The organism is Pseudomonas sp. LPH60 (assembly GCF_030718165.1).
GTDB classification, from domain to species: domain Bacteria; phylum Pseudomonadota; class Gammaproteobacteria; order Pseudomonadales; family Pseudomonadaceae; genus Aquipseudomonas; species Aquipseudomonas danubii.
On the sequence record NZ_JAVAJH010000012.1, the window covers coordinates 1 to 57,671 of the forward strand.

The window sequence follows — 57,671 nt, forward strand, 5'->3', positions numbered from 1 at the left end:
CTTCAAAAGTGAGCCGCTGTAAGAGCGGAACCAATATCCGCCGCACCCGCAGCAACGGATATGCCCACCAACAAGACCGCACCCTCAGGTTCCACGACCACTACGCGCCCGAGCGGGATCAAGCTCCCTAGCCACGTCAAGCCACCCAGCAGCAATGCATGATCACCCGCCTATGTGCCCCAACGCACAGACACCCTCCCCCACTCCCGCCACCGTCAAGGTTGCAGCTTTTTGCCTGAAACGTTCGTCGCGACGGTGCATCGATTTGACCGCACGCCCCGCTCCCGGCCCTCCCTCGCACCCCGTGCCGAGGGACGGCTCTGTTATGCCAAGGAAAACATGGACAGTCATTGGACCCACACATTCCTGAGGTTCTGCCGTCTGCCCGCCGCCAGATACGGCCAATGGAAGGCCTCGCGCAACAGCGTCGAATACGAAGCGCCGCTGCGCTCGGAATTGTTCAGCAGTGAACAGATGGCCAGCCACGGCACCCTGCTGGCGCACCAGCACCGCCTGAGCCACAGCCGCAACCCCGACTGGCTGCTGGCACGCCTGTCGGACAACGCCAGCGCCCTGGCCAGTTGCTGCAAAAGCCTGACCGCCGCCACCGGCAGCTCGCCCCGGGCCACCCCCGCCGCCGAATGGCTGCTGGACAACTACTACCTGCTGGAAGAACAGATCCGCATCACCCGCACTCACCTGCCCCGGGGCTACAGCCGGCAATTGCCGCGCCTGGCCAACGGCCAGTCGGCGGGTCTGCCACGGGTCTACGACATCGCCCTGGAAACCATTTCCCACGGCGACGGCCGGGTCGACAGCGAAAGCCTGGGGCGTTTCGTCGACAGCTACCAAAGCGTCACCCCGCTCAAGCTCGGCGAGCTGTGGGCGATTCCGATCATGCTGCGCCTGGCCTTGATCGAGAACCTGCGGCGCGTGGCCTTCCGAGTCATGGCCAACTGGAGCGAGCGCAATCTGGCCAACGACTGGGCCGACCGCCTGATGGAAACCGCCGAGCAGGACGCCAAGAGCGTGGTGCTGGCGGTGGCCGACATGGCGCGCTCGGCACCGCCCATGAGTGCCGCCTTCGTCGCCGAACTGGCGCGGCGCCTGCAGGGCCAGAACGCCGCCCTGGTGCTGCCCCTGGCCTGGATCGAGCAACTGCTGGGGGAAACCGGGCTGAACATCGAGCGCCTGGTACAGCTCGACGCCCAACAGCAAGCCGCCGATCAGGTGTCCATCAGCAACAGTATTTCCAGCCTGCGCCTGCTCTCGGCCAGCAACTGGCGCGAGTTCGTCGAGCTGATGAGCCGGGTCGAACAGGTGCTTCAGGACGACCCGGCCCAGGTCTACCGGCGCATGGATTTCGCCACCCGCGACCATTACCGGCATGTGCTCGAACGCCTGGCCCGCCACTGCCCCCTGAGTGAAGAACAGGTGGCCCGCCAGTGCATCGAACTGGCCCGGGCCCACTACTGCGCCGAGGCCCCGGAAGCCGTGGCCGGCCATGTCGGGCATTACCTGATCGGCGCCGGACGCCGCACCCTGGAACAACAGATCGGCGCCCGAGTCCCCCTGGCCGAACGCGGCCGGCGCCTGCTGACCCAGGCGCCCCTGGGCTTTTTCCTGGGGCCGGTGATGCTGCTCTCGGCGCTGTTCGCCTGGCCGTTTCTCGATGCCCTGTATCAGGAAGCCAGCCCCGGCCATTACTGGCTGGCACTGTGGGCGGTGCCGGCGTTGCTGCTGGCCAGCCGCCTGGCCATTGGCCTGATCAACGGCCTGGTGACCCTGACCGTGGCCCCGGGCATTCTGCCGCGCCTGGACTACAGCGAAGGCATTGCGCCCCGGGCCCGGACCCTGGTGGCGGTACCCTGCCTGTTCGGCAACGCGGCGGATGTCGAAGAGCTGGTGGAAGGCCTGGAAGTGCGCTTTCTGGCCAACCGCGATGCCCAGCTGTACTTCGCCCTGCTCAGCGACTTTCTCGACGCCCCCAGCGAAACCCAGGACGGCGACACCGCCCTGCTGGCGCTGGCCCGACAAGGCATTGAGGCGCTGAACCTGAAGTACCCCGAAGAGGCGGTGGATCGCTTCTACCTGCTGCACCGGCCACGGCTGTGGAACGCCGCCGAACATTGCTGGATGGGCCACGAGCGCAAGCGCGGCAAGCTCGAAGACCTCAACGCCCTGCTGCGCGGCCGGGGCCAGGAACGCTTCTCGCTGATCGTCGGCGATATCCAGGCCCTGCCCGAGATCACCTATGTCATCACCCTGGACAGCGACACCCAACTGCCCCGGGACGTGGCCCAGCAATGCGTGGGTGCCATGGACCACCCGCTGAACCGCCCACAGACCGACCCGCTCAGCGGGCGCATCGTCAGCGGCTACGGGATTCTCCAGCCGCGGGTCGGCATCAGCTTGTCGAGCACCGCGCGCAGCGCCTATTCCCGGCTGTTCGCCAGCGATGCCGGGATCGATCCCTATACCCGCGCGGTGTCGGACGTCTATCAGGACCTGTTCCAGGAAGGCTCCTTCGTCGGCAAGGGCATCTATGCCCTGGACACCTTCGAGCAGACCCTGGGCGGGCGCTTTGCCGACAACCGGATTCTCAGCCACGACCTGATCGAGGGCTGCTACGCCCGCTCCGGGCTGCTCAGTGATGTGCAGCTGTTCGAGGAATACCCGGCGCGCTACAGCGCCGACGTCAAGCGCCGCCAGCGCTGGATTCGCGGCGACTGGCAACTGCTGCCCTGGCTCCTGCCCTGGTCGCCCAAGGCCGCCGGCGGCCTGGAAAGCAATCGCCTGAGCCCGCTGGCACGCTGGAAAATCCTCGACAACCTGCGCCGCAGCCTCGAACCCCTGGCCTTGCTGAGCATGCTGCTGTGGGGCTGGCTGGGCTCCACCCAGCCCCTGGCCTGGACCCTGGCGGTGCTGATTGTGCTGCTGGTGCTGCCCCTGTCCGCCGCCTTGCGCGAGCTGGTGCACAACACCCCGGAAGTACCGTTGCTGCAACAACTGACCGCTGCCCTGGGCAGCGCCGGCCAGCACCTGTCCCGGGCCCTGCTGCCCCTGGCCTGGCTGCCCTATGAGGTCGCCTACAGCCTGGACGCCATGGCCCGCGCGTTGTGGCGCATGGGCATCAGCAAAGCTCATCGCCTGCAGTGGCAACCGTCCCGGGAAGCCGAGCGCGGCCCGGATGACAACCTGCTGCAGCTGTACCGGCGGATGTGGATCGGCCCGTTGCTGGCCCTGCTGCTGACAGGGCTGCTGTGGCCGCGGCCGCAACTGCTGATGGCCGCGCCCTTGCTCCTGGCCTGGCTGGCCGGCCCGGCCCTGGCCTGGTGGCTCAGCCGCCCGGCAAGCCAGGTGGCGTTCGAGCCTTCCAGCGGCCAACGGCGTTTCCTGCAGAGCCTGGCCCGCCGCACCTGGGGCTTTTTCGACCAGTACGTCGGCCCCGATGACAACTGGCTGGCTCCGGACAATCTGCAGGAACAGCCCCAGCAGCGCATCGCCCATCGCACCTCGCCGACCAACCTCGGGCTGGCCCTGCTGGCCCATCTGGCGGCCCACGACTTCGGCTACCTGAGCAGCCGCCGACTGATGCAACGCCTGGAGCAGATGCTGGCCAGCATGGGCCGGCTGGAACGCTATCGCGGGCACTTCTACAACTGGTACGACACCCAGAGCCTGCAACCCTTGCCGCCGCGCTATGTGTCCACCGTGGACAGCGGCAACCTGGTAGGCATGCTGCTGACCCTGCGCCCCGGCCTGCAGGCCCTGGTGGATAGCCCTCCGGCGCTGCTGCAGATCGCCAACGGCCTGCTGGACAGCCTCGATGTGTTCCAGGACGCCCTCACGGCGGCCGGCCAGGACACCGCCCCAGTGCTGCGCTGGCGCCTGGAAACCCGCGCCGTGCATGAGCACCTGAGCCTGCATGCCGATGTGGCTCCGGATGCCTTGCTGGGGCTGCTGCAACGGATTGCCGACAGCGTCGAGCAGGCGCAGGCCGGCACAACGGACGATGTGGACTTCTGGCGCCAGGCACTGGCCGCGCAATGCCGTGACCTGCATGACGAACTGCAATGGCGCTGCCTGCCGCCCATGGCCGATGGCCGCCGCTTCGGCACCCTGAGCTGGCGCCAGCTGGCCCAACTGGACGCCGGGTATTGGTTGCCGATGCACCATGAGCGGATCGCCGCCGTGCAGGAGCTGGCCCTGGAGCGCATCAGTTGCCTCAGTCGATTGCTGGAAGCGGTAGCCAGCATGGCGCAGATGGACTTCGGCTTTCTCTACGACACCCGTCGCCACTTGCTGGTGATCGGCTACAACGCCGATGAACACCGCCTAGATGCCGGTTACTACGACCTCTTGGCCTCGGAAGTGCGCCTGACCCACTTTGTCGCCATCGCCCAGGGACAGTTGCCCCAGGAAAGCTGGTTCGCCCTGGGCCGCCTGCTCACCAGCAGCGCCGGCACCCCGGTGCTGCTGTCCTGGACCGGTTCGATGTTCGAATACCTGATGCCGATGCTGGTGATGCCCAGCTACCAGGGCACCCTGCTGGACCAGACCTGCCGCGCCGCGGTGGCCCTGCAGATCGAGCACGGCCAGCAACTGGGCCTGCCCTGGGGCGTGTCCGAGTCGGGCTACAACACCCTCGACAGTCAGTTCAACTACCAGTACCGGGCGTTCGGCGTGCCGGGCCTGGGGCTCAAGCGTGGCCTCGGCGCGGAACGGGTGGTGGCGCCCTACGCCAGTGTCCTGGCGCTGATGGTGGCGCCCCAGGCCGCCTGCCAGAACCTGCAGCGCCTGGCACAGCTGGGGCTGGGTGGACGCTTCGGCCTCTATGAAGCCGTGGACTACACCGAGTCGCGCCTGCCCCGGGGCCAGGACCATGCCGTGGTGCAGTCGTTCATGGCTCACCACCAGGGCATGAGCCTGCTGGCCCTGGCCTGGTTGCTGCTGGATCAACCCATGCAACGGCGCTTCGAATCCGATCCGCAGTTCCAGGCCATCGCCCTGCTGCTGCAGGAACGGGTGCCGAAAACCGCCGCCCAGTACCTGCACGCCGCCGGTGCTCCGGAAGCCGACGAAGCGGCCCGGGCCCATGAAAACAAACTGCGGGTATTCGCCGACCCGGACCGCAAGCGCCCGGCCGTGCAACTGCTGTCCAACGGTCACTACCACCTGATGCTCAGCAGTGCCGGTGGTGGCTACAGCCGCTGCAACGAACTGGCGGTGACCCGCTGGCACGAAGACCCGACCCGCGATCACTGGGGGCAGTTCTGCTACCTGCGGGACGTGGCCAGCAGCGACTTCTGGTCCGCGGCCTACCAGCCAACCCGCCGCCGCCCAGAGCATTTCGAGGCGATCTTCACCGATGCCCGGGCCGAATTCCGGGTACGTGAACGGGACTTCGACAGCCACCTGGAAATCGTCGTGTCCCCCGAGGACCCCATCGAACTGCGCCGCCTGCACCTGTGCAACCGGGCCCGGGGGCGCCGCAGCATCGAGCTCACCAGCTACGCCGAGGTGGTCCTGGCCCCGGCCCAGAGCGATGCGGCCCACCCGGCCTTCAGCAACCTGTTCATCGAAACCGAACTGCTGCCCAGCCTGCAGGCCATCGTCTGCAGCCGCCGGCCACGGGCCCAGGAGCAGCCAGTGCCGTGGCTGTGCCACCTGCTGGCGGCCCACGGCGTGGACATCGACGCCATCTCCTATGAAACCGATCGCGCACGCTTTATCGGCCGCGGCCGGGATCTGGCCTCGCCCCTGGCCCTGGACCCGCAGGTCGAACGACTCTCGGGCAGCGCCGGACCGGTGCTCGACCCGATCGTGGCGATCCGCTGCCGGATCACCCTCGACCCCGGCCAGAGCGCCACCATCGACCTGGTGACCGGGGTCGCCGAGAGCCGCGAACACTGCCTGCAACTGATCCACAAATACCGTGACCGGCACCTGGCGGACCGGGTCTTCGACCTGGCCTGGACCCACAGCCAGGTGCTATTGCGCCAGCTCAACGCCTCACTGGCCGAAGCCCGGCTGTTCCAACAGATGGCCGCCTCGCTGCTCTATGCCAACGCCAGCCTGCGGGCCGACAGCAGCCTGCTGCTGGCCAACCGCCGCAGCCAGTCCGGGCTCTGGGGCCAGGGCATTTCCGGGGACCTGCCGATCGTCCTTTTGCAAGTGGGCGATCTGGCCAACATCACCCTGGTGCAGCAACTGATCAAGGCCCACGCCTATTGGCGGCAGAAAGGCCTGGCGGTGGACCTGGTGATCTGGAATGAGGATCAGGTCGGCTACCGCCAGCAGCTCCAGGACCTGATCATGGGCCTGGTGACCTCCGGCAGCGAAGCCAGCCTGATCGACCGTCCCGGGGGCATCTTCGTGCGTCCGGCCCAGCAATTGTCGGGCGAAGACCGGGTGCTGATGCTGGCGGTGGCGCGCCTGGTGATCAGCGACAGCCGCGGCAGCCTCGCCGAGCAGGTCCACCGGCGCCGCGCCGATCCGTCGCTGCCGCGCCTGGAAGCGCCCCTGGTGCGCCTGCCACAAACGGCCAGCAGTGCCCCGCCAGCCCCGCTGCCGGAACTGATCCTGGAAACGCCCTACGGCGGCTTCAGCAGCGACGGCCGCGAATACCTGATCACCCTCAACCCCGGGCAACCGACCCCGGCGCCCTGGGCCAATGTGCTCGCCAACCCGCTGTTCGGCACGGTGATCTCGGAAAGCGGCGGCGCCTACAGCTGGCGCGAAAACGCCCACGAGTACCGCCTCAGCCCCTGGCACGACGACCCGGTCAGCGACCCCAGCGGCGAAGCCCTGTACCTGCGTGACGAAGACAGCGGCCAGGTCTGGTCGCCCACTCCCCAGCCCTGCCCCGGCAACGGCAGCTATCGCACCCGCCATGGCTTCGGCTACAGCGTGTTCGAACATGAGGAGAACGGCATCCACAGCGAGCTGACGATCTATGTGGCGCTGCAGGCGCCGATCAAGTTCTCGCGGTTGAAGATCCGCAACCGCAGCGGCCGGCCACGGCGCCTCACAGTGACCTGCTACGTGGAATGGGTGCTGGGGGAATTGCGCGGTCGCTCGGCCATGCATGTGGTCACTGAAAGCGATCCGGTCAGTGGCGCGCTGTTCGCCCGCAACCCCTACAACATGGAGTTTTCCGGGCATGTGGCGTTTCTCGACACCGACTCGGCGGTGCGCAGTTTCACCGGCGACCGCAGCGAGTTCATTGGCCGCAACGGCAGCCTCGCGGCGCCGGCCGCATTGACTCGGGGGCGCCTGTCCGGACGTTCCGGCGCCGGTTTCGATCCGTGCGCGGCGATGCAGGTGGCGCTGGAGCTGGCGGACGGCCAGAGCCAGGAAGTACTGTTCCGCCTGGGGGCCGAGGTGGATGCCAAGGCCGCAACCCGACGGGTCCTGCAATACCGCGGCACGCAGATGGCGCAGAGCGAACTGGCCGCCGTGCACCAGCACTGGCAGCACAGCCTGGGCACACTGCAGGTGCATACCCCGGACCCGGCCATCGATGTCATGGCCAACGGCTGGCTGATGTACCAGACCATCGCCTGCCGCTTCTGGGCGCGTAGCGGTTTCTACCAGTCCGGTGGCGCCATCGGTTTTCGCGACCAGTTGCAGGACAGCATGGCCATGATCCACGCCGAGCCGACCCTGGCCCGCGAGCACCTGCTGCTCTGCGCCGCCCACCAGTACCCCGAGGGCGACGTCCAGCACTGGTGGCACCCACCACAGAATCGCGGGGTGCGCACCGGCTGTTCCGATGACTTCCTCTGGCTGCCCCTGGCCACCAGCCGCTATGTGCAGATCACCGGCGACCGCAGTGTGCTGGAGGTTGAAGTGGGTTACCTGGAAGGTCGCCAGCTCAATCCCGGGGAAGAGTCCTACTACGACCTGCCCCAGGCCAGCGGACTGCGGGAAAGCCTCTACCGCCACTGCCAACGGGCCATCGAGCACGGCAGCCGGCGCGGCGTCCACGGCTTGCCGCTGATGGGCACCGGGGACTGGAATGACGGCATGAACCGGGTCGGCGAGCGGGGCCTGGGGGAAAGCGTGTGGCTGGGGTTCTTCAGCCACGAGGTGCTGCAGCGGTTCGCCGTCACCGCCCAACAGCACGACGATCCGGCCTTCGCCCGGGCCTGTCGCGAGCAGGCCCTGGCCTTGCGCACGGCCCTCGACAGCCAGGCCTGGGACGGGCAGTGGTATCGCCGGGCCTGGTTCGACGACGGCCAGATCCTGGGCTCCGCCGACAACCAGGAATGCCGCATCGACTCCATCGCCCAGAGCTGGTCGGTGCTCTCCGCTGCCGCCAGTGACGTCCGCCAGCATCAGGCCATGGAGTCCCTGGACCGGCATCTGGTGCGCCGCGACAGCGGCGTGGTGCTGCTGCTGGACCCGCCGTTCGCCCACAGCCCCCTGGACCCGGGCTACATCAAGGGCTATGTGCCCGGGGTGAGGGAGAACGGCGGCCAGTACACCCACGCGGCGATCTGGGCCAGCATGGCCTTCGCCCGTCTGGGGGACAGCGCCCGGGCCTGGGAGCTGCTGCACATGATCAACCCGGTGAGCCGACGCAGCGCCGAGCAGGTGGCCACCTACCGAGTCGAACCCTATGTGATGGCCGCCGACGTCTATGGCGTGGCGCCCCACACCGGACGCGGCGGCTGGAGCTGGTACACCGGCTCGGCGGGCTGGATGTACCGGCTGATCGTCGAGTCGTTGCTGGGGCTGCGCCGCGAAGGCGAGCAGCTGTACATCGAACCGGTGATCCCGGCCCACTGGCCGGGCTACAGCCTGGACTACCGGTTTGGCGCGACGGTCTACCACATCGAGGTGCAGCAGACTCCAGGCGCCAGCCTCAGCCTGAGCCTGGACGGACGCCCCCTGCCGGAGCTGGCCATCCCGCTGCTGGACGACGGCATCACACGCCGGGTGTTACTCACCTGGCCCGTCAGTGTCCCACCGCCGCAGACCGGGCATTCCCCGACAGCGGCCATCACCGAGTCGGCGCCATGACAGACACCGGGCAACGCCCTGGACTACCCTGAGTGAGCGCTGACGCCTTGCCATCCGGTGGTTCTGAGATGTTCGACAACCTTGGGCTCGGGCCCAATCACTTGCTCAACGCACTGCCGGCCCAGGTGCAAGAGCGCCTGCTGCCCCACCTCAAGCCGGTGCCCCTGGCCCTGGGCCAGGTGCTCTACGAGTCCGGGGATATCCCGCGCCACGTGTATTTCCCCACCGACGCGGTGGTGTCGCTGCTGTACCTGATGGAGAACGGCGCCTCGGCGGAAATCGCCGTGGTGGGCAACGAAGGACTGGTGGGCGTGTCCCTGGTCATGGGCGGCGAGAGCACCACCAGCCGGGCCATCGTGCAAAGCGCCGGGCATGCCTTGCGCCTGCCCGGGCAGCGCCTCAAGGACGAGTTCAACCGCCACGGCGAGATGCTCCTGCTGATGCTGCGCTACACCCAGTCGCTGATCACCCAGATGGCCCAGACTGCGGTGTGCAACCGCCACCACTCCATCGACCAGCAACTGTGCCGCTGGCTGCTGCTGTCCCTGGACCGCCTGCCGGGCAACCAGTTGGTGATGACCCAGGAGTTGATCGCCAACATGCTCGGGGTGCGCCGTGAAGGGGTCACCGAGGCCGCCGGCAAACTGCAGCGCCAGGGCATCATCGAGTACAGCCGGGGACGCATCAACGTCCTCGACCGGCCACGCCTGGAACAGCACAGCTGCGAGTGCTACGCGGTGGTGCGCAAGGAGACCGCGCGGCTGCTGCCGTACTTGCCGGGCAGCCAGGGCGACGAGCCGGGCTGAGGCTCGCCGCTGGCAGGGTCAGAGCAGGGGTTTCAGTTCGGGCTCAACGCCTTCACCGCCAGGATGCTGCCCGGCATCGAGTACAGGGCACGCTCGGTGGTGCTGCCGATCAGCCGGCCAAAACCGGTGCGGTGCACGGTGCCCATGACCACCACGTCCACCAGGTACTCGTCGACGAACTGGGCGATGCCCGGCACCGGCGGCCCCATGATGAAATGGCGAAACTCCTGGGGCACGTTGTATTGATCGCCCAGGCGTTCGAACTCCTTGTGCAGGGAGTCGCGCAACTCGTCCAGGCAGTTGACGCTCCAGGCGGTGGACGCCACCGGCGCGACGCCATCAAGCATCGGCATCAGGTCGTAGGCATACAGCAGGTGCAGTTGCGCATCGCATTGCAGGGCCAGGGCGTTGGCGGTCTGGATGATCAGGCCGTTGAGGCCGCTGATCTGGGTGTCGGACTGGGCCGGGTCGACGGCGGCGACGATGCGCCGGGGCAGTTTGTGCGGGGCGTCGTTGACCAGGTGCACCGGCACCGGGGCTTCACGCAGCAGGTGGCAGTCCAGGGGGGTGACGAAAACGCGCTTGAGGGCCGATTCCAGGGTCACGTCCTTGATCAGCAGATCGGGCTGGAACTCGTTGATGTAGTCCAGCATGTCCTTGAGCACCTGGGTGCTCCAGATCACCTGGGTGGTGACTTCCACCCCCTGCTCGCGCATCCACTCGGCTTCCACCTGCAGCCAGCGCTCATGGCGTTGCAGGTAGGCCTGGCGTTCACTTTCTTCCAGGTGCTCTTCCCACAGGTAGGTGCGCGCCGGTGGTTCGACGAACACCAGGGCATGCAAGGCTGCTCCGCTGGCCTTGGCCAGGGCGGCAGCGCGGCGCGCCGCGGGAGACTGATGCTGTTGGGGATCGGCAATCAGCAACAGACGCTGGTACTGGCTCATGGTTGACCTCCTTGGACGTTGATGGGCCTGAGTGTCGAGGCAGACGACCCCGGGCGCCTTGATATGCATCAAGGCCACCCGGTGCTCGGATCATGGCGTCACGGCAATCTTCATCACCCCGTCGCGCTGGCTGGCGAACAGCTCGTAGGCGGCTTCGATGTCATCGAGCTTGAAGCGGTGGGTAACCAGGGGCTTGAGGTCCACCTGGCCACTGGCGACCACCTCCATCAAGCGGCGCATGCGCTCCTTGCCGCCGGGGCACAGGGTGCTGAGGATGCTCAGGTCGCCGAGACCGGCGGCGTAGGCATCCAGCGGGATGCGCAGGTCGGAGGAATAGACCCCCAGGCTCGACAGCTTGCCGCCCGGGCGCAGCACCCGCAGCGCCGATTCGAAAGTGCCCTGGGTGCCCAGGGCCTCGATCGACACATCGACCCCGCGGCCGTCGGTCAGCTCCATGATCTGCTTGACCACGTCGCCCTGCTTGAAGTCCACCACATGGGTCGCCCCCAACCCGCGCGCCACGCTCATGCGCGCGGCCACGGTGTCGACGCCGATGATGGTGGTGGCGCCCTTGAGCCGGGCCCCGGCCACCGCGCACAGGCCGATGGGCCCCAGGGCGAACACCGCCACGCTGTCGCCGATGTTCACCTCGGCGCGCTCGGCGCCGGAGAAGCCGGTGGACATGATGTCCGGGCACATCAGTACTTCTTCGTCACTCAGACCGTCGGGAATCGGGCACAGGTTGGCCAGGGCGTCCGGCACCCGCACGTACTCGGCCTGACAGCCGTCGATGGTATTGCCGAACTTCCAGCCGCCCGTAGCGCGAAAGCCATGGCGGGTGTCAGGCCCATCCTGGGAGCCGCAACCACAGAGGCAGGCGTAGCTCTGGCCGCTGGGAGTGATGGCCCCGGCGATCACCCGCTGGCCCTCATGAAAACCGCGGACCTGGGAGCCCAGGCGCTCGATCACGCCCACCGGTTCGTGGCCGATGGTCAAGCCCTTGGCCACCGGGTATTCGCCGCGCAGGATGTGCACGTCGGTGCCGCAGATCGTGGTGGTGGTGATGCGCACCAGGGCGTCCAGCGGACCGATTTCGGGGATGTCCTTGTCTTCCAGGACGATGCGGTTCTTTTCGACGAATACCGCGGCTTTCATCTTGGCCATGTTGCCGATCTCCATTTCCGGGAAGGGGCTGCGCCGTTGCACAGATCTGCCTACAGGCTGCGCGGATGCACCGGGCAACGGCTTGATCATGGTCAAACAATGGACCCTTCAGGGACGGTGCGGCGACCGCGTGTCGCAAACCCGGCTTTCATGTGCGGCGGCGCGCACCCAGGCACAGCAACAAGGCCGCCGCGCCGCACAGGCAAAGGCTCGGGCCCAGGGCCTGCCCCCAACCCACCAGCAGCAGGCCGGCGCCGATCAGCAGGTAATAGAACAAGCCGAACCAGGCCCCGGCGCTGCCCAGCCGGTCGCTGTAGGCCGCCAGGGCCGAGCCGAGAATGTTCGGAATCGCCAGGCCAAAGCCCAGTACCACCCCGAGCATCGGCAGCACCAGCCACAGGCTGTGCTGCAAGGCCAGGACCCCGCCGCCCCCGGCCAACACCGCCAGGGCTGCCAGCATCAGTAGCCGCTCGCTGTGCCAGCCCCGGCCCAACAGCCGGCGGTTGAGCCAGGCACCCAGGCCGGAGCCCAGGGCCAGCAACGCGCCGCTGTAACCGAACCATTGCGCGCCCTGCCCCAGGCTACGGAACACAAAGGGCCCGAGGCTGTAATAGCTGAGCAAGGCCAGGTTGAACACCGCCACCAGCAGCGCCGAGCGCCAGATCGCGGGGTCCCGCAGCATCTGCCACAAGGTGCCGCCCAGGGGCGCCAGGGGCTGCGCAGGCGGACGGGTTTCCGGCAAGGCCCGGGCGCACCAGCCGAACAACGCCAGGGCCAGCACCAGCAACCCCGTCAGTGCGCCCTGATAGCCAAAAGCACGGCTCAGGGCCGCTCCCGCGAACAGGCCGATAGCGGGACTGGCCGCCAGCACCATGCCCATCAGTGAGAACACCCGGATCAGTTCGCGGCCCTGGAACAGGTCCCGCAGCAGGGTCTGGGTCACCACCGAACCGGCAGCCACGCCCAGGGCCGCCAGACCCTGGCACAGCAACAGCTGGGCAAAGCTGCGGGCCTGCAACTCCAGGGCCAGCGCCAGGGCATACAGCGCCAGCCCGCCAAGCAAGGCCGGGCGCCGCCCCCAGCGATCGCTCAGGCGTCCCCAGAGCACCACCCCCGGCGCGAACCCCAGGATAAACACCGACAGGCTCTGGGCCGCCTGCTGCGCCGGGACACCAAAGGCCCGACCGATATCGGTCAGGGCCGGGCTAAAGAGGGTCTGGGCGATCTGCGGGAACATCAGCAGGGCCATGGCCAGGGGCAACAGGGAACGGGGATTCATCAGGTGGATGCTCGGCAAAAAAAACATGCCGGCGATTCTAGGCAGGCGCGGCTGGCGTATTATCGCAACCCGGCCAATAAACAGCGGAAATCGGACAAAGATGGCATGGCTCGATCCCCAGGCACGCTTCGACCCGGACCCCTTCAGCGCACCGGTGATCGGCGTTGCCGCCACCCTCGGCGATCATGACTCCGGCCTGCACCGGCACCGTCGCGGGCAACTGCTGTACACCCGCCAGGGCTGCACCCGGATCACCCTCGCCGACCGCCTGTGCCTGCTGCCGCCCTCGCGGGCGGCCTGGATTCCCGGTGGGGTGCAGCACCGGGCGCAGATGCAACAGAGCGTGGATTACCGCTCGCTGTATTTCAGTGTCGAACTCAGTCCGCGCCTGCCGGCGGACGTGGCGGTGATCGATGTCAGTCCCCTGCTGCGCGCCGTGCTGGAGCCCATGGCCCTGGCGGCGTTCGATTGCGACTGGAGCCAGGGCCGCTACCCGCACCTGCTGGGCCTGTGCCTGGAGGAAATCGGCGCTGCGCTGCACCAGCCGCTGTCCTTGCCGCTGCCCTGGGACAAGCGCCTGCAGCCGCTGCTGGAAGACTTGCAGCGCCTGCCACCGGAGCTAAAGGTGCTGGCCACCCGGGTCGGTGCCAGCAGCCGCACCATCGGCCGCATCTTTCAGCGCGAGACCGGCCTGGGTTACCAGCAATGGCGCCAGCAATGGCGGCTGATGCGCGCCATCGAGTTGCTGGCCACCGGCCGTAGCATCGGCTACACGGCCTTCGAACTGGGCTTTGCCAGTGACAGCATCTTTATCGCCTTCTTCAAGGCCATGACCGGCACCACGCCCCGGGCCTACTTCAAATGAGGAACCGCAACGGGGCACCTCAGGTGCGGCTGCGCAACCACTGCAGAAAGCCCTTCTTGGCCACAGGCTTGGGTGGCGACTGGGCCAGGCTCTGGGCAATGTGCTGGCGGAAGTCCAGCAGCGTCTTCATGGCGTCGCCGATGTCGTGACGGGCATCCAGGCAGGGTTTGAGGAACTCGTTGTCGATGCGGTACAGGCTGCAGAAGGTCTTGGCCGAAAACTCCGCGAGCGTCGCCTGCTCAGCCACCACGCCCGCCTCGCCGATCACTTCACCCGGGCCCATGCGCCCGGCTTCGAAGGGCTTGCCGTCACGCTGCATGGTCACCGACACCACGCCGGACTCGATGATGAACAGGTGATCGCTGACCGCCCCCGCCGGCAGGATGGTTTCGCCGGCACGGAAGGTCTGCAACTGCATGTTCTGGCTGAAGGTGTCCTTCTCTTCCTGGCGCAGGGTGGAAAAGATACTGGAGGCGTCCAGCAGCGCCCGAGGTCGGGACAGCGCCTGGTTCTGCACCGGCTCGTCGCTGGACAGCAGGCTGATGCCGCTGGCCTGCAAATGACGGAATGCCAGGTCGAACAGCTGGTTTCGCACTTCGCGCTTCTGCCCCATGGTGGCGACGAAGCCGCTGATCTCGTATTCCGCGCCGCTGCTGCCAGAGCTTTTCAGGGCCACGCTGGGGGCCGGGGTGCCGAGCAGGAAACGGCAGCCGAGCATGGCCCGTTCCAGGGCCTCGATGACCTTCTGTGGGCGAGCGTGGGGGCTGACCTGCACGCTGATGGATAAACCATAGATATCGCTGGGGCGGCTGAAGTTGGTGATCTTGGCCTTGGACGCCAGGGAGTTGGGGATCACCACCATGCTGCCCTGGGAGGTCTGCAGCCGGGTCGCCCGCCAATCGATGTCCACTACCCGGCCTTCGGTGCCGTCGATGGCGATCCAGTCATCGATCTGATAGGGCTTGGTGGTATTGAGGACCAGGCCGGAAAACAGGTCGCTGAGGGTGCTTTGCAGGGCCAGGCCGACGATGATCGCCAGCGCCCCGGAGGTGGCCAGTACGCCCTTGACCGGCAGGTCCAGCACGTAAGCCAGGGCGGCGATGATGGCGATCAGGAAGATCACCGCACCCATCAAGTCCTGCAACAGCCGCCCGGTGTGACCGACCCGCTGCATCATCAGGGTGCCCAGCAACACCGTCAGGGTCCGGGCGCCGAACAGCCACCAGCCGATCTGTAAACCGGTGGCCGCCAGGTGCAACGGCACATCGTCCGGCCAGGGCGCCGTCTGCATGGGGCTCAGGCCCTGGTTGAACAGCATCAGGCTGTACAGGCAGAACATCAGCACCCGTACCGCCAGCTTCCAGCGATCGCCCTGGGTACCGATCAGGTGCCACAGGGCAAGGTCCAGCAGCAACAGCGTCATCGCGGCCAACAGCAGGTGATCGGCGAATGGGGCAAGCATCGAGCAACTCCAGCAGGACAATGGCGGCAAGATCGCACGAAAGACGCTGGGGCAGGTATAGCTGGAAAAGACAAAAACCGGTGATGCGGCCATGCCACGCAACGGCGGGCGCGACGCCCGCCGTTGCCGGGGCTTTACTGGCCCTGGGTCAGGGTGTTGTAGCTGGTCATCAGGTTGCGGTAGTCGGGGATGTGGTTGGAAAACAGAGTGCCCAGGCCTTCGACATCGTTGCGCCAGTCACGATGCAGCTCGCACGCCAGGCCGAACCAGGTCATCAACTGCGCGCCGGCGTTGGACATGCGGTTCCAGGCCGAGTCCCGGGTCAGCGCATTGAAGGTGCCGGAGGCATCGGTGACCACAAAGACTTCAAAGCCTTCTTCCAGGGCCGAGAGCGCCGGGAACGCCACGCAGACTTCGGTGACCACCCCGGCAATGATCAGTTGCTTCTTGCCGGTGGCCTTGATCGCCTTGACGAAGTCTTCGTTGTCCCAGGCGTTGATCTGGCCGGGACGGGCAATGTACGGCGCGTCGGGAAACAGCGCCTTGAGCTCTGGCACCAGCGGGCCGTTGGGGCCGGTTTCGAAACTGGTGGTGAGGATGGTCGGCAGCTTGAAGTACTTGGCCAGGTCGGCCAGGGCCAGCACGTTGTTCTTGAAGCGATCAGGCTCGATATCGCGGACCAGCGACAGCAGGCCGGCCTGGTGATCAACCAGCAGAACGGCGGCATTTTCCTTGTCGAGACGTTTGTAGGCGTTAGTCATGGTGAGTCCTCGCTAATGATCGATGCCGGATTACCCGGCTGGGGTTAAACCCATGGCCGCACCTGTAGCGTGAGGGCGGACATTGGGGATAGCGCGCGACTCGCAGAGCCTAGTCGGCCATGCGCGCCGCGCCAGCGCTGCCGGTCAGTGACCGGTGGCGTCCATCTGGCCGAAGCGTCCCGATTGAAAGTCGACGAAGGCCTGATGAATTTCCTCTTCGCTGTTCATCACGAACGGGCCGTGACCGACGATGGGTTCGTCGATGGGCTCGCCGCTGAGCAACAGCACAATCGCGTCGCTGTCGGCTTGCAGGCTGATCAGGTCGCCCTCGCGTTCCAACAGTGCCAACTGTCCTTGCGCGACCCGCTCCTGGCCATTGACCTGCAGCGTGCCACGCAGCACCACCAAGGCGGTGTTGCGCCCCGGGTGCAGGGGCAGCTCCAGGTGCTTGCCGGCCAGCAGGCGCATGTCCCAGACGTCAATGGGGGTGAAGGTCCGCGCCGGGCCGCGCTGGCCGGCGAACTCACCGGCAATCAGGCGCAGGCTGCCGGCATGGCCGGGCAGCGGGAGCTGCTGGATGTCCGCCGCAACGAGGGTCTGGTAACCGGGAGCTGCGAGCTTGTCCTTCGCCGGCAGGTTGACCCACAGCTGGACCATTTCCAGATTGCCGCCACGCCGGGCGAAATCGGCGGAGTGGTACTCCTCATGGAGAATCCCCGAAGCGGCGGTCATCCACTGCACGTCGCCCGGACCGATCTTGCCGCCGCTGCCGGTGGAATCACGGTGCTCCACTTCGCCGTCGTAGACGATGGTCACTGTCTCGAAGCCGCGATGGGGATGTTCACCGACCCCACGGCGGGTGTTGGTGGGGCTGAACTGGGCGGGGCCGGCGTGATCCAGCAGCAGGAACGGGCTGATGTGCTGACCCAGGTTGTCGTAGGAAAACAGGGTGCGGACCGGGAAGCCGTCACCGACCCAGTGAGGCCGGGGGCTGGTGTAGATGCCGATGATGTTTTTCATGTCGTCCTCCAGAACTATCTGATGGACACACCTTAAAACTCACACCTTTGCCGCGCTAGACTGCAAAAATCGCCCTTAGCGTTCTATTTGGAGAACGATCTTGGAAGACCTGAATACCCTCTACTACTTCACCCAAGTGGTGGAGCACCGAGGATTCGCCGCCGCCGGGCGCGCCCTGGACATGCCCAAGTCCAAGCTCAGCCGACGGATTGCCCAGCTGGAGGAGCGCCTCGGCGTGCGCCTGATCCAGCGCACCAGCCGCCACTGTTCGCTGACCGAGATCGGCCAGGAGTATTACCAGCGCTGCCTGGCCATGCGGGTGGAAGCCGAGGGCGCGGCGGAAGTCATCGAACGCAATCGCTCCGAACCTCAAGGCCTGGTGCGCGTGGCCTGCCCCACGGCCCTGCTCAACTCCTGGGTCGGGCCGATGCTCACCCGTTTCATGCTCAAGTACCCCCTGGTCGAGCTGTTCATCGAAAGCACCAACCGCCGGGTCGACCTGATCCACGAGGGCTTCGACATTGCCCTGCGGGTGCGCTTCCCGCCCCTGGAAAACACCGATCTGGTGATGAAGGTACTGGGCAACAGCACCCAGAGCCTGGTGGGCCATCCGGACTTTCTCCAGCGCCTGTCGAGCCCGGCTACACCGGCAGATCTCAGTGGCCTGCCGAGCCTGCACTGGGGAGCGGCGCAACGCGATTACCAATGGCAGTTGCTGGGGCCCGACGGCGCCGAAGCCTTGATCCGCCATCGGCCGCGGATGGTCACCGACGACTTGCTGGCCCTGCGCCATGCGGTGCTGGCGGGCGTCGGCATCGCCCACCTGCCCAAGGTGGTGGTCCGCGAGGACCTGGACGCCGGGCGCCTGCTGGAACTGGTGCCCGGCTGGGCGCCGCGCTGCGGGATCGTCCACGCCATCTTCCCGTCACGCCGCGGCCTGCTGCCTTCGGTACGCAGCCTGATCGACTTTCTCGGCGAGGAGTTCAGCCACAGCGACATGGCCTGAACCCGACGCCGGCTCCATCGGCGGCGCCTTGTCCGCAGCGCAACGTAAAACGGCATCCCTGGGGATGCCGTTTTGCATAGAGCGCGATTGAATCAATTGGCACTGGCGCGCCAGCCGCCGTGCTGCAGTTCCGGCAGCCACTGAATGCCGCCTGACCTGGAGGTCCGGAACACGGGCGGATCGATCTGCTGCATCAAACGCCGGATCGCCTCGCTGTCCGGCAACTCGGCGCGGCTGGCCTGGATCCGGTGCCGCAGGCTGCTGGGGATGGGTGGAAAGCGCTGGCTGTCATAGATCAGGGCGTGGCCGAGCTGGGGGTTGTCCAGGCAGAAGTCCAGCAGATCGAAACCGCTGTGGGTGGCCAGGCTGCCGTTGATGATCAGCAGATCGAACGGATCACAGGCGTACTCCACCAGCGAAAGCAGTTCCTCCAATGTGTGCACGGGTGCAATGCGGTAGTAATTCAGTTGATTCAAGGTTCGTTCGATCTGCATCCGATGAAAATGTTGATCATCGGCAATCAGTATGCGCAGCGCTCTATTGGACATTTCTGGATCCTGCTTTTGAGACTACGACCGGCGACTGCCGGCCTTCCTCCTAGATCGGTAGAAGGCTAGGGAAGTGTCGGAGGGTTTTCTCTAGGATTAATCTGAAAACCACGCCCAGCATGCTCTTGCCGTAGTTTTTTCGGACAAGTCAGCTACTGCACAAGCCCAACCGCTAGCTCTTTCTAAGTCGCTCACTACCTTAATCGCCGCCCGGTTTTTTTAGCAGAGGGGTACGAGACTGAAAGGTCTTGTTGTTTTGTAAGGCTTTTCCCAGAACCCACTGCCGGTCTCTGAGAACAGCAAAAGACAACACGCCAGCCATCATCAAGCCCCTATCACTCGGTGGTGCTCGGGCTCCAGAACGCCTGCTGCACCAGGGCCGAGGTGGACAGCCGCGCCACCAGCGCATCCAGTTCTTCACCGTCCACCGAGGTGCTGGCCAGAGTCGCCTCGATCTCCACTTCATCGTTGCCAAAAGCATGCACATCGACATCGCTGGCCGGGTAATTGCTGCGCGTCAACTCGGCTTCCAGCAAGGCGAACACGGCCTTCTGGTTCGAACGCTGGGCAATGACGTAGACGATGTTGGTGACCTCGGCGGAGATCACGTCCAGTGGCTGGCGGTTGATGTTGTTGACGATGGGCCGCAACAGGGTATTGGCGGCCAGCACGAACAGGGTGCCCAGCAGGGCTTCGAGAACCAGATCGGCACCGGCACAGGCGCCCACCGCCGCCGAAGCCCAAAGGGTGGCGGCGGTGTTCAGCCCGCGGACGTTGCCCTCCTCGCGCATGATCACCCCGGCGCCGAGAAAGCCGATGCCCGACACCACGTAGGCCACCACCCGCACCGCGCCGTCGGCACCGCCCAGGCGGTTGGCCATGTCGACGAAAATAGCCGCGCCCACCGCCACCAGCACGTTGGTGCGCAAGCCCGCGGTGCGCTGCCGGTACTGGCGTTCAAAGCCGATCAGGCCGCCAAGGATAAAAGCCGCGCTGAGGCTGACCAGGGTATCGATCAGCGAGTCCAGGTTGATGTTGTGCAAGGCCTGCATATCGAAAATCCTCTTGGCGACTAGCGGCAAGCTACAAGCAGCAAGTTACAAGCAGTACGCCGCAACCCCGAAACTTGCCGCTGGCCACCACGACGCGGCCAGAGGAATCGAACAGTTCTCAAGCCAAGGTTCAGGAACGCCTTCGCCGGCAAGCCGGCTCCTGCAAAAAACACCCGGGATAACCCCGAACGGCAGGAGCCGGCTTGCCGGCGAAGAGCTCTGCAAGATTGTCTTGGCGCCCGTCCGCGCAGGCCACGCAAGAGCGGCCGTGGCGCCGGTCAGCTGGCGGTAGCCAGCAGCAGGTCGCGGACCGAGCGGCTATGACCGCGGGTCTTGCCATGTTCGTACAGCGAATCGGCGATCTCCTGGGCACGAATCGGCAGTACCGACAGCAAGGTGTCGCTCAAGCCATGGCTGGCCTGGCTGAAGCCCTGCATGTAGATACCGGCCTTGCAGCGCTCGTCGGTGATCACCCGATAGTTGCGGTCCACTTCGAAGTCGCCCAGGTATTCCTGCAGAGGCGCCAGCAGTTGACGATGCATCTGGCGCTCATAACCGGTGGCCAGCACTACCGCGTCGTAGTGCTCAGTGGTGCAGGCGCCGGTGGCATTGTTGCGCAGCACCAACTCGATGCCTTGATCGGTAGCCACGGCTTTTTCCACCAGGGTCAGGGTGCGGAATGCGTGACGGGCGATCCCCGAGACTTTCTGGCGGTAGAAGATCCCGTAGATGCGTTCGATCAGGTCGATGTCCACCACCGAATAGTTGGTGTTGTGGTACTCGTTGACCAGGCGCTCACGTTCGCTACTGGCTTGCTGGAACACCAGGTCGGTGAACTCGGGCGAGAACACTTCGTTGACAAAGGGACTGTCGTCGGCCGGTTTGAGTGCCGAGCCACGGATCATCATGTCCACCTGCACCGACGGGAAGCTGTCATTGAGGTCAATGAAGGCCTCCGCTGCACTCTGGCCGCCACCAATGATGGCGATCTTCATCTTCTTGCCGGCGACACAAGGTTGTTCTGCCATGCGCTCCAGGTACTGAGAATGATGGAAGACCCGAGGGTCGCCCTTGAGCGCCTTGAAAGTCTCGGGAATCCGCGGCGTTCCACCAGCGCTGACCACCACCGAGCGGGTGCTGCGGATGAACTCTTCCCCCTGGGCATTGCGCGAGATGACCCGCAGCGCCTCGACTTGCTGGTTGTGCAACAGCGGCTCAATGGCCAGGACCTCTTCGCCGTAGCGGCTCTGGTCCTTGAATTGAGCGGCGACCCAGCGCAGATAGTCGTTGAACTCCATGCGGCACGGATAAAAGGTCCCGAGGTTGATGAAGTCCACCAGGCGTCCATGGTGCTTGAGGTAGTTGACGAACGAGTAAGGGCTGGTGGGGTTGCGCAGGGTGACCAGGTCCTTGAGGAAGGAAATCTGCAGTTCACTCTGGGTCACCAGGGTATTGCCGTGCCAGCGATAATCGGCCTGTTTGTCGAGAAACAGCACGTCCAGAGGACCCTGAACCTGGCCGCGCTCCTCCAGCGCAATGGCCAGCGCCAGGTTCGAGGGACCAAAACCGATACCAATCAAATCGTGAACGATGGCCGATGCCATTGCCTGTGTCATGTCCAGTGTCCTCTGGAGAAGCCCCTCAACGCGGGGAATTACGCCGGTGACCTGGCCGGCCCCTGAGGGCCAACAGGTCGTCTGTTGAGTAGGAACGAGGACGATGAAAAAAAATTTAACCCACTGCCCCGGCTGTCCGGCAAACAAAAGTCAGCCGCCACTACACCAGGCTCAGTGCCGCCAGCGTGCGCCGCTGGTCACTGAGCTTCCCACTGACGCAGGCGCACCCGGCAATGCTTCATGGCATTGACGATGTGTTTTTCCACCAGGCTGCGGGAAATGCCCAGATGCTCGGCAATCTGCACATGGGACAGACCTTCAAGCTTGCGCAGCAGAAAACTCTCGCGGCACAGCCGGGGCAGTTCCGCCAAGGCTCGCTGGAGCATCTCCAGGCGCTGCCCCTGATCCAGGCTCGCCTGCGGTGACGGACTGAAGCAGTGCTCTTGCTGGTCGAGTGCTTCCAGGGGTTCGGATTGACGCAGCTGGTTACGCCGATGGTCATCGATCACCAGATTCAGCGCCGTGCGATAAAGGAAGGCCCGCGGCTGCTCGATGGGAGGAGCGCTGGGGCGCTCCAGCACCCGCACAAAGGCGTCATGGGCAACGTCCTCGGCGGCCTGGCGGTTGCCAAGCCTGGCGCTGAGGAAGCCCATCAGCTCGCGGTAGTAACTTTCCAACATGACTCCCGACCCAGGTGGGTGATTTCTGTCCTTGAACAAGATCCGTGGCAAGGGGACTGATCCAGTCATTCAATGATGGCAGTTTAGGAGCGACGTAATTTATAGTAATTCTCATATAGATTTAAAGTACTGCTGCAGCGATCCGTAGATATTTCGTGTTCAAGCAGCTGTAACCCCATGTGTCGGGAGTTAAATTCCCCCGCGCGCTTCTCGTTTACCTGACAGCTCCCCGTATCTGCCGCCCCGACGGCAGCGCCCGGCCTTGCCTTGTGAAGCAGCAACGGCTGGATGACGGGCCGATTTCCCCTGGCCGGAACCGTGCATGAAACGTCCCCGACATACCCGACGCGCCCTGCTTGCCGCACTCTGCTTGATTCCCGTTGTAGCCATCACTGCCTGGACCTTCATTCCCCCTGGGCGCGATCAGTTCGCGACGGTGCAAGTCAGCCGTGGCGATATCGAAAGCAGCGTCACCGCCCTGGGCACCCTACAGCCCCGACGCTATGTCGACGTCGGTGCCCAGGCCTCCGGGCAGATCCGCAAGATCCACGTCGAGGCCGGCGACACAGTCAAGGAAGGCCAATTGCTGGTGGAGATCGACCCTGCCACCCAACAGGCCAAGCTCGACGCCAGCCGTTTCGCCATTGAGAACCTGCAGGCCCAGTTGCAGGAGCAGTACGCCCAGAACCAGCTGGCCCGGCAGAAATACCAGCGCCAGCAGAACCTGGCGGCCGGCGGCGCCACTCGCGAAGAGGACGTACAGACCGCCCAGGCCGAACTCAAGGCCACCCAGGCACGCATCGACATGTACAAGGCGCAGATCCGCCAGGCCCAGGCCAGCTTGCGCAGCGACCAGGCGGAACTGGGCTATACGCGCATCTACGCCCCCATGTCCGGCACCGTGGTCGCGGTGGACGCTCGCGAAGGCCAGACCCTCAACGCCCAGCAGCAAACACCGCTGATCCTGCGCATCGCCAAACTCTCGCCCATGACCGTCTGGGCCGAAGTCTCGGAAGCCGATATCGGCCACGTCAAACCCGGCATGCAGGCCTACTTCACCACCCTGAGCGGTGGCAACCGGCGCTGGACCAGCACCGTGCGGCAGATCCTGCCCATTCCGCCCAAGCCGCTGAACGAAACCAGCCAGGGCAGCGGCAGCCCCACCAGCACCAGCAAGAGCGGCAGCGGCCGGGTAGTGCTCTATACCGTACTGCTGGACGTGGACAACGCCGACAACGCGCTGATGGCGGAAATGACCACCCAGGTGTTCTTCGTCGCCAACCAGGCAAAAAATGTCCTCACCGCCCCCATCGCCGCTCTGCAGGGCAGCACTGAGCCGGACCTGCAGACTGCCCGGGTGGTGGCCAAGAACGGTTCGATCGACGAGCGCAAAGTCCGGGTCGGTATCAGTGACCGCCTGCGCATCCAGATCCTCGACGGCTTGAACGAAGGTGATCACCTGCTGATCGGCCCGGCCAACAGCAGCGGGGGTTGAATGCAGACTCCGCTGATCGACCTCAGAGACATCCGCAAATCCTACGGCGGCGGCGACAGCCCGCAAGTCGATGTCCTGCGCGGCATCGACCTGTCGATCCACGCCGGGGAATTCGTCGCCATCGTTGGCGCCTCCGGCTCCGGCAAGTCGACCCTGATGAACATCCTCGGCTGCCTGGACCGTCCGACGTCCGGCGAGTACCTGTTCGCCGGGGAGAACGTCGCCCAGCTCGACAGCGACGAACTGGCCTGGCTGCGCCGCGAAGCCTTTGGCTTCGTGTTCCAGGGCTACCACCTGATCCCCTCGGCCTCGGCCCAGGAAAACGTCGAGATGCCGGCCATCTACGCCGGCACCCCGACCGCCGAACGCCACGCCCGCGCCGCCGCCCTGCTGGAGCGCCTGGGCCTGGCCAGTCGCAGCGGCAACCGCCCGCACCAACTGTCCGGCGGTCAGCAGCAACGGGTGTCCATCGCCCGCGCCCTGATGAACGGCGGCCACATCATCCTCGCCGACGAACCCACCGGCGCCCTGGACAGCCACAGCGGCGCCGAAGTCATGGCCCTGCTGGACGAACTGGCCAGCCAGGGCCACGTGGTGATCCTCATCACCCACGACCGTGAAGTGGCGGCCCGGGCCAAGCGCATCATCGAAATCCGCGACGGCGAAATCATCAGCGACACCGCCCACCACGACCCATCGGTACAGACCAGCGCCAACGCCGGCGCCCTGCAGGCGGTGGACCTGCGTCAGCGCCTGGCCGACGGCAGCGAAGCCACCGGCGCCTGGAAGGGCGAACTGCTGGAAGCGGTGCAGGCCGCCTGGCGGGTGATGTGGATCAACCGCTTCCGCACGGCCCTGACCCTGCTGGGGATCGTCATTGGCGTCGCTTCGGTGGTGGTGATGCTGGCCGTGGGCGAAGGCAGCAAGCGCCAGGTGATGGCGCAGATGGGGGCCTTCGGTTCGAACATCCTTTACCTCAGCGGACACTCGCCCAACCCGCGCGCGCCGCAAGGCATCATCAGCCTCGACGACGTCGCGGCCGTGGCCACCCTGCCCCAGGTCAAGCGCATCATGCCGGTCAACGGCTCGGAAGCCGTGGTACGTTTCGGCAATGCCGATCACATGAGCTACGTAGGGGGCAACGACACCAACTTCCCGCACATCTTCAACTGGCCGGTGGTCGAAGGCAGCTACTTCACCGAGGCCGACGAACGAGCCGGCGCCGCGGTCGCGGTGATCGGCAAGAAGGTCCGGGAAAAACTGCTCAAGGACGTCGCCAACCCCATCGGCCAGTACATCCTGATCGAAAACGCCCCCTTCCAGGTGGTAGGCGTACTGATGGGCAAAGGCGCCAGTTCCGGCGACCAGGACAGCGACGATCGCATCGCCGTGCCCTACTCCGCCGCCAGCACCCGCCTGTTTGGCAGTCGCAATCCGGAGTACGTGGCCATCGCCGCGGCGGACGCCAGCAAGGTCGAGGAAGCCGAGCAAGCCATCGACCAACTGATGCTGCGCCTGCACAACGGCCAGCGCGACTATGAGCTGACCAACAACGCGGCGATGATCCAGGCCGAGGCCCGCACCCAGAACACCCTGTCCTTGATGCTCGGCGCCATTGCCGCGATCTCGCTGCTGGTGGGCGGTATCGGGGTGATGAACATCATGCTCATGACCGTGCGCGAACGCACCCGAGAGATCGGCATCCGCATGGCCACCGGCGCTCGCCAGCGCGACATCCTGCGCCAGTTCCTCACCGAAGCGGTGATGCTCTCGGTGGTCGGCGGCCTGACCGGCATCGCCCTGGCCCTGCTGATCGGTGGCGTACTGATCCTCAGTGAAGTGGCGATCGCCTTCTCCCTGGTCGCCGTCCTCGGCGCCTTCGGCTGCGCCCTGGTCACCGGCGTCATCTTCGGCTTCATGCCGGCCCGCAAAGCTGCCCGGCTCGACCCGGTCACGGCCCTTACCAGTGAATGATCGATCGATGAAAACACCCCTGAGCCTCCTGGCCGCCTGCATCCTGCTGGCCGCCTGCAGCAGCCCCGCACCGCGCCCGGACAGCGGCCTGCAAGCCCCCGCCACCTGGCAAACAGCCAACACCCCCGCCGCCCAGGTCGACAACCGGCAATGGTGGAGCCAGTTCGCCAGCCCGGACCTGGACCGCCTGATCGCCCAGGCCCGCGATGGCAGCTTCGATCTGGCCGCAGCGGTGGCCCGGGTGCGCCAGGCCCAGGCCAGCGCCGTGATCGCCGGCGCGCCACTGCTACCCGAGCTCAAGGGCGGGCTCAACGCCAACCGGCAGAAACTGCTGCGCGGCAAGGGCTACAGCAAGTTGGACGCCACCAGCGACAACCAGGCCGTGGACTATTTCGATGCCAGCCTCAGCGCCAGCTACGAGATCGACTTCTGGGGCGGCCGCCACGCCGCCCGCGACAGCGCCCTGCTGGGGGTCAAGGCCAGCGAGTTCGACCGGGCCACCGTGGAACTGACCCTGCTCAGCGGCGTCGCCAACAGCTACACCCAGGCCCTGGCGCTGAGCGAACAAAGCCGGATCGCCCAGCTGAACCTGGACAACGCCCTGAACGTGCTCAAGCTGGTGCAGACCCGCTACGACTCGGGCTCGGCCACGGCCCTGGAACTGGCCCAGCAACGCAGCCTGGTCGCCGCCCAGCAACGCCAGTTGCCCCTGGCGCAGCAACAGGCCGAAGAAGCCCGGATCACCCTCGCCGCCCTGCTCGGGCAACCGGTGCAGGCGCTCAACCTGGGCCACCAGGACTTCACCCAACTGCAATGGCCGAGCATCAATGCCGGCGTCCCCAGCGACCTGCTGAGCCGGCGTCCGGACATTGCCAGCGCCGAGGCCAAACTGGCCGCGGCCCAGGCCGACGTCAAAGTGGCGCGGGCGGCCATGTTGCCCAGCGTGACCCTGAGCGCCAGCCTCGGCTCCGGTGCCAGCCACGCCCCGGACCTGCTGCGCAGTCCCTTCTACAACCTCGGCGCCGGGCTCGTGGCACCGATCTTCAACGCCGGGCGCCTGAGCGCCGAACGGGACAAGGCCACGGCCCGCCAAGAAGAACTGCTGGAAAGCTATCGCGGGGCGATCATCAATGGTTTTGCCGATGTGGAGAAGGCCCTCAACAGCATTCGCGGCCTGGACCAGCAACGCCAGTGGCAGAGCGAGGAATTGAACCAGGCGCAACGGGCCTTCGAGATCGCCCAGAGCCGCTACCAGGCCGGCGCCGAAGACCTGCTGACCGTTCTGGAAACCCAGCGCACCCTGTACGCCGCCCAGGATCAGAACGTGCAACTGCGGCTGTCACGGCTGCAGTCCAGCATTGCCCTGTACAAGGCCCTGGGTGGCGGCTGGAATCAATGAATCAGCAAAAGCTCGCATGGCCAGCGGTATCACCACTGGCCATCGTCGCAACGACGGCCGGGGCCCTGATGACCTAGAATCTGCGACCACCAACAGACGCGAGCAACACCCCCACCATGCCCATCGGAACCGAGCTGGACGCCTCCCTGGCAGACGTACTGTCGATGCTGAAAAGAGCATTCCCGAACGGAGTCAGCCCAACCGATTACCGCCCTCTTCTGGCAGCGCTATATGAACATCTGTCAGATCGAAACCTGGCGAATGTCATCTCACAGCTCACCCACAAGGACCCGGATCTGGTCCTCAACGAGATCTACGAGGCCGTGACCAGCAAGAAACCGAAAGCCCAGGAGATAGCATCGCTAACTCAGCGCCTGAACCATCACGGAGCCTCTGAAACACTGGCCGACAGCTGATGCATCGCCCCTCAAGAAGACCAGGACAATGAACTTCAGTGAATTTGAACAACTGCTGAATGCCAAGAAGAACCTCCATCCGATCTGGTTTGAGCTCCCTTCGGACAGCGCCGCCACCGAGGAGGACATCACCGAGGCTCAAAATGACCTGGCGCTGCGACTTCCTGTCGAGTACCGCCAGTTCCTGCTGAAGCATGGGGGCGGCTACTTTGCCTTGGGAATCGTCTACTCACTGGACAGAGACAGCGATTTCAACCTGGCCAGAATCAATCGACAACACCCACTGATTGGCAAGTGTCATCTGTTGTTTTCAGAGAACGGCTGCGGCGACTTCTACGGATTCCGGATTGAAAACACCCAATGCCTGGCAGAGGTGTGCTTTTTTGATCATGAAACCCAAGCATGGCAGCAGACCGGATACCCAGAACTGTTCAGCTTCCTGGCCGAAGTGGCCCTTTCGATCTGAACACCCCTAGCAACGACCTCCAGACTCGAAGTTCACGATCAGTCCGGCGCCGCTACAGCAGTCGCTGCCTGACCTTCAAATGCCGCGCATACCAGGGCCGGCGAGGCACCTTGCGCAGCAGATCGGCCAACTGCTTTTCATCCTCGATAAAGGTGATGCGCAGGGCCAGCTTCATGGTTTCCGGGTCCATCTCCACGGTCTTGCCGGTCTGCAATCCAGGGATGGTGCTGCAACCGTGGGTCACCGGCCCCAGCCAGGGATCGCCGGCCTCGACCCAGCGCCCCGGGGCGAACCAGGGCACGCCATTGACTTCCAGACGCTTGAGCTCGCCGGGATGGAAACGTTCGTGGGCACGGAACCAGTCCTCCAGGCGGTCGTCGATCCAGCCATGAAAACGCCAGAACACCGGGCTGACATGGGAGGAGAACGGATCGCCGAGAAAGTCGTTTTCCGGCTGGTACCAGCGCGGGGAAAAGTCCGCCGGATCGCGGGCCATGGGCACCGGTGCACCGCTGGAAGGATCACGCGGCACCGAGGCCCAGCGCATGTGCAGCCAGTCGTGCAGGCCCAGTTCGATTTCCGAGCCGAACTGACCCAGGGTCAGGTTCGCCAGGTAGCGCGGGTTGCGGTACTGCGACTCCCAGACCTGGAAGTTGCTGTGGTAGGTCTCGCCGGCCTTGATGTCGCTGACCCACTGGCTGTAGTCGTCATCGTCATCGGCCAGCCACGCCGGCGGCAGGGAACCGCCGTCATGGTTGTCGAAATAGCGGGCGAAACCCAGGCGATCACGCAGCAGTTCCGGCTGCGGCAGGGGGAAATGCTGCCAGGACGGCAAGTCCTGCATGGAACGCGCCGTGCCCAGCATGTGCCGATGCATGAAGAAGAAATCGATACCCGAGCCGTTGCGATCCTTCTTCGGACCGCGCGCATCGCGCTCCTGCCCCCGAGGACCGGGCTGCCAGCCGATGCCGCGCAGGGCGTCACGCTTCTCTTCGGAAAGCCGGTGCCACTTGTCCCGGGTCGCGTGCCACAGCTGGTGGAACAACCGATGCTCGGGCGACACCAGCCAGGCCAGCAGCGTCGGGTTCAGGCCAATACGCTGGCGAGCCTCGGGAAACATCTGCTTGGTGGCGACAAAGCGGTTGTCCAAGGCGGGCAGCGCCAGGGGCCGGTCCAGACGCTCGACACGGCCGCTCAGGGTGCCGCTGCCGGCGTTGGCGAAATCGGCCCAGACTTCATCCAGGCTCATCTTGAACTCATAAGTGGCGGCACCGTCCACCGCCGTGGCAGGAATCAATCGCCAGTACATCTCACCCGGCTGTGGGCTCACCAGGTCGGCAACGATCCGGTAGCGCGGCTCGGCGGCGCCGCGCAGGCCCTCGGCGGTATCCAGGTAACCGCGCAGGCCACGCCCGCGCTGGGCGATGTCGAGAAACACTTCCAAGTCCTGGCGCCCCAGGCCATCGAGCCCGGCATCGGCGCCTTCAAAGCGAATGCTCCAGATGCCCCGCAACTGGTCCGCCAAGCGTTGCCCGGCGGTATCCGCCAGCTCCACCGTGGCCTCGCCCGGGGTGATCGGGAATTCCTCACGCGTCAATTCGCGATGCACATAAAACGCCGCCGGCACGGCAGCGCCAGTCAGCGCCAAGCCCGCCATGAACCCTCGTCGAGAAATCGTCATTGCCCTACCTGTGTCAGCCCTGATGCAGGCTTTATCCAAGCTAGAACGTTTATTGCCCACGGAAATTTACCGCCCGCGCAGGGGACTTAAATTTCTTCGTCACTGGCTCGTTCTTCCCAGATAGCAAAGGCCCCCGTGCCTGCACCTTGACGGCGAAACCGACTGAGATGGCAATGACAAAACCACGTTCGAAGAAGGCTCTTTACATCGGCCTGCCGCTGGCCCTGGCGATTGGCGCCGGCTTCCTGGCCTGGGACTACTGGTTCAGGGACAACCCGGGCTACCCGGTCAAGGTGATGAAGCAGGCCGAAGAATTGCAGGAGCGCATCCTCTCCTTCGACAGCCACATTACCGTGCCCCTGGATTTCGGCAGTGCCGGCAACGAGGCCGACAAGGACGGCAGCGGCCAGTTCGACCTGGCCAAGGCCGGACGCGGGCGCCTGTCCGGCGCAGCCCTGACGATTTTCGGCTGGCCGGAAATCTGGAACGGCGCAAATGCCCCTCATCGTCCCACGGCGGGCTTTGTCGACGCCGCGCGCAACGAGCAGGAAGCACGCTACAAGATCCTCACCGGTATGGTCCGCGACTTCCCCAACCAGGTGGGCATTGCCTATACCCCAGACGACTTCCGCCGCCTCAACGGCGAAGGCAAGTTCGCGGTGTTCCTCAGCATGCTCAACGCCTACCCCCTGGGCACCGATCTCGACCAGCTCGATCACTGGGCGGCCCGGGGCATGCGCATGTTCGGTTTCAGCTACGTGGGCAACAACGCCTGGTCCGACTCCTCGCGTCCACTGCCGTTCTTCAACGACACCCCGGACGCCCTCGGCGGCCTGTCCGACCTGGGCCGGCAGGCCGTGCACCGACTCAACGACCTGGGGGTGATCATCGACGTCTCGCAGATGTCGACCAAGGCCCTGGAGCAGGTCAGCCAACTCAGCCGCGCGCCCTTCGTCGCTTCGCACTCGGCGCCCCGGGCCCTGGTGGATATCCCGCGCAACCTCAGCGACAGGGAAATGCAGCTGATCAAGGACAGCGGCGGCGTGGTGCAGATCGTCGGTTTCCCCACCTACATCCGTCCCCTGAGCCAAGCGACCCGGGACAAGCTCAACGCCCTGCGCGCGCGTTTCGACCTGCAACCCTTGACCGGGCTGGAAATGGCCCTGATGCCCGGCGACGCCATCATCACCGTGTGGCCCGAACAGCGTTTCGGCGAATACGCCGGCGAGCTGTACAGCATTGTCGAAGCAGAACCCAAGGCCACCCTCAAGGACTTCGGCGACGCCATCGACTACGCCGTGAAGAAGATCGGCATCGACCACGTCGGCATCAGTTCGGACTTCAACGACGGCGGCGGCCTGGACGGCTGGAAGGATGTCAGCGAGGGCCGCAACGTCACCGCCGAACTGCTGCAGCGCGGCTACAGCGAAGCGGATATCGCCAAGCTCTGGGGCGGCAACTTCCTGCGGGTCTGGGAGCAGGTGCAGAAATCCGCCAAGCCCCTGGCCCATCGCTGATCCCCCCTTTTGCCAACCAGTGAAATGAGCTCATGACCGATCGCCGTACATTTCTCAAACAGGCCGGCATCCTCGCCGCCGGCCTGCCTCTGGGCGCCGGCGCCCTGGCCGCGTCCGGCACCAGCACTAGCGCCCCGTCCCCTGCGCCCAAGGACCCATGGGCGCAACTGCGCCTGCTGTTCGACCAGGACCCGGACTCCATTCACTTTTCCAACTTCCTGGTGACCTCGCACCCAAGGCCCGTGCGTGAAGCCATCGAACGGCATCGCGCCAATATCGACCGCAACCCGGGGCTGGCCATGGACTGGGACCTGCAGGAACCCTGGAAACGCGAGGCCGAGGTGCGTCGATGGGCGGGCCGCTACCTGCAAGCCAAGCCCGGCCAGATCGCCCTCACCGGCAGCACCAGCGAAGGCCTGGCGATGATTTACGGCGGCCTTCACGTGCGGCTCGATCAAGAGATCCTGACCACGGTCCACGAACACTACGCCACCGAATACAGCCTGAATTTCCGCGTGGCCAAACAAGGCACCCAGGTGCGCAAGATCAGCCTGTTCAAGGACCCGCACCGGGTGTCCAAGGATGAAATCCTGGGCTCGATCAAGCGCAGCATCCGCCCCAATACCCGAGTCCTGGGCATGACCTGGGTGCAGTCGGGCAGTGGCGTGAAGCTGCCGATCGGCGAGATCGGCCAGTTGGTGGATGAGTTCAACCGCAACCGCGACGACAAAGACCGAATCATCTATGTGGTGGATGGGGTCCATGGGTTTGGCGTGGACAACCTGGACTTCCCCGACATGCACTGCGACTACTTCATTTCCGGCACTCACAAGTGGATGTTCGGCCCTCGCGGCACCGGGATCATCTGCGCCCGTTCCGAAGAGCTCAAGGACGTTACCCCCAGCGTGCCGACCTTTTCCGAGGACAACAATTTCGCTACCAGCATGACCCCCGGCGGCTACCACGCCTTTGAACACCGCTGGGCCCTGGATGAAGCCTTCAAGCTGCACTTGCAGCTGGGCAAGGCCCAGGTCCAGGCGCGCATCCACGCCCTCAACAGCTACCTCAAGCAACGTCTGCAGGAGCTCCCCCAAGTGGAGCTGGTCACCCCCCTGAGCCCCGAGCTGTCAGCGGGCTTCACCTTCTTCCGGATCAAAAATCAGGACTGCGACCAGTTCGCCGCCTACCTGATGGCCAATCGGGTGGTGGTCGATGCCGTGGACCGGGACGTCGGTCCGGTGATCCGTACCGCGCCTGGCCTGCTCAACGACGAACAACAGATCGATCGCTTCATGGACCTGCTGCGCAAAAAAGTCTGAAACCGCTCCTCCTTGCGCCCTGCGTCACTTTTAAAAAGAGAGTCATGATGAAACAGCATTCACTGAGCACCGCCCTCCGCCCGCCCCTGGCCAGCCTCTCCCTGGCCCTGCTGCTGAGCCTGTTGCTGCCGACCGCCGCCCAGGCCGCCGCCTCGCCCCAGCCGGGCAAGGTGTTCAAGGACTGCAAGGACTGTCCGGAAATGGTGGTGCTGCCCGCCGGCACCTTCACCATGGGTACCCCCGCTGACGAGGTCGGCCGCCAGGAGGACGAAGGTCCGATGCATGAAGTGACCTTCGCCAAGCCATTCGCCATCGGACGCTTCCAGGTCCTGGCCGGCGAATGGGCCACCTACCTGAAGGAAACCGGCTACCAGATGCCCGACGGCGACACGCGCCCCGGTCGCGAATGCAAGGCCGGTAAACCCCGTTACCCAGTCGGCCCGCGCCAACCGGCGGTGTGCCTGGACTTCAACGAAGCCCAGGCCTACACCGCCTGGCTGTCCAAGCGCACCGGCCAGCACTACTACATCGTCAGCGAAGCCATGCGCGAATACGCGGCCCGCGCCGGCAGCACCGGCCCCTTCCCCTTCCCTTTCGACGAGGGCAAGGAATACAGCATTGCCAAGCACGCCAACACCTACGGCCCGGAAGACGGCTTCAGCTTCACTTCGCCCGCCGGCTCCTTCCCCCCTAACGCCTTTGGCGTCTACGACATGCACGGCAATGTCTACGAGTTCACCCCCGACTGCTGGCATGACAGCTATGTCGGCGCCCCCACCGACGGCAGCGCCTGGACCGAGCCCAACTGCAGCGTCCTGCAGATGCGCGGCAACGACTGGACCGAAGCGCCGATTTTTTCCCGCTCAGGCAACCGCAACAACATCTACCCCACCGATCGTGGTGACTGGCTGGGGTTCCGGGTTGCCCGCGACCTTTGACCCTTCCCCTCATCGACTGACGGAGACACACCATGAAAGCAGCTTTGTTCACCCTGTCGCTGAGCGACGGTTCCACCGCCAGCGTGCATGACGCCGAAGAGAACCAGGGCAGCCTGCACACCGAGGGCTTCGCGGCACTGACCTTTCGCAGCGATGGCGAACTGATCGTGATCGCCGGCGAGATTGCCCCCAACTACCCGGCCAGCGCGCTGCTGGCCTTGTTGGGCGGGCATTTCTGCTACAAGAAAAAGTCCGCCCAGGTGCGGGTTCGCCTGCGTGCCAGCCGCGACTTTGCCGTGTCAGCCATCCGCCAGGGGGTCTTTGACACCTTGCTCGCCGTCGATGCCCACCAGGTGGAGCTACAGTGCCGACGCAGTACCTTCTGGCAGCACCCGCTGCCCTGGCTCAGCGCTCCGGCCAGCGCCCACACCGCGCCCTTCTACCAGTTCAGCGGCGAGAAACGTCACCCGCAACGCCCGCCACTGCCCCAGGGCGAGGTGTACCGCCGTCGTCTGCCGGGGCTCAACACCGAGTTCAGCCTGCGCACCATCGATCCGGACCGTGACCTGCAAGCCTTCAATCGCTGGATGAACCTGGAACAGGTGGCGTTCTTCTGGGAGCAGGCCGGCAGCCTCGACGAGCACGCCGCCTATCTGCAAGACATGCTCGCCGACCCGCGGGTCCATCCGCTGATCGGCTGCTACGACGACGAGCCCTTCGCCTACTTCGAAGTCTACTGGTGCAAGGAAGACCGCATCGCCCCCTACTACGACGTGCAGGACCACGACCGCGGCTGGCACGTGGTGGTGGGCGAGAACAAGCACCAGGGCATCGGCAAGCTCAAGGGCTGGTTCAATTCGCTGATGCACTACATGTTCCTGGATGATCCACGTACCCAGCGCATCCTTGGCGAACCGCGCATCGACCATGACCGGCAGATCGACTTCCTCAAGTCCCAGGGCTTCGGTCACTTGAAGGACATCCAACTGGCCCACAAGAAAGCCGCTCTGCTGCGCCTGGAACGCGAGTTCTTCTTCGATCGGCCACTTTGAGCTGATCCAGCGGTCGCTGCAGCCTCCCGGCAGCGACCGGCGCACGGCGCGACGCCGGGCCTGCGCTAAATCCCCCCAGTGCCACTTCGTCTTCTCTGCAACGGTCTTGAGTCAAGCCCCGTCCCGAACGCGACAGCCTCCTCAAGCCCGGCATTGCAGCGCACTGCACGCCGCGTCGCGCTGTGCACCCCGGACCCTTGCCCGTATGTCGATCCATTTCAGAGGAAGCGCACCAGATGAACCCGACGGCTGCACCCCGGCCCCCATGCCCCAACGCAAACCGCCTCTCACCCGCCCTTATCCGTGCTTGAACCAGGAGTCATCATGAACAGCCCTCCGCGTAGCCGCAGCGCCATCCGTGACCTGCTGGGCCTGCTCAAACCTTTCTGGCCCACCGTGGCCGTCTCGATCGTGCTGGGCATCATCGGCGGCCTGAGCATCACCGTCCTGCTGGCGACCATCAACCAGGCCCTGAACGGCGCCGACGGCCTCAGTCGCGGCGTGGTCCTGACCTTCGCCGGGCTGTGCCTGCTGGCGCTGCTGTGTTCGATTCTGTCGGACATCGGCAGCAACTACGTCGGCCAGCACATCATCAGCAAGCTGCGCAAAGACCTGGGGGAAAAAGTCCTCAGCGCGCCCATCGAGCAGATCGAACGCTATCGCAGCCATCGCCTGATCCCGGTACTGACCCACGACATCGACACCATCAGCGACTTCGCCTTCGCCTTTGCGCCACTGGCCATTTCCCTGACCGTGACCCTGGGCTGCCTGGGTTACCTGGCCCTGCTCTCATGGCCGATGTTCCTGCTGATGCTGGTGGCCATCGTGATTGGTTGCAGCGTGCAGTTTGTTGCGCAAACCAAGGGCATCAAGGGCTTCATGGACGCCCGGGATGAAGAGGACAACCTGCAAAAGCACTACAACGCCATTGCCGACGGCGCCAAGGAACTGCGCATCCACCGGCCGCGCCGCAACCGCATGTTCAACCAGCGGATCAAGCACAGCGCCGAGCACATCTGCAACAAACAGATCGAGTCGGTGAACATTTTCATCGTCGCCAAGACCTTCGGCTCCATGCTGTTTTTCGTGGTCATCGGCCTGGCCCTGGCCCTGCAGTCCTTCTGGCCCAACAACGACCGCGCAGTGATGAGCGGCTTCGTCCTGGTGCTGCTGTACATGAAGGGCCCCCTGGAATTGCTGATCGGCAACCTGCCGATTGTCAGCCGCGCCCAGGTGGCCTTCCGCCGCATCGCCGAACTGTCCGAGCGCTTCTCCTCCCCCGAACCGCACCTGCTGCTCAGTGAAACCGCAAGCCAACCCCAGACCGTGCACAGCCTGGAACTGCACGATGTGCGCTACGCCTTCCCGACCGTCGAAGGCAGCGCGCCCTTTGCCCTGGGCCCGGTGAACCTGCGGATCAAGCAGGGCGACATCGTCTTCATCGTTGGCGAGAACGGCTGCGGCAAGACCACCCTGATCAAGCTGCTACTGGGCCTGTACCGACCCCAGGAAGGCGAGATCCGCCTCAACGGCCGCCCTGTCACCGCCGAGACCCGCGACGACTATCGACAACTGTTCACCACCATCTTTGCCGACTACTACCTGTTCGATGACCTGGTCCAGGGTGGCGAACAACTGCCCGAAGAGGCCGAACAGTATCTGCGCCGCCTGGAGATCGGGCACAAGGTGAGCATCCGCGACGGGGCCTTCACCACCACCGATCTGTCCACCGGGCAACGCAAGCGACTGGCGCTGGTCAACGCCTGGATCGAGGAACGCCCGGTGCTGGTGTTCGACGAATGGGCCGCCGACCAGGACCCGACCTTCCGGCGGATTTTCTACACCGAGCTGCTGCCGGACCTCAAACGCCTGGGCAAGACCATCATCGTCATCTCCCACGACGATCGCTATTTCGACATTGCCGACCAGTTGGTGCGCATGGAAGCGGGCAAGGTCAGTTGCGAACTCGAACCGGCCTGATTTTTTTCGTATCGGCTTTCCGGTTTTCGGGAAGTCGAACGTCTCATAACAAGTTTGAGAAACATTCACATTTAAAACGAATTCCCATTGCCGCTTAATAAGAGCAAATGAACATGCCAGCACCTCTTGGACTCACCCCCCTGAAAAAAGCCCTGCTCATGCGCCATGCGCTGCGGCCGAGCTTGCGTCCCTATCTGCTTGGGGCCGTATTGGCGCTGCCCTGTGCCGCCCAGGTACAGGCCCAGCAAGCCAATTTCGATATTCCTGCACAGTCCCTGGGCAGCGCCTTGCAGACTTTCGGCCAGCAAGCCGACCTGCAAGTGCTCTACAACCAGGACAGCGTCCAGGGCAAGCGCAGCACGGCGATCAAGGGCGCCTTGCAGCCCGACCAGGCCCTGTCGCAACTGCTGCGCGGGACCGGGGTGAGTTATCAGCGCCAAGGCAACACCGTGACCCTGGTGCAAAGCAGTGGGGCTGTGGAGCTGGGGACCATGAACATTTCCACTCAGGGGCTGGGGAGCACCACTGAGGGGACCGGTTCCTACACCACCGGACAAAGCAACTCGGCCACGCGCATGGACCTGTCGCTGCGCGAAACGCCGCAGTCGGTGAGCGTCATCACCCGCCAGCAGATGGATGACCAAGGGTTGACCGAACTGGCGCACGTCATGCAGCAGACCCCCGGGATCACGGTCAACCGCGAGAGCTCCGAAGGCTACGTGTATTACTCGCGGGGCTTTGAAATCCAGAACTTCCAGTACGACGGCATTCCCAGCCTGGGCACCGACGGCGGCAACATCCGCGACAACTACAGCATCGGCAACACCCTGATCTACGACCGTATCGAAGTGCTCAAGGGCGCTACCGGCCTGGTCAACGGCATCGGCTATCCGTCCGGGGTGATCAACATGGTGCGCAAGCGCCCCACCCGGGAATTCCAGGGCCACGTCGCCGCCGGCGCCGGTTCCTGGGACCGCTACACCAGCGAAGTGGACGTTTCCGGCCCGCTGGTGGAAGGCGGTGCGATACGCGGACGGATGGTGGCCGGCACCGGCAAGCGCAACAGCTTCATCGACTACCAGAAAGGTGAACAGAACGTTTTCTACGGCATTCTCGAAGGCGACCTGAGCGATTCCACCACCCTCAGCGTCGGCTACGACTACCAGAAGAACAACAACGACGCCACGACCAACACCAGTTTGCCGGTGTTCTACAAGAACGGTAATCGGATCAAGTTCTCCCGTTCCACCAACCCGGCGGACAAGTTCGCCTACCGCAACCAGGAAACCCAGCACGCCTTTGTCGGCCTCGATCACCAGTTCGACAACGACTGGACCTTCAAGGCGACAGTCAATACGCGCAAGTACACCTCGCGGGAAATCATCGCCGGCATGTCCAGCGAGCACGTCAATCTCGACAACAGCCAGGACTATGGCTACCTGCCGCCGGGCGGCGTGGCCAACTTCGGCTCCAACAGCGACGAGAAGTCCTTCGATGCCTACGCCAAGGGTCCGTTCGCGCTGTTTGGGCGCACCCACGAACTGGTGCTGGGCTACAACTATTCCCACGCCACCACCCGCTCCAAGCGTATCGACGGCACCACCACTGGAGTCATCGACGACGTGCTGAACTGGAACAACAGCATGCCCTACCCGACCGACTGGGCCTGGTGGTCGACCTTCGACATCAAGAGCACCCAGAAAGTCTCCTACGCAGCGGTGATCCTCAAGCCCACCGATGCCCTGAACTTCATACTCGGTGCCCGGGTCACCGACTACGACTGGCAGATCGATCGGGTCAACGCCCTGCGCCAACTGCCGAGCATCTCCACCACCAACTCCGGGGAAGTCATTCCCTATGCCGGCATCACCTATGACCTGGACGACTACCACACGGTCTACGCCAGCTACACCGACATCTTCAAACCGCAGCCCTACAGCCTGGACGTCAGCGGCAAGTCCCTGGAGCCGCTCACCGGTCAGAGCTACGAAGTGGGGGTCAAGGGTGAATACTTCGACCGTCGCCTGAACGCCAGCCTGGCGCTGTTCCAGCTCAAGCAGGATAACCTGGGCGAGAATACCGGCGTCATGGGCGTTGACGGCTTCGAGGCCATGCGTGCGATCAAGGGCGCCACCACCAACGGCGTCGAACTGGAAATGGCCGGTGAAGTGCTGCCGGACTGGAACGTCAACGCCGGCTACGTCTACCAGGAGTCCTACGACGCCAAGAACAAGCGCGTGGCCACCACCCAGCCACAGCACTTGTTCAAGGTAGCCACCACCTATCGCCTGCCTGGCGAACTGAACAAAGTCACCGTAGGCGGCAACATGCAATGGCAGAGCTCGACCTCCTTCGTCGACAACAGCTTCGTCGATGCCGCCTACAACCAACTGCCCAGCCACAAATTCACCCGTGCCAGCTACGCCGTGGTGGGCCTGATGAGCAGCTACGACTTCAACCAGAACCTCAAGGCCACGGTCAACCTGAACAACGTCTTCGACCGCAACTACTACAGCGGTATCGGCACCTACAACTCGATCTACTACGGCGACCCGCGCAACGTCATGTTCAACGTCAAATACAGCTTCTGATTCCCTCCAGTTGAACCCCTCCCTGCCCCGGTCACCGGGGCGGGGATTTTTTGCCCGAGGCGCCAGCCTCGACCCGATGTTTCGCCCCCAGTCTTCGGCATTGCCATTGGATTTGCGCTCCGGCGAAGAGGCCCGCAAGCCATACAGCGCCCGAGCCAAAGCCTTGTTGGCAAGCCAGCTTCAGGGGAATGAGTGCGCGCGTTCAGCTTCAGGCCGGCCGCAAGGCCGCCGTCTGGCTCTTGATTTTGATCTTGATCTGAACGCCCCGTTAACCACTATGGCCGAACGCAGGCATTGAGCCGTGGGTAACCCGGCAGGGATGCCGGGTTAGGCGCCACCCGGCCGGGATGGCCGGTGGCGGCCCACGGATCAACGCCGGAGTTCGGGCATGCCTCGCTATGCGAGGCACCAAGTGGAGGGGCAAAGCCCTTTGGTTACTTTGGGGCCCCAAAGTGACTCGCCGTAAGGGCGAAACCGCCAGCCGCCGCACCCGCAGCAATGGATATGCCCCCTCCCAACCGCCAGCGGCCAGCCCCGCAGCAATGGACCTGTACTCCAACCCACGCCGCAAAAGCCCAACCACCACCAGATTTCCCCCATCCAAAAAAAACGGGAGAACAGTCACCTGTCCTCCCGCCCATCACACCAATCAACGATACCTAAACCCCTAACAGCACCTCCCGCCTAACCGGCGTCCCGCCCTGCTGCGCCAACACCTGCGCCAGCGACCGCTCCGCCGAACCATCGGCCAACAGCCAGAGCATCTGCACCAACTGCAGATTCAGCGCCTCTACCGCCGCCTCGCTGAAGGCATTGAGACGATGGTCATAGTGGAACTGCAACTGCCCCTTGAGCTCGACATACAAAGTCAACGCCGAACTGGTCTGCTCGAAGCTGTGCATGCTCTCCAGACGCAAATCACCGACATCCCCACCCGCCGACGCCGCACTGACCGGATAGTTCTCGAACACGATCACCGTGTCGCTCAACTCCCCGCCCGGCAACCCGGCCCAGCGTTCGATATCGCTCAAGGCACTGTAACCGTGCTCGCGCATCAGCAGGTTGCGCCCTTGCAGTTCCTGCAGCCAATCACCCATACGCTGACCCGGCTCGATACTGGCCACCAGCGGCACATCGTTGATGTACAGCCCCAACTGCTGCTCGATGCCCTTGAGCTGTGGCGGGCGTCCGGCGATGGTGGCGCCGCAGGCCACCGTCGACTGACCGCAATGCACATGCAGGAGCAACAGCCAGGCCGCCTGCACCAGGGTGTTGGCGGTGATCTTCTGCTGCCGGGCGAAACGGGTCAGTTGCTCGGTCTGGGCCTCGTCGAACTCGAAGTAATGCTGACGATGCCCACCCCGCTGCCGATCGCCCTGGGCCATCGCGCAGGCACTGAGCAAGGTCGGCACCTTCAGTGGCTTGAGCTGTTCACGCCAGAAGCGTTCGTCGGCCTGCTGGTCACGGGCCTGCAGCCAGGCAATGTAGTCATGGTAGCCAGCCGGTCGGTGACTGATGGCCTGCCCGGTGTAGGCCGCCAACACATCGTTGAACAACTGGAACCCGCTCCAGCCGTCCAACAGGATGTGATGGTTGGTACAGATCAGCCGGTAGCGTCCCTCCCCCAGCTTGATCGCCTGCAGACGCAGCAACGGCGCCTGGGACAGGTCGAAGCCCTTGAGCCGGTCAGCCAGGGCCAGACGCTCCAGCGCAGCGCTGCTCAACACAGTGCCGTCGAGCTCCTGGAACGGCACCTCGACCTGCTTGTGGACCACCTGCAGCGGCTGCACCAGGGACCCGCCCCAGACAAAACGGCTGCGCAGGATCTCATGGGTATCCATGGCCTGCTGCCAGGCCTGACGCAGTCGCTGCGGGTCGACGCCTTGCACATCCATGCACATCTGGTTGACGAAATCCCCCGCCTCATGGTCCTGCAACTCATGCTGCAACAAGGCCTGCTGCATCGGCGCCAATGGGTAGATGTCCTCGATCTGCGCCGGCACCAGCGTCAGGGCGTCGAGCTGTTCCTGGGTCAGCCGCGCCAGCGGGAAGTCCGATGGCGTAACGCCGCCGCGGGCCTGGCAGCAATGCTCCACCAGTGCCTGCAGCGCCTGGACATAGTCCTGGGCCAAAGACTCGATCTGCGCACTGTCGAACATGCGCTGACTGAAGCTCCAGTCCAGGCGCAACTGGCCGTCGTACACCTTGCCGCTGATGGACAGCCAGTTGCCCAGGGGCGCATCGATGCTGGCATCCGCGCCATGGGCCTCGGGCGCCGGAATGAATAGCGCCTGAGGATCATCGAAACTACCGTCGAACTGCCCCAGGTAGTTGAAGGTGACCCGGGGCTGGGCCAGCCCCTGCAACGCCTCGCGACTGGCGGTATCCCCCAGGTAACGCAGGGCACCGTAGCCGATCCCCTTGTTGGGAATGGCCCGCAGCTGTTCCTTGATCCGCTTGATCGAAGACTCGGCGCTATCCCCGGCGCTCAGGCGCACCGGGAACACCGAGGTGAACCAGCCCACGGTGCGGCTCAGGTCCAGGTCCTCGAAGAGTTGCTCACGCCCGTGACCTTCCAGCTGGATCAGGGTCGAAGGCTGTCCGGTCCACTGCCCCATGACCTGGGCCAGGGCCGCCAGCAACAGGTCGTTGACCTGGGTCCGGTAGGCGGCTGGAGCGCGTTGCAGCAAGCGTTGGGTGGTCGCGGCATCGAGCTGGACCTGCACGCTGCCAGCGTCACGGCTCAAGGCCTGGGTGCCAGGTTCGACCCCAGGCAACGATGCCTGTGCGCCCGCAAGTTGCGCGCGCCAGTAGGCCAGTTCGGCCCGGGCCTCGGGCCCATGGGCATAGGCTTGCAGGCGTCGACCAAAGGCCTGATAAGAACTGCTCTTGGCAGGCAACTGCAGCGCTTGCCCGGCCAGCGCCTGGGTGTAGGCGCTTTGCAGGTCCTCGAACAACAGGCGCCAGGACACGCCATCCACCACGAGGTGATGGGCCACCAGCAACAAGCGCTGAGTGGAGTCCGCCAGGGTCACCAACAGCGCCCGCAACAAAGGCCCGCGCTGCAGGTCGAGGCTGCACTGGACCTTCTCGCAGAGCTGCTCCAGCTCGGCGGCGTTGGCGGCTTCGGCCTGCCACAACAGGTCCGGACCGGGCCCGGACTGATCCAGCGGACCATGGCTGGCACTCCAGCCTGCGCTCCCCTGCTGGAACTGCAGACGCAATCCGTCGTGATGTTCAAGCAAGGCTCGCAAGCCCTGCTTCAGGGCCAGCGGGTTCAAGGGCGTGGCCGGAATCAGCAGCACCGACTGATTGAAATGGTGCCGCTGGGGAATCGGCTCGGCAAAGAACAGACGCTGGATCGGCAGCAGCGGCATGTCGCCGCTCACCGGTCCCTGGTCGATGTCGTCCTGCACCCTGCACTGCGCCACCGCCGCCAGCCCTCCGATGGTCTGTTGCTCGAACAGGTCCTTGGGGGTAAAGCGGATCGAGGCCTGACGCGCTCGACTGACCAACTGCAGGGAGATGATCGAGTCCCCGCCCAGCTCGAAGAAGTTGTCGGTCAGACCGACCTGCGCCAGCTTCAGCACGTCCTGCCAGATCTGTGCGAGGCGCTTCTCCAGATCGCTGCGTGGCGCCACATAGGCGTGGCTGGCCTGGACCATTTCCGGCATGGGCAGCGCCTTGCGATCCAGCTTGCCATTGGGCGACAGCGGCAAGCGTTCGAGAAACAGCCAATAGGACGGCACCATGTAGTCGGGCAGGCAGGCCTTCAACGTCTGGCGCAGGGTTTCACGCAACCTTTCCTGGTCTTGCTCGTCCTCAAGCACGGTCGCGGCCGGCACCAGATAAGCCACCAGCCGCCGGCCATGGGCGGTGTCCTGGGCCAGAACCACCGCCTCGCTGACCTGTTCGTGGGCCATCAACCGCGCTTCGATTTCGCCCAGCTCGATGCGGAAGCCACGGATCTTCACCTGGTTGTCGATACGCCCCAGGTACTCGAACACCCCGTCACTACCCTGGCGCACCACATCCCCGGTGCGATACAGACGTCCCCCCAAGGGGCTGTAGGGATCGGGAACAAAGCGTTCGGCGGTCTGCGCGAAACGCTGCAGATAACCTCGCGCCAAGCCATTGCCGCCGATGTACAGCTCTCCGGCGACCCCCACTGGCAAGGGATTGAGATCGGCATCCAGGACATAGGCGCTGCGCTCGCCGACGCAATGGCCGATGGGCGCATAAGCAGCCTTGCAAGGCTCACCGGCAGCGGTTTTCCACACCAGCGGCGTGACCACGGTTTCGGTGGGCCCGTAACCGTTGATCATGTACTGAGGACGCAACACCTGCTGGACCAGCTCGAAGCTGGCCTGCGGCATGGCATCGCCGCCAAAGCTGTAGAGGCGCATGGGCGGCGGATTGCCGACCCGCTGCACATGTTCCGCCAACTGATGCAGGTACGCCGGAGGAAAACCGGCCATGGTCACGCCATGGCGGCGAATCGCTTCACAGGTCTGCTCTGGGGTCCACAGGCTGTCGTCACGCAGCAGCAGGCTGGCGCCGCAGACAAAGGCGGTCAGCCAGCGTTCATGAGCGCCGTCGAAGGAAAACGACAGGAAGTGCAGCTCACAGTCCTCGGGCGTCATGCCATAGCGTTCGCCGGTGGTGCGACAGTGCATCGCCAGCGGACCATGGGCCACGGTCACGCCCTTGGGCTGACCGGTGGAACCCGAGGTGTAGATCACATAGGCCAGGCTCTCTGGCGCCACTGTTACCGCAGGCGCGGTCAGCGGATGCTGCCCGACCTCCAGGCGCGACAGATCGAGCACCGCCAGACCGGCGGCCGAAGGCAGGCGCTGCAACGACTCGGTGTCACTGAGCAACAGGGCCATGCCGGAATCCGCCATGAGGTAGGCCAGGCGGTCGGCTGGGTAGCTCAGATCCAGCGGCACGAAGGCGCCGCCGGCCTTGAGCACCGCCAGCAAGGCCACCAGCAGCCCCTCGCCCCGGGGCAATGCCACGCCGACCCGGACCTCCTGGCCGACCCCGCGGGCCACCAGTTCATGGGCCAGGCGGTTGGCCCGCTGGTCCAGTTCTGCGTAAGTGAAGCGCTGCCCGGCAAACAGCACCGCCTGACGCTCCGGCCAGCGTTGTGCGAGGGCACCGATGCTCTCGTGTACCGCCGGCTCGATCCCCGGCGCGACGGGCGCTATGCATTGGCTCGCCGTCTCGGCCGGGGTCAGCAGCTCGATGGCGCCCAGTTGCAACTGGGGGTTATCAATCAGTTGCGCCAGCAGGTGTAGCAGATGGCCGTTGAGGCGCTCGATCACCGCCGCGCTGAAGGCCTCCCGGGCATAGCCGTAGCTGATGCTCAGGCGCTGCTCCAGCGCCACCGCCACCGACAACGGATAGTTGGTGCGTTCACGACTGTGCACGGCACCGAAGCGCACGCTGGAAGCCTCCTCCTGCTCCAGGGCCTGGGCCACCGGGTAGTTGTCGAAGACCAGCAGGGTATCGAACAGCGCTTCACCGCTGCTGCCGGCCCAGCGCTGGATATCGTTGAGCGGCGTATGTTCGTATTCGCGCAGTTGCAGATTGTGCGCCTGCACCTGTTGCAGCCACTGCGCCACGCTCATCTGCGCATCGGGGGTGGCGATCACCGGCAAGGTATTGATGAACAGACCGATCTGCTGCTCGATCCCCGGCAGCTCCGAAGGACGCCCCGCCACCGTCGCGCCAAAGGCCACGGTGCTCTGTCCGGTATAGCGCTGCAACAGCAGGAGCCAGGCCGCCTGCAACAGGGTGTTGGCGGTGATTTTCTGCTGCCGGGCGAAGGCCACCAGGCGCTCGGTCCACGGCTGGGTCCAATCATGGTGGAACTCGCCATGGCCGGCATCCGCGCCCGGGTTTTCCAGGGCGATGCTGCCTGCCAGCCGGGTCGGGGTCGACAAACGCCCCAGTTGCTCGCGCCAGAAACGTTCACAGGTGCTCAGATCCTGGCGTTGCAGCCACTGGATGTAGTCGCGATAACGCCCCGGAGCCTGTGGCGGCACCACCCCGGCGTAGCGTTGCAGGACCTCGTTCATCAACTGCGAACTGCTCCAGCCATCCATCAGGATGTGGTGGTTGGTGTAGATCAGTTGGTAGTCCTGGGCCGTGGTCTGCACCAGGCACAGGCGCAACAACGGTGCACGGTCGAAATGCGCACACAGGCTGCGTTCTTCGCCGGCCAGCGCGTCAAGGGCAGGCTCGCTGGCCTGCCCGTCCGACCAGTCGAGCACCCGGAACGGCAGCACCAGCTGACGCTGGACAATCTGCACCGGTTGCTCCAGCTCCGCTTGCCAGTGGAAGGAGGTACGCAGGATGTCGTGGGCCTGCAGGGCATCTTCCCAGGCCCGGCGGAAACGCTGCGGGTCCAGGCCCTGCACCGACACCCGGAACTGATTGACGTAATCGTCGCTGGCCTGCTCGTAGAGGGTGTGGAACAGCATGCCCTGCTGCATCGGCGACAAGGGGTACAAGTCGGCGATGGTACGTGGGGCCACCGGCAGCGCATCCAGCTGAGCCTGGTTCAACCCGGCCAGGGGGAAGTCCGATGGCGAGACGCCCGCCGAGGTATCCAGGGTGCAATGCTCGATCAGCGCCTGCAGTTCCAGCAGGTAATCATCGGCCAGGCGCTGAACCGTCTGCGGCTTGAACAACTGATGGCTGAAGCTCCAGCTCAGGGACAGTTCGCCCCCATAGACCTGGCTGTTGACCGTCAACCAATTGCTCAGTGGCGCCTCGTGGTGACGTTCGTCACCGGCCGCTTCCGGCGCCGGAGCCAAGAGTGACTGCGAGTCGAAGCTCTGGTCGAACTGCCCCAGGTAGTTGAAGGTGATCCTCGGCTGCGCAAGCCCCTGCAGGCGTTCGCGGACCGCGTCCGGCCCCAGGTAACGCAACGCGCCATAACCCAGGCCATTGGCCGGGACCCGACGCAAGTCCTCCTTGACCGCCTTGATCGAATCCGAGAGTGGCTGCGCCGGAGTCAGGCACAGCGGATAGAGACTGGTGAACCAGCCCACCGAACGCGACAGGTCGACATCGGCAAACAGTTCCTCGCGCCCGTGACCTTCCAACTGCACCAGCATCTGCGAATGCCCGGTCCAACGGCAGATCACGCGCGCCAGGGCGGCCAGCAACAGGTCGTTGATCTGGGTGCGATAGGCCTTGGGGGCTTCCTGCAACAGCTGGCTAGTCAGCTCCCGAGGCAGCCGGGCATTGATCGCCGTGCCATGGCACGCCAGGTTCGCCCCGGCGGGATAGTCCAGGGGCAGGCCCTGAGGCGCCTGCTCCAGTTGCCGGCACCAGTAATCCAGTTCGTCGGTGTGCCCAAGGCGCTGCGCCCAGTCTTGCAGGTGCACGGCCCAATCCTGGAAAGCACTGGTCTTGGACGGCAGGACCGGCACCGCACCCTCGGCCAACTGCCGATAAAGGCTTTGCAGGTCCTCCAGCAGAATCCGCCAGGACACGCCGTCCACCACCAGGTGATGGATGACCAGCAGCAAACGCTGGCTGCCATCGTCCAGGTCCATCAGCACCGCGCGCAACAGCGGCCCCTGTTCCAGGTCGAGACTGCTCTGGGCCTGTTGGCCCAGTGCCTGAATAGCTGCGGCATCCGCCACCCACTGCCGCCAGAGGCTGACCGGCTCGGGATGCTCCTGGTGTTCGGCCTGCCAGAGGCCGGCGTGCTGTCGGTACCTCAGGCGCAACGCATCGTGCTGCACCAGCAGTTGGTTCAGGGCACGCTCCAGCAGCGGCACCTGCAACGGCTCGCGAGGGGTCAGCAGCAGCGACTGGTTCCAGTGCTGGCGCTGGGGAATGTCGCTGGCAAAAAATACCTGCTGGATCGGCGTCAGCGGCATCGGGCCACGCACCGGTCCCTGATCGATGAACAAGGCCGTGCCTTGCTTGGCCACCGCTGCCAGCTCAAGAATGCTCTGGCTGCGGAACACGTCCCGGGAGGAAATCTGCAAGCCCGCCTGGCGTGCGCGGCTGACCATCTGGATGGCGATGATCGAGTCACCACCGAGTTCGAAGAAGTTGTCGTTGATACCGATTCGCGGCTGGTTCAAGACCTCCTGCCAGATATCCACCAGTGTCTGTTGCACGGGGTTCTGTGCCGCACGGTAGAGGTCCTGCGGACGGCCCTGCTCAGGGCGCGGCAAAGCCTGGCGATCCAGCTTGCCGTTGGGGCTCAGGGGCAGCGCCGGCAGCAACAGCAGATGGCTGGGCACCTGATGGGCCGACAGGTGCGCGTTCATGTGCTGCTTGAGCCCTTCCTTGCACTGATCCGGGTCGAGCCCGGACTGGCACACCAGATAGGCCACCAACTGCTTGCCCTGGGGTCCATCCAGGGCCAGTACCGCACACTCGCGCACCCAGGGATGACTGTGCAGGCAGGCCTGGATTTCTCCCGGCTCGACCCGGAAGCCACGAATCTTGATCTGCTGGTCGATGCGCCCGCAGAACTCGATGCTGCCGTCGCGGCGGTAGCGCACCTGATCGCCAGTGCGGTACAGGCGGGCGCCGCCCTGCGGGTCGAAAGGATCGGGGATGAAGCTGGCAGCGGTCAGCTCAGGGCGCCGATGGTAATCACGGGCCAGTCCGGCACCGGCCAGATACAGTTCGCCCAGGCTGCCGACGGCGGCCGGCTGGCCTTCGCTGTCCAGCACATAGGCGCGGACATTGGCCAGTGGCCGGCCCAGGGGAATCGACGCAGCCTGGGACCAGTCGCCCTCCACGGCCTGGGTCAGGGCGCCCACGGTGCTTTCGGTCGGCCCGTAGTGGTTGACGATCCGGCACTGCGGCGCCAGGCGCTGGATGCGCTCAACCAGGCTCACCGGGCAGGCTTCGCCACCCAGCACCAGGCACTGACGTGGCAGCACCGCGCCATTGTCCTCACCCAACAGCGCCGCCAGGTGCGAGGGGACAATTTTCAGCACATCGATCTGTTGCTGTTGCAGGTACTGGCCCAGGCCCGCACTGTCCACCGCCAGATCGGCGCTGATCACATGCAGCGCCTGGCCGCCGCACAGGGCACCGAACAGCACCGTGTGCCCAAGGTCCGCCGCCGGCGTGGACACCAGCGCCATGCTGCGGGCCGACGCCAGCGGCAGACGCTGATGAATGGCCGCCACGTAGTTGGCCAGGGCGCCGTGGCTGATGGTCACGCCCTTGGCCCGCCCCGTTGAGCCGGACGTGAAGATCACGTACGCCAGGTGTCCGGGAGCCGTCAGGGGTTCGAGGTTGTCGGCACTCAGGGCCTGGCGTGCCGGCGAATCCTCGAGGGGCTCGATACAGAGCCCGGGCAGATCGGCAAAACGCCCGATCAGCTGCTGTTGGGCCAGCAACTGGGTAATCCCGCTGTCCTCGATCATGCCGTTGAGGCGTTCCTGCGGGTATTCGGGGTCCAGAGGCACGTAGGCGCCGCCGGCCTTGAGCACCGCCAGCAGGCCCACGATCATCTCGATCGAGCGTTGCGCGGCAATGCCCACCAGCACATCCGGCCCCACGCCGCGTTCGCGCAGCTGACGCGCCAGGCGGTTGGCCTGCGCATTGAGCTGTTGATACGTCAGTTGCTGCCCGGCGCAGACCACGGCCGGCGCATCGGGGCTGCGCAGCGCATGCGCCTCGACACAGGCCGGTACCGACAAGGGTGGACGCTCAAAGGCGCTGCCGAGGTTCCACTGCTCCAGTATCTGCGTGCGCTCTGCCGCATCGAGCATCGGCAGTTCGCCCAGGCGACGCTGCGGTTCGCGCACCACCGCCTGCAACAGGTTGTGCCAATGCCGGGCCATCTGCTCGATGGTCTGCGGGTCGAACAGGTCGCTAGCGTAGACCAGCGCCCCCTGCAGGCGTCCGCCTTCTTCATGGGTGTTGAAGGTCAGGTCGAAGCGCACGGCTTCGCTGTCGCTGGCCAGGGCCTCGATCTTCAGCCCGGGAATCTCCACCCGCGCGCCTTCGTTGTCCCCCGCCAGGTGGTTGTAGAGCACCTGGAACAAGGGGCTCTGGTTCAAGCTGCGCTCAGGCTGCAGGGCATCGACCAGTTGTTCGAACGGCAGGTCCTGATGCGCCTGGGCCTCCAGCACCCGGGTCTTGACCTGGGCCAGCAAGGCACTGAATGACTGCTGCGGGTCGATCTCGGCCTGCAGCACCTGGGTGTTGACGAAAAAGCCGATCAGCCCCTCGACTTCGGCCCGCGTGCGGTTGGCCACCGGCGTGCCCACGCGAATGCTGCGGGCACCGCTGTAGCGCTGCAGCAGCACCTGCAGGGACGCCAGCAGCACCATGAACAGGGTGCAGCCGGTACTCGCGGCCAGTTCGCGCACACCGCGGTCCAGGTCCTGATCGAAGACCATGGCGTGGCGCCCGCCCCGGGCACTGCGCAGCGGCGGGCGCGGCCGGTCCAGAGGCAGTTCCAGGGTCAAGGGTTCGCTGCCCAGGCGCTCGCGCCAGTACTGCAGCTGCCGCTCGGCTTCACCGGCTTCCAGCCACAGGCGCTGCCAAACGGCGAAGTCGGCGTACTGCACCGCCAGCGGCGCCAGGTCCGGCGCGCGCTGGTATTGGCGCCAGTGCTCATAGGCGCTGGTCACCTCGCCCACCAGGATCGGCAGCGACCAGGCATCACTGATGATGTGATGGGTACAGAACAGCAGCACATGTTCCTGGGGCCCGAGCTTGATCAGGGTCGCCCGCAACAGCAGGTCGTGCTCCAGGTCGAAGGGGCGTTCGCCCTGCTCCGTCACCTGTTCGGCCACCTGTGGGCCGGCGTCCTCAAGGTGGCTGTAATCCAGCCGTTGCAGGAGGAATTCGCGCTGCGGATGAATCACCTGCATCACTTGCTGGCCGTCCAGGCTGAAGGTGCTGCGCAGCACCTCATGGCGGTCGATCAGGTACTGGATACTGCGTTGCAGATCAGCGTCCTGCAGGTCGCCCTGCAAGCGCAGCACCGCCAATTGGTTGTAGGCGCTGGAGGTGGGCTCCAGTTGCCAGAGAAACCACAGGCGCTGCTGGGCATAGGACGCGCACATCAGCGTCTGGTCCTGGCTGCGCCCAGGGATCGGCAACAGGTCCAGGGACAGCCCCTGCTCGATCATCTTGCGCTGCAAGGCGCTACGCTCCTGGGGGCTGAACGCGGCGAACCGCTTGGACAGCGCCAGCATGCGCTCGGGTAACGGATTCATCACTCCTGGGCCTCCGCAAACAGGGCTTCCAAGGCATCGACCTTGTCCCCTGTCACCCCGGAATCACGATGCAGCTCGACCTGTCGGGCCAGCAGCTCCACCGTTTCGCCCTCAAAGAACACCCGCAGCGGCAAGGACAGGTTGAGCTCGCTTTGCACCTTGGAGCGAATGCGCGTGGCCAGCAGCGAGTGGCCGCCCAGGGCAAAGAAGTTGTCATGCACACCGACCCGCTCCAGTTGCAGCGCCTCTTGCCAGATGGCGGCCAGGGTGGCCTCCAGCTCGTTGCGCGGCGCCACATAGGCGCTGCCTTGCAGCTCCAGAGCGCTCAGGGCGTTACGGTCCAGCTTGCCGTTGGGGGTCAGGGGGAAACGCTCCAGGACACTGAGGAACGACGGCACCATGTACTCGGGCAACTGCTCGCGCAGCTGGGCCAGCAGGGCCTGCTCCTGGGCCTCGCGGTCGTCGACCTGGGCCAGCACCACATACGCCACCAACTGTTTGCCGGCCGCCGTGTCCCGGGTCACGACAGCGGCTTCGCGCACATTGGCAGCTTGCCCGAGCAGGCTTTCGATCTCGCCCAGCTCAATGCGAAAGCCTCGGATCTTCAGTTGGAAGTCAATCCGACCGAGGTAGTCGAGCGTGCCCTGGGGCAAGCTGCTGACCCGGTCCCCGGTGCGATACAGGCGCGCGCCGGGGGTGCTGGCGAACGGGTCCGGGAGGAAGCGACTGGCGGTCAGGGCCGGACGCTTGAGGTAGCCACGGGCCAGGCCCGGACCTCCGATGAACAGCTCGCCCTCGCGACCGATACCGGCCAGTCCGGCTTCTTCATCCAGCACCCGCAGTCGCGTACCGGCGATAGCGCCACCGATGGCCACCCGCTCATCCTCAGGCGGCTGCTCCACGGCGAAAGCCGAACACCAGACCGCACTTTCCGAAGGGCCGTATTCATTCACCAGCAAGGTCTCGGGCAGCCGTTCCCGGTGCCGCAGGGCCAGCTCCACCGGACAGGCTTCGCCGGCCACGATCACACAGCGCAGTGACGGCTGCTGCAGGGCTTCGAGGATTTGCGCATAGAACGATGGCAGGGCCAGAAAGTGGGAAATCCGCTGCGCGTCGATGAGCTCGGCGACCTGCTGCGGGTCCTTGTGCTGTTCTTCGCTGGGCAGGTACAAGGTCGCGCCCTGGCTCAGGGTCCAGAAGATCCCCGCCACGGAGCTGTCGAAGGAGAACGAGGACAGCATCAGGAAACGTTCCAGGGGCGCCTGGTAGAACGCGCCGCGGGCCAGGGTCGAGGTGCTGGCATTGGCGTGGGACACCATCACGCCCTTGGGTTTGCCGGTGGAGCCCGAGGTATAGATGACATACGCCAGGTTGTCGCCCGTGCTGCGGCTGGGCAGCGCTTGGGCGTTGCCGCTCAACAGTTGAGGGTCCAGGCTGATCTGGGGCAGGTCGGCCGGCAGGACGATGTCCGGATGCAGGGGTTGCAGGCTGATCAGGCAGCGCACCGCTGCGTCCTCGAGCATGAAGGACAGGCGCTCGCTGGGATAGGCCGGGTCCAGCGGCAGGTAGGCGCCACCGGCCTTGAGAATCCCCAGCAGGGCCACCACGATCTCGATGGAACGCGCCCCATAGACTCCGACGATGGCGTCGCTGTCGACCCCTTGCTGGCGCAAGCTGTGGGCCAGCTGATTGGCCTGACGGTCGAGCTCGGCGTAAGTGATTTCCCGGCCATCGACATGGATCGCGGCACGCTCGGGAAAGGCCCGGGCGGCCTCTTCGAACAGCTGGTGCAGCAGCGGTGCATCGGCGGCGCTCAGGTCCGCGCTGCGATCGAAATCCTGCAACAGGCGCTGCGCCTGATCAGCGCTGACCAACGGCAATTGCTCAAGGGTCAGGCTGCTGTCCGCGGCGGCCGCTTTGAGCCACTGGGCGAACTGTTCGAGCCAGGCGGCAGGCAGGCCGTCGGGCAGCAGACGGGGCTGCCAGCTCAGTTGCAGCGACAGCTGGTCGGCCTCGGCCCGGGCCTGCAGGTGCAGCTTCTCGAAGTACGCCCGATCGAGGAGCAGCTCCTGCACCTCGGCGCCTTCGCTGTAGGAGCAACCCAGGTCCAGGGGACGGGGCTGCTCGGCGCCGAACGCTTCCAGCTCGTTCAGGCAATCCTGCCAAGAGCGGCTCAGGTCCAGCTGATGACGGAACGCCTGCAGGTTGTCTTGCAAGGTGGCTTGGGGGTGCAACGTGACGGCCACGGGCAGGCGCCGGCTGAAATGGCCCAGGGTCTGCTGCAACTGGTCGCTGCGACCGTCCACGGTCAGCGCCACCAACAGCGAGTCCTGCTGGCTCAGCCCGGCGAGGAAACCGGCCCAGAGGAACAGCAGGCTGTCCTCGACACTCAGCTCGGCCGCACTGGCCAATTGGCGCAATGCCGGTGCCAGATCGGTGTCCAGGCGGCATTCCTGCAACTGCGGCGCAAAGTCCAGGCGGCGCTCGAACGGCAGGCGCACGCCCGGCTGCTGTCCGGCATACAGAGTGCGCCAGAACTGCAGGCCTTCGCGACCGATCGCCTCCTCCCCCAGCTCGCTCTGCCAGGCGGCGTAATCGGCGTACTGCAGGCTGTCGAACGCTGGCAACTGCCGTCCCGCGCACAGTTGCTGCAGTTCGGTCATCAGCAATGAAAGAGACTGGCGGTCACAGCTGGCCAGGGTCACGCTGATCAGCAACTGACGATCCAGCAGCGAGGCCACCAGGGGCACTTCGGCCAGGGCCAGGCGATCCTCGGCACGGGCCTGTTGCAGGCTGCGCCCCGCTTCCAGCGACAGGCGCAGGCGCACCTGGGGGGTGATTTCCTGCACCGGTTGCTTGAAGCCGGGCACCTGCCGGTAGCGGGTGCGCAGGATTTCGTGGCGCTGGCACACCTCGTTCAGTGCGGCCTCCAGCACAGCACGCTCGGGCGGCGTGTCGAAGGACAGGAGCGCCTGCGCCGCCAGCGGCTGGCCCAGGTACTGCTGCTGGGAAAGAATCGCGGCCTGCTGGGCCGAAATCTGAAACGTCTCTGCTTGGGAAAAGTCGGTCATGCTGATGTCCTTAACCAATGGCCACGTCGGTGCTTTTCAGCGGGACGGCCATGGCTGTGAGTATTTTGCGCGGGCCTGAATATTCGTTGCGGGCGTGCAGGGTGAGGATGTTGTCGAGCATCACGACGTCGCCCTTCTCCCAGGGAAACTCCACCATCACCTCGCGATAGAGCTGTTGCAGATGGGTGATGTAGTCATCGGGGATCGGGCTGCCATCGCCAAAGAAGGTGTTTTGCGGCAGGTCCTCGGGCGCGAACTCCGCCAGCAGGCTGTCGCGGATGCTCTCTGGCAGGGTCAGGGCATTGAAGAACGTCGCATGGTTGAACCACACGCTCTCGCCGGTACGCGGATGCCGGACCATGGCCGGGCCCTGTTGCCGGGTGCGCAGGCGGTTGCCGGATTTCCACTCCGGGGTCACGCCGATCTTCGCGCAATAGGCCTCGACCTCGGCGCGGTTGTCGGTCTGGAACACGGTCTGCCAGGGCAGCCCCATGCCGTCGCCATAGTTGCGCACATAGAGCACGCGCTTGCGCTGGAACTCTTCGCGCACCTGTGGATCGATCCGCGCCAGCAAATGCCGGGTGTCGCCAAATGGCGTCTCGCCGCCGGTGGTCGACGGCACGTCGCAGTAGAAATACAGGTGCAGCGGAAACACCGGGGAATAGGAGTGCTCGTTGTGGGGAAAGATCTTTTCCACGGCCGGGTAGTCGGTGGAGCTGTAGACGTTGAGTTTCTTGGTGATCTGGGTCCGCGGCGAGGCCCGGAACAGGTACTCCAGGGCACCACCGGAAATCGAATCGACGCACTGGTTGAATTCGTTGATGTCCTGCACCGCGAAGCCGCGGAACAACAACGTTGCGTGCCGGTCGAGCTTTTCCTGGAGCAGCTCGCGGTTTTCCCCGGCCCACTGCGCCAGCCCCACGCCAGGAACGTTCGGCGTACACAGCAGGGGAATCGAGCTGTTCTCGAACAGCGGCGTGAACGTCACCAGGCTGGATTGGTCCAGGCTCAAGCTCTTGCGCCGTCCCTTGCCCAATGCCGGTATGGCTTGAGACTCGAATTTCGACATGACCCACCTCCGATTCGCGGTATCAGGCGCGGCGATCGCACGCGCCTGCATGATTGTTCAATATGGCTTCACTCGACCGGCACCCGTCCTGGACGGCGCCGCTGAATCGGGTGCTGTTGCTTGAGCAGGGCCTGGCGCTGTTGCAACTGGTCTCGCTCGCGCAGGTATTGGATATCCCGTGCCTGGTTCAGCAACGCCGCCAACGGCGCCTGGGTATCGACCACCATCAGCTCGAACACCGCCTGCAACTGCTCGAACAGGCACGCCATGTCCGCGGCGGTGTAGAGCCCGGCATCGCACTTCAGGCCGAGGTAGATGCCCTGGGGCGCATTGACGAACTCGGCCACCAGGTCCAGCTCCGCGGCAGCCCTGCCGGCAGCCACCGGCTGCACGTCCAGGCCGTCGATCGACAAGGGCTGATCAAGGCTTTCCTGATAGATGAACTTGATGCTGAACAACGGCGAACGACCGGCGCGCCGGACCACCCGCAGCGCCTCCACCAGGCGCTCGAAAGGCAGGTCCTGGTGATCCGAAGCACCGATGACCGTGCTCCGTGTCACCTGCAGCAAGTCGCTGACGCACTGTTGTTCCTCGACACTTATCTGCAATACCAGTTGGTTAACGAAGAAGCCCACCAGATCTTCAACGCCGGCGTGATTGCGGTTAGCGATATCGGTCCCCAGACGCACCCGCGAACTGTCGCTGCGCTGCCCCACCACCAGGGCAAAACCTGCCAGCAGCAGCATGTACAACGTCACCCCCTGGGCACTGGCAAAGGCGCGCAGCGCCTGGCTCTGAGCCGCCGAAAAATGGAACTCGTGGAGATCGCACAAGGGTGACGGCGTCTGCCCTGGCTGCACCGTGGCACTGGCGGGCAAGCGCGTGAGGTGATGGTCATCGCCCAGGACATCACGCCAGTAATCGAGCTGACGCTGCAGCTCACCGCCTTCGAGCCATTGGCGCTGCCAGACAGCGAAGTCCACGTAATGCAGGGCCGGCTCCGGCAACGGGCTGGCCGTGGCGGTCCGATGGGCGTGATACAGGCTTACGAACTCGGTCGGCAGAATGCCGAACGACCAATGGTCGGCGACGATGTGGTGCAGGGTCATGAGCAGCAGGTGCCGTTGCGGCTCCAGCCGCAGCAGGCGTACACGCATCGGCGGGCCGGCGATCAGGTCGAAGGGCTCCGCGGCCTGTTGCTGCAACTGCTGCTGGGCCATGGTCTCGCGCTCGGCCACTGGCAAGGCGCACAGGTCATCGAACACGAACGACAGCGGCAGGTGGCGATGGACGTGCTGCCAGCTCTCGCCTTCGACCTCGCTGTAGGTGGTACGCAATACCGAATGCCGCTGCATCAGTGATTTGAAGGCTTGCCGCACCGCCTCGATGTCCAGCTCGCCACGCAACTCCAGGGCCCGGGCGATGTTGTACATCGAGCTCTGCGGCTCCAACTGCCAGAGGAACCACAAGCGCTGCTGGGCAAAGGACAACGGCTGTGGCCGCGAGTCATCCACCCGGCACAAGGCCGGGGCCGCCTCCGGAGCCTCAGTGGCGCCCAGGGCGGCGACAAAGGCTTGCAGGTCGGGCGCATCGAACAGGGTCCGCAGCGCGGCCTGCAAGCCCAGCTCATGCCGCACCCGGCTGATGACCTGGGTGGCCAGCAACGAGTGCCCGCCCAGGGCGAAGAAGTTGTCCTGCAGGCCGACCCGCTCGACTTCGAGCACGCTCTGCCAGATCGCCGCCACCTGCTGCTGCAGTTTGCTGTGCGGGGCCACATAGGCTTGTTGCAAGGCACTCAAGTCCGGCTTGGGCAGGGCCTTGCGGTCCAGCTTGCCGTTCGGGTTGAGGGGCAGGCGCGGCAACAGCAACAGGTGGCTCGGCAACATGTAATCCGGCAGCGTTTCCTTGAGCCCGGCCTTGATCAGCGCGCAACGCTCGGCCTGTGCCTGAGCATCGCCCAGGCCGTCGTCGGTATCCCCAGGCAACGCAGAGGGCACCACATAGGCCACCAGTTGCATGCCGTTGTTGGCCGGCACGGCCAGCACCACCGCCTCACGCACATCTGGCCGAGCCGACAGGCGCGCCTCGATTTCCCCCAGTTCGATGCGGAAGCCGCGGATCTTCACCTGATGATCGATGCGGCCGATGTACTCGATCGCCCCTTGCGGGTTGTAACGCGCCAGGTCGCCACTGCGATACAGCCGGGCGCCGGGCTGACCGGCAAAGGGGTCGGGAATGAAGCGCTCGGCGGTCAGTCCCGGCCGGTCAAAATACCCCTGGGCCAGGCTCGACGCAGAACCGATGCACAGCTCTCCGGTGCCGCCTTCGGGCAGCAGATTGAGGTCGCCGTCGATGATCCGCAGGGCGCGGCCGATGATCGGCTGGCCGATCGGGATGCCGTAGACCTCGCTGGCATCCTGCTCCCGGCAGTCGTGGACACTGGAGACCACGGTGGCCTCGGTCGGGCCGTAGGTATTGAGCAGGCGTACCCCCCCAAGCCCGGCGGCGTGCCACAGGCGCAAGCCCTCCACCGACATCGCCTCGCCGCCGACATGCACCTGGCGCAGGCGCCCCAGGCTGCGGATACCGTCGGCCATGCACTGCTTGGCCAGCAAGTGCCAGTAAGCCGCCGGCAGGTCGGCCAGGGTCACGCCCTGGCTGACGATCACCGCCGCCAGTTGCTCGACGGCCCAGGGCTCGTCGCCGCGCATCACCAGGGCCGCGCCGAGGCAAAGGGCTGGGTAACACTGCTCGACGAAACCGTCGAAGCTGAAGGTGGCGAATTGCAGCACCTTGTCGGTGGCGGTGAGCGCCGAATAATCCGCCGCCGCTTCGCAGAACGCCGACAAGGCCCGGTGATCGATGGCCACGCCCTTGGGGACCCCGGTGGAGCCCGAGGTGTAGATCACATAGGCCAGGTCTTGCGGGCAGGCGCGGTTCTGCGGATCGGCGCTGGAGCAATGGCTCAAGCGTTGCGCCAGGCTCGGCAGATCCCAATGCAGCACGCTGTCGGGCAGCAGCGGCGCGGCCCAGGTGCCGGTGTCGCTGAGCAGCAGGCTCAGGCGGCTGTCGGCAATCATGAACGCCAGACGCTCTTGCGGGTATTGCGGGTCCAGGGGCACATAGGCCGCGCCACTCTTGAGCACCGCCAGCAGGCTGACGATCAGTTGCGGGCCGCGCTTGAGTGCCAGGCCGACCCGATCCCCCGGGCCAATCCCCTGGGCTTGCAGGCAATGGGCCAGGCGGTT

At 65.1% G+C, this 57,671-nt stretch carries 30 protein-coding genes (1 of these 30 running past the window's edge); 15 read left to right on the forward strand and 15 right to left on the reverse strand.

What is annotated here, in order from left to right; translation table 11 throughout:
* Nucleotides 1-339 precede the first annotated feature (339 nt).
* Both Q8O96_RS30075 and Q8O96_RS30080 read left to right on the forward strand, forming a co-directional pair.
* Entirely contained in the window at nt 340-9,030 is an 8,691-nt protein-coding gene (locus tag Q8O96_RS30075) for a glycoside hydrolase family 94 protein (protein WP_305950008.1), read from the forward strand.
* A gap of 68 nt (nt 9,031-9,098) precedes the next feature.
* Entirely contained in the window at nt 9,099-9,836 is a 738-nt protein-coding gene (locus tag Q8O96_RS30080; RefSeq protein ID WP_115580554.1) for a Crp/Fnr family transcriptional regulator, read from the forward strand.
* A gap of 32 nt (nt 9,837-9,868) precedes the next feature.
* Here the strand turns inward: Q8O96_RS30080 and Q8O96_RS30085 are convergent, their stop codons facing one another.
* The 3 genes from Q8O96_RS30085 to Q8O96_RS30095 all read right to left on the reverse strand — a co-directional run bounded on the left by Q8O96_RS30085 (nt 9,869) and on the right by Q8O96_RS30095 (nt 13,223).
* Nucleotides 9,869-10,780 carry a universal stress protein gene (locus Q8O96_RS30085; protein WP_115580555.1) on the reverse strand — a complete coding sequence of 304 codons (912 nt, stop codon included), beginning with the start codon at nt 10,778-10,780 and terminating at the stop codon, nt 9,869-9,871.
* Between the two features lie 90 nt (nt 10,781-10,870).
* On the reverse strand, nt 10,871-11,944 hold the full coding sequence (locus tag Q8O96_RS30090; protein WP_102861803.1) for an NAD(P)-dependent alcohol dehydrogenase: 1,074 nt from the start codon (nt 11,942-11,944) through the stop codon (nt 10,871-10,873).
* 148 nt (nt 11,945-12,092) lie between these two features.
* Complete coding sequence (locus Q8O96_RS30095; RefSeq protein ID WP_305950009.1) at nt 12,093-13,223, reverse strand: MFS transporter; 1,131 nt, start codon at nt 13,221-13,223, stop codon at nt 12,093-12,095.
* A 100-nt stretch (nt 13,224-13,323) separates the two neighbouring features.
* Here Q8O96_RS30095 and Q8O96_RS30100 point away from each other — a divergent pair, with 100 nt between their 5' ends.
* Complete coding sequence (locus tag Q8O96_RS30100; protein ID WP_102861742.1) at nt 13,324-14,088, forward strand: helix-turn-helix transcriptional regulator; 765 nt, start codon at nt 13,324-13,326, stop codon at nt 14,086-14,088.
* A gap of 19 nt (nt 14,089-14,107) precedes the next feature.
* Here Q8O96_RS30100 and Q8O96_RS30105 read toward each other — a convergent pair whose 3' ends face one another.
* The 3 genes from Q8O96_RS30105 to Q8O96_RS30115 form a co-directional block, all read right to left on the reverse strand.
* Nucleotides 14,108-15,550, reverse strand: coding sequence for a mechanosensitive ion channel family protein (locus Q8O96_RS30105; RefSeq protein ID WP_250330014.1), 1,443 nt, complete (start codon nt 15,548-15,550; stop codon nt 14,108-14,110).
* 134 nt (nt 15,551-15,684) lie between these two features.
* Nucleotides 15,685-16,311, reverse strand: coding sequence for an isochorismate family cysteine hydrolase YcaC (gene ycaC, locus Q8O96_RS30110; RefSeq protein WP_102861744.1), 627 nt, complete (start codon nt 16,309-16,311; stop codon nt 15,685-15,687).
* Between the two features lie 144 nt (nt 16,312-16,455).
* Entirely contained in the window at nt 16,456-17,331 is an 876-nt protein-coding gene (locus Q8O96_RS30115) for a pirin family protein (RefSeq protein ID WP_305950010.1), read from the reverse strand.
* Nucleotides 17,332-17,428: 97 nt separating this feature from the next.
* On the opposite strand from Q8O96_RS30115, the gene Q8O96_RS30120 reads away from it, so the two are divergent.
* Complete coding sequence (locus Q8O96_RS30120) at nt 17,429-18,337, forward strand: LysR family transcriptional regulator (RefSeq protein ID WP_102861746.1); 909 nt, start codon at nt 17,429-17,431, stop codon at nt 18,335-18,337.
* A gap of 92 nt (nt 18,338-18,429) precedes the next feature.
* On the opposite strand, the gene Q8O96_RS30125 is transcribed toward Q8O96_RS30120, so the two are convergent.
* The 4 genes from Q8O96_RS30125 to Q8O96_RS30140 form a co-directional block, all read right to left on the reverse strand.
* Nucleotides 18,430-18,885, reverse strand: a complete 456-nt coding sequence (locus Q8O96_RS30125) for a response regulator (RefSeq protein ID WP_102861747.1) — start codon at nt 18,883-18,885, stop codon at nt 18,430-18,432.
* Nucleotides 18,886-19,220: 335 nt separating this feature from the next.
* Nucleotides 19,221-19,937 carry an MgtC/SapB family protein gene (locus Q8O96_RS30130; protein WP_102880155.1) on the reverse strand — a complete coding sequence of 239 codons (717 nt, stop codon included), beginning with the start codon at nt 19,935-19,937 and terminating at the stop codon, nt 19,221-19,223.
* 278 nt (nt 19,938-20,215) lie between these two features.
* Nucleotides 20,216-21,553, reverse strand: a complete 1,338-nt coding sequence (locus tag Q8O96_RS30135) for a lysine N(6)-hydroxylase/L-ornithine N(5)-oxygenase family protein (protein ID WP_102861749.1) — start codon at nt 21,551-21,553, stop codon at nt 20,216-20,218.
* 197 nt (nt 21,554-21,750) lie between these two features.
* Nucleotides 21,751-22,233 carry a sigma-70 family RNA polymerase sigma factor gene (locus Q8O96_RS30140; protein ID WP_102861750.1) on the reverse strand — a complete coding sequence of 161 codons (483 nt, stop codon included), beginning with the start codon at nt 22,231-22,233 and terminating at the stop codon, nt 21,751-21,753.
* Nucleotides 22,234-22,555: 322 nt separating this feature from the next.
* Between Q8O96_RS30140 and Q8O96_RS30145 the strand changes: the two genes are divergently transcribed.
* The 5 genes from Q8O96_RS30145 to Q8O96_RS30165 all read left to right on the forward strand — a co-directional run bounded on the left by Q8O96_RS30145 (nt 22,556) and on the right by Q8O96_RS30165 (nt 27,983).
* Nucleotides 22,556-23,728, forward strand: a complete 1,173-nt coding sequence (locus Q8O96_RS30145) for an efflux RND transporter periplasmic adaptor subunit (RefSeq protein WP_102861751.1) — start codon at nt 22,556-22,558, stop codon at nt 23,726-23,728.
* A complete protein-coding gene (locus tag Q8O96_RS30150) occupies nt 23,729-25,702 on the forward strand; it encodes a MacB family efflux pump subunit (protein ID WP_102861752.1) in 1,974 nt (657 codons plus the stop codon).
* A 7-nt stretch (nt 25,703-25,709) separates the two neighbouring features.
* Entirely contained in the window at nt 25,710-27,101 is a 1,392-nt protein-coding gene (locus Q8O96_RS30155) for an efflux transporter outer membrane subunit (RefSeq protein ID WP_305950011.1), read from the forward strand.
* Nucleotides 27,102-27,217: 116 nt separating this feature from the next.
* Complete coding sequence (locus tag Q8O96_RS30160) at nt 27,218-27,517, forward strand: DUF3349 domain-containing protein (RefSeq protein WP_102861754.1); 300 nt, start codon at nt 27,218-27,220, stop codon at nt 27,515-27,517.
* 28 nt (nt 27,518-27,545) lie between these two features.
* A complete protein-coding gene (locus tag Q8O96_RS30165; RefSeq protein ID WP_115580559.1) occupies nt 27,546-27,983 on the forward strand; it encodes an SMI1/KNR4 family protein in 438 nt (145 codons plus the stop codon).
* Between the two features lie 52 nt (nt 27,984-28,035).
* Here Q8O96_RS30165 and Q8O96_RS30170 read toward each other — a convergent pair whose 3' ends face one another.
* Complete coding sequence (locus Q8O96_RS30170) at nt 28,036-29,664, reverse strand: PvdJ/PvdD/PvdP-like protein (RefSeq protein ID WP_102861756.1); 1,629 nt, start codon at nt 29,662-29,664, stop codon at nt 28,036-28,038.
* Nucleotides 29,665-29,837: 173 nt separating this feature from the next.
* On the opposite strand from Q8O96_RS30170, the gene pvdM reads away from it, so the two are divergent.
* The 6 genes from pvdM to Q8O96_RS30200 all read left to right on the forward strand — a co-directional run bounded on the left by pvdM (nt 29,838) and on the right by Q8O96_RS30200 (nt 39,061).
* A complete protein-coding gene (gene pvdM, locus Q8O96_RS30175) occupies nt 29,838-31,181 on the forward strand; it encodes a pyoverdine-tailoring dipeptidase-like protein PvdM (RefSeq protein ID WP_305950012.1) in 1,344 nt (447 codons plus the stop codon).
* A gap of 32 nt (nt 31,182-31,213) precedes the next feature.
* Nucleotides 31,214-32,500: an aminotransferase class V-fold PLP-dependent enzyme gene (locus Q8O96_RS30180; protein WP_305950013.1), complete on the forward strand. Its 1,287-nt coding sequence runs from the start codon at nt 31,214-31,216 to the stop codon at nt 32,498-32,500.
* Between the two features lie 47 nt (nt 32,501-32,547).
* Nucleotides 32,548-33,438 carry a formylglycine-generating enzyme family protein gene (locus Q8O96_RS30185; RefSeq protein ID WP_305950014.1) on the forward strand — a complete coding sequence of 297 codons (891 nt, stop codon included), beginning with the start codon at nt 32,548-32,550 and terminating at the stop codon, nt 33,436-33,438.
* A gap of 32 nt (nt 33,439-33,470) precedes the next feature.
* The gene (locus tag Q8O96_RS30190; RefSeq protein WP_305950015.1) at nt 33,471-34,490 is read left to right on the forward strand and encodes a GNAT family N-acetyltransferase; all 1,020 of its coding nucleotides are present in this window, start codon (nt 33,471-33,473) and stop codon (nt 34,488-34,490) included.
* A gap of 324 nt (nt 34,491-34,814) precedes the next feature.
* Complete coding sequence (locus Q8O96_RS30195) at nt 34,815-36,470, forward strand: cyclic peptide export ABC transporter (protein WP_305950016.1); 1,656 nt, start codon at nt 34,815-34,817, stop codon at nt 36,468-36,470.
* A gap of 113 nt (nt 36,471-36,583) precedes the next feature.
* Nucleotides 36,584-39,061, forward strand: coding sequence for a TonB-dependent siderophore receptor (locus Q8O96_RS30200; RefSeq protein ID WP_159426431.1), 2,478 nt, complete (start codon nt 36,584-36,586; stop codon nt 39,059-39,061).
* Nucleotides 39,062-39,720: 659 nt separating this feature from the next.
* Here the strand turns inward: Q8O96_RS30200 and Q8O96_RS30205 are convergent.
* From Q8O96_RS30205 to Q8O96_RS30220, 4 genes are all read right to left on the reverse strand, one after another.
* Nucleotides 39,721-50,283, reverse strand: a complete 10,563-nt coding sequence (locus tag Q8O96_RS30205; protein ID WP_305950017.1) for a non-ribosomal peptide synthetase — start codon at nt 50,281-50,283, stop codon at nt 39,721-39,723.
* Nucleotides 50,283-53,354, reverse strand: coding sequence for an amino acid adenylation domain-containing protein (locus Q8O96_RS30210; RefSeq protein ID WP_305950018.1), 3,072 nt, complete (start codon nt 53,352-53,354; stop codon nt 50,283-50,285). Before Q8O96_RS30210 ends, Q8O96_RS30205 begins: the two co-directional genes overlap by 1 nt.
* 10 nt (nt 53,355-53,364) lie before the next feature.
* Nucleotides 53,365-54,423 (reverse strand): TauD/TfdA family dioxygenase, encoded by a 1,059-nt coding sequence (locus Q8O96_RS30215; RefSeq protein WP_060840287.1) that lies wholly within the window; start codon nt 54,421-54,423, stop codon nt 53,365-53,367.
* Between the two features lie 68 nt (nt 54,424-54,491).
* Nucleotides 54,492-57,671: the final stretch of a non-ribosomal peptide synthetase gene (locus Q8O96_RS30220; RefSeq protein ID WP_305950019.1), read on the reverse strand. 6,117 nt of this gene lie beyond the right edge of the window; only the last 3,180 of its 9,297 coding nucleotides appear in the window; the start codon falls outside the window, past its right edge; its stop codon occupies nt 54,492-54,494.

What these genes read in the sequence shown, in the direction of transcription:
- Q8O96_RS30170 (WP_102861756.1), bottom strand. Translation starts at nt 29,664, where the DNA reads ATGACGATTTCTCGACGAGGGTTCATGGCGGGCTTGGCGCTGACTGGC.
- Q8O96_RS30195 (WP_305950016.1), top strand. Translation starts at nt 34,815, where the DNA reads ATGAACAGCCCTCCGCGTAGCCGCAGCGCCATCCGTGACCTGCTGGGC.
- Q8O96_RS30130 (WP_102880155.1), bottom strand. Translation starts at nt 19,937, where the DNA reads ATGCAGGCCTTGCACAACATCAACCTGGACTCGCTGATCGATACCCTG.
- Q8O96_RS30145 (WP_102861751.1), top strand. Translation starts at nt 22,556, where the DNA reads ATGAAACGTCCCCGACATACCCGACGCGCCCTGCTTGCCGCACTCTGC.
- Q8O96_RS30165 (WP_115580559.1), top strand. Translation starts at nt 27,546, where the DNA reads ATGAACTTCAGTGAATTTGAACAACTGCTGAATGCCAAGAAGAACCTC.
- Q8O96_RS30185 (WP_305950014.1), top strand. Translation starts at nt 32,548, where the DNA reads ATGAAACAGCATTCACTGAGCACCGCCCTCCGCCCGCCCCTGGCCAGC.
- Q8O96_RS30150 (WP_102861752.1), top strand. Translation starts at nt 23,729, where the DNA reads ATGCAGACTCCGCTGATCGACCTCAGAGACATCCGCAAATCCTACGGC.
- Q8O96_RS30215 (WP_060840287.1), bottom strand. Translation starts at nt 54,423, where the DNA reads ATGTCGAAATTCGAGTCTCAAGCCATACCGGCATTGGGCAAGGGACGG.
- Q8O96_RS30140 (WP_102861750.1), bottom strand. Translation starts at nt 22,233, where the DNA reads ATGTTGGAAAGTTACTACCGCGAGCTGATGGGCTTCCTCAGCGCCAGG.
- Q8O96_RS30090 (WP_102861803.1), bottom strand. Translation starts at nt 11,944, where the DNA reads ATGGCCAAGATGAAAGCCGCGGTATTCGTCGAAAAGAACCGCATCGTC.
- Q8O96_RS30100 (WP_102861742.1), top strand. Translation starts at nt 13,324, where the DNA reads ATGGCATGGCTCGATCCCCAGGCACGCTTCGACCCGGACCCCTTCAGC.
- Q8O96_RS30085 (WP_115580555.1), bottom strand. Translation starts at nt 10,780, where the DNA reads ATGAGCCAGTACCAGCGTCTGTTGCTGATTGCCGATCCCCAACAGCAT.
- Q8O96_RS30125 (WP_102861747.1), bottom strand. Translation starts at nt 18,885, where the DNA reads ATGTCCAATAGAGCGCTGCGCATACTGATTGCCGATGATCAACATTTT.
- Q8O96_RS30155 (WP_305950011.1), top strand. Translation starts at nt 25,710, where the DNA reads ATGAAAACACCCCTGAGCCTCCTGGCCGCCTGCATCCTGCTGGCCGCC.
- Q8O96_RS30095 (WP_305950009.1), bottom strand. Translation starts at nt 13,223, where the DNA reads ATGAATCCCCGTTCCCTGTTGCCCCTGGCCATGGCCCTGCTGATGTTC.
- Q8O96_RS30200 (WP_159426431.1), top strand. Translation starts at nt 36,584, where the DNA reads ATGCCAGCACCTCTTGGACTCACCCCCCTGAAAAAAGCCCTGCTCATG.
- ycaC (WP_102861744.1), bottom strand. Translation starts at nt 16,311, where the DNA reads ATGACTAACGCCTACAAACGTCTCGACAAGGAAAATGCCGCCGTTCTG.
- Q8O96_RS30180 (WP_305950013.1), top strand. Translation starts at nt 31,214, where the DNA reads ATGACCGATCGCCGTACATTTCTCAAACAGGCCGGCATCCTCGCCGCC.
- Q8O96_RS30115 (WP_305950010.1), bottom strand. Translation starts at nt 17,331, where the DNA reads ATGAAAAACATCATCGGCATCTACACCAGCCCCCGGCCTCACTGGGTC.
- pvdM (WP_305950012.1), top strand. Translation starts at nt 29,838, where the DNA reads ATGACAAAACCACGTTCGAAGAAGGCTCTTTACATCGGCCTGCCGCTG.
- Q8O96_RS30210 (WP_305950018.1), bottom strand. Translation starts at nt 53,354, where the DNA reads ATGACCGACTTTTCCCAAGCAGAGACGTTTCAGATTTCGGCCCAGCAG.
- Q8O96_RS30080 (WP_115580554.1), top strand. Translation starts at nt 9,099, where the DNA reads ATGTTCGACAACCTTGGGCTCGGGCCCAATCACTTGCTCAACGCACTG.
- Q8O96_RS30135 (WP_102861749.1), bottom strand. Translation starts at nt 21,553, where the DNA reads ATGACACAGGCAATGGCATCGGCCATCGTTCACGATTTGATTGGTATC.
- Q8O96_RS30105 (WP_250330014.1), bottom strand. Translation starts at nt 15,550, where the DNA reads ATGCTTGCCCCATTCGCCGATCACCTGCTGTTGGCCGCGATGACGCTG.
- Q8O96_RS30205 (WP_305950017.1), bottom strand. Translation starts at nt 50,283, where the DNA reads ATGAATCCGTTACCCGAGCGCATGCTGGCGCTGTCCAAGCGGTTCGCC.
- Q8O96_RS30190 (WP_305950015.1), top strand. Translation starts at nt 33,471, where the DNA reads ATGAAAGCAGCTTTGTTCACCCTGTCGCTGAGCGACGGTTCCACCGCC.
- Q8O96_RS30075 (WP_305950008.1), top strand. Translation starts at nt 340, where the DNA reads ATGGACAGTCATTGGACCCACACATTCCTGAGGTTCTGCCGTCTGCCC.
- Q8O96_RS30160 (WP_102861754.1), top strand. Translation starts at nt 27,218, where the DNA reads ATGCCCATCGGAACCGAGCTGGACGCCTCCCTGGCAGACGTACTGTCG.